The organism is Neobacillus sp. NPDC058068, from assembly GCF_042885335.1.
GTDB lineage: Bacteria > Bacillota > Bacilli > Bacillales > Cytobacillaceae > Neobacillus.
The window spans coordinates 57672-115342 of the sequence record NZ_JBHVSI010000016.1 but is presented as its reverse complement, the minus strand read 5'-3'; the positions used below and the strand labels follow the sequence as shown (position 1 = coordinate 115342).

Sequence of the window (57671 nt, the reverse complement as noted above, 5' to 3'; positions counted from 1 at the left end):
AATTATTATTAAGCTTTACGAACGTTAGTAGCTTGGGGTCCACGTTGACCTTGTTCTACTTCAAAAGTAACTGCTTGACCTTCGTCTAATGATTTGAAGCCTTCGCTTTGGATTGCTGAGAAGTGTACGAATACGTCGTCTCCAGCTTCGCGTTCGATGAATCCAAAACCTTTTTCTGCGTTAAACCATTTTACTTTACCTTGTTCCATGTGTGTTTCCTCCTGCTGTGTGCTTATGCACACAATATGTTACTATCCTTGCTATCAGTGATCATTAGACGAAAAGTTCTACTTATACTTTCCTTTAAACCGCCGAACAAAAATAATTCTTCCTTAGAATACCACTTTTCGAAAGTGTTTGCAAGTTTACCATCCCTGTCTCACATGAATTGTTCAATTTGTAATTGTATTTCCACCGATCTATCGTCCAAAAGAATTTTGATTTTCTAGTAGAACTTTCAATCCATGGAAACAGAAATATTAAGCCATGTTTTCCTTCTTAAATTTGATTACTGTATTCTGTTAATAGGCTAGTAAAGTTTTGAGCGGTTCTTGATAGATAATGATTTTTCAGCCATATTAATCCCGTAGATGCAGATAGCTCTGTATCTGTAATTTTGGAGGCATGGATATTGTAGTTTTTGTATTGTTTAATTACGGTTTCTGGAACAATAGCTGATCCAAAGTCAGATGCAACTAAATCTAATAAAAGGGAAATATCAGAGCAATCGGCAATAATGTTCGGTTGAAGTTGGGCCTTTGAAAATGCCTCCAAAATCAGATAATGAACTCCCATTCCTTCTGTACTTGGTAAAATCAGAGGGTGGTTTTGAATGTCAGCAAGCATAACCTGCCGATTAAAAGGCTGCTTTTTATTTGAAGTAATAAAGTAAAAAGGCTCTGTATGAAGATGAAGAACTGAAAAAATATCTAACTCGAGCGGTAAACGTATAATCGCCAGTTCTACGATCCGATCTTTCACTAATTGACAAAGATAGGCTGACTCATTTTGATGAATTTTATAGGTAACCTTAGGGAATTCTTTGTGGAATTGGTGAAGTAACTCAGGTAATCCTACCACCGAAAAAGTATTAATACCTATCGCTAGTCTTCCACTTACCCCTTTTCCGACTTCTTTTACTTCGATTCCAGCCTCTTCCATTAACTGAGTCATTTGCAGCGCATATTTATATAAGGCTTTTCCTGCTTCCGTTACTTCTAAATATTTCGCATTTCTTTCTATTAATTTCGTTCCCAGCTCATCTTCCATTGCTTTCAGGTGCTGGCTTAACGGAGGCTGGGAGATATGAAGTCTCTCAGCGGCAGCAGTAATTTTTCTTTCTTCTACAATTGCAATAAAATATCGAAGTTGTCTTATGTCCATAGGTAGAACACGCTCCTTTATTATATGAAAAACTTTAGTAAAATTGATTTTTTTTATATTTTTCATATAGTAAATCACATGATACCATAATTTTATAAAAGATAAAAAGAGGAATTAGATTCACTGTTCCCCTTCTCCCTTATTTCTTTTATGGCTGTGTTAAAAGTGAATGTTGATTTCCGTTCCAGGCGCTTCGCTTTCCGCGGGGCGGGCGGTGAGCCTCCTCGGCGCTAAAGCGCCTGCGGGGTCTCACCTGTCCCGCTGCTCCCGCAGGAGTCTCGCGCCGCCTTCCACTCCAATCAACATTGTGCTCAAAATCAACAATGTGCTTTAACACAGCCTCTTTTATAAAAATTTTCTTAAGTTAAAGGTGAAACAATTTGGAGAAACAACGTTTTTACAGCAGTTTAAGTACTGTTCAATGGTTCATTTTCCTACTAGCCACTTCTGTGGCATTCCCGATTGTAATCGGTAACGTTTTTCATTTGTCAATCGAGGAAATTTCTGAGTTAATGCAGCGAACATTTTTCGTAATGGGAATTAGTTCTTTTATACAAGGATGGCTGGGACATCGATACCCAATTGCTGACGGGCCTGCAGGTTCATGGGTTAGTGTTTTTGTGATTTTAGCAGGTGTGGCAATTCAGCAGGGACAAAGCACGACAGAAACCTTACAGTTCTTAGAAGGGGGATTAATCGTTGCAGGCTTTTTACTCTTTATTCTCGGAGTAACCGGCTTAGTTAATCGGTTGCTATTCTTGTTCACGCCTTTAGTAACTGGTTCTTTTCTTTTAATTTTAGCGCTACAACTTAGTGGTGTTTTTTTAAAAGGAATGATGGCATTACAAGGAGAACCACTCCGACCTGATTATGTAACAGTAGCAATTTCATTCGGTGTATTTTTACTTGTTATATTCCTATCGATTAAAGGGATAGGCTGGATGAAAAGTTACGCATTGTTGGTCGGGATTTTGTTGGGATGGTTCCTATATTTCTTATTTGGCAAAACCTCCAATTCTTCTTCCGGATCAGATTCTTTCGTGAAACTACCGGAGATTTTTGCTTGGGGTGCGCCCCAGCTAAATGCTGGAATGGTAGTAACGGCCATTCTGTTTACATTTATTTTAGTCTCAAATCAGGTTGCTGCCATCGCAGCTGTTAAACAAGTGGTACCAGCATCTCGGAAAGACGAAAAACAAACGATTAATCGTGCTAGTTGGGCAGGTGGTATCTCACATTTTTTATCTGCTCTTTTTTCCACGATTGGAATTGTTCCGTTGCCAGTATCCGCTGGTTTTATTCGACTAACGGAGCAAAAAAGACTAAGACCCTTCCTTATCGCAAGTCTTGCTTTATCAGGAATCGCTCTTATTCCAGCGATCGTCAATTTTTTAGCATCGCTTCCAGGCCCTATTGCCAGTGCTGCATCTCTAGCATCATTTGTCCAGATGATAGGGATTGCCTTCCAATCGATTCTGAAAGAGGAATTAGACGAGCGCAGGTTGACCATATTAGGAATTACTTTGTTAATCAGTGTTGGATTAATGTTTCTTCCTGCTGGTATATTTCTAGGTCTTCCTTCCATTCTGCAATATATCTTCAGTAATGGTCTACTTGTTGGTACGATGATCGTTATTCTGCTCGAACAACTATGGAAAACAAAAAAACATGAGTAAAAATAATTATTTCAAAAATTTCACTTTTTAAGGAGTGTTTTTAAATGGATCACAAAGAATTTATGCAACTGGCAATCGAGTTAGCTTATGACAATACAAAAAACAAAAAAGGAAAACCATTTGGCGCAGTGATCGTTAAAGATGGAGAGATTGTTGCAAAGGGAGTAAACAATGTTCTCGAAACACATGATCCCACTGCGCATGCTGAACTTTTAGCAATCCAGCAGGCATGTCGCACTCTTGGTACGACTGACCTTTCCGACTGCGAATTATATGCAAGCGGAGAGCCTTGCCCGATGTGTTTAAGCGCCATTTACTGGGCAAATCTTAAAAATGTTTATTATTTCTATACTGCACAAGAGGAAGAAGAAGTTGGGTTAGGAACAAAATACGTTTATCAGCAAATAGCTCTTCCAAACGAACAACGCGACATTCAATTAATCAAGATTGATAAAAATCACTCAGAAAAGAATCCTTTTGCTCTTTGGAAAGAATTGAATAAATAATTGTCATTCTAAACGGAACACGTTTTACAAGAGAAAAAACTGCAAATATATTCTAATGGAAAAAAGAGCAGCGGCAACAACAATGCTAATATAGAGGCGGATATATTATGTGGAAATATATGATGGCATTTATTGGATGTATCCTCTTGCTTCAAGGTTGTGTTTCTAGCATTAGTGGCGAACCGCAAAAACAAGAAAAGGAGCGGGAAATCATGAACGAAGGATTAAATAAACAGCTGCTTCAAGCTGCAAAGCGTGGAGAGGCGGACACTTTAAGCAAGCTCATTAAGAATGGGGCGGATATCAATGCACAGGATTCAAGAGGGCGGACCGCCATTATGAATGCGACCTATTCTAATGATGTAGAAACCGCAAAAATACTCATCAAGAAAGGGGCAAATGTGAACATCCAGGATGATATCAAAAACAGTCCCTTCCTGTATGCTGGTGCAGAAGGATATTTAGATATTCTAGAACTAACGATTAAAGCAGGTGCCGATCCGACGATTACAAACCGGTATGGAGGAACAGCTTTAATCCCTGCCTCAGAACATGGGTATGTCGACGTAATCAACGTACTTCTCACTCAAACAGATATTGATGTGAATCATATCAATAATCTTGGTTGGACCGCTTTATTAGAAGCGATTATTTTGAATAATGGCGATAAAAAACAGCAGCAAACGGTGCAATTGCTAATAGAGCATGGAGCGAATGTGAACATTCCAGACAATGATAATGTGACTCCTTTACAACACGCACGTGAGAAAGGCTTTAAAGAGATTGAAAAAATTTTGCTAAAAGCAGGAGCAATATAAATATGTTTAGACTGTTATTATGGCGATGGTCAAATAACAGTCTTTTTTATATGTATCCAATCTTTTTAGCGTCATTAGTAAGTTACCTTTTTGATATAAGTCGCCAAAATTGATGTTTTACACATATATTTTTCATGTTTTCTCCCTTTTTTCTGCTCTGGCTGCTGTTTTTATGAAATCGATGAAAAGCTCGGTGAATAGATAAATCACTGAGTTTTTTTGAAACCATATAATATCTTCTTTGGCATTCAATTAAATCAACTCTATTTTGCAATTACTTGTTCCACTTAACTCCACGTTAGCTGTACAAGTGCATTGTAGCATTAGTGAAAGAAGGAAAACTAATTATTTTCTAGAATATATATCAGTAACGACTTTATGAACTAGGAATTGAAAGGGGAATGTTATGTACAGGTTATTGGACTTTTAATAATTAGTTTATCATTGCCTACAGCCTCTATTGTATTGCAAGTTGCTATAGCAGCAGGGCAAGGGTTGCATACTATTTCTGTTTGTCTAATTATAATTGTTTAAATCTTGGGCATTTTATTGTTAATTCCTAAAAGTAAGAGCCAAAACAATGAAGAGGTATTTGTGTCAGACGAAGAAATAGAGGCAGAATTACTGAATTCTAATCATAAAAATAAATGAAATTGGACTATGAAAATTAAAGGTTTCGGTGGGATTTTTTGGAGAGCAAAAGATGTTGATTCATTAAAAAATTGGTATAAAGAAACTCTAGGTATATCGATGGGAGAGTGGAATGGCACTATCATCAAGCCCGATGCTGACAACGAAACAATCTTTTCTTTGTTCAAAGAAAGTAGTAATTATTTTCCAGATGAACAATCTGTGATCCTAAATTTTCAAGGAGAAAATATTGAAGCGTGGATGGAACATTTCAAAAAATTGGAATTCCACTTTTAAAACAACCTGAAAAAAGCGAGTTTGGAACATTTATTTGGATTTCTGATCCAGAAGGAAGTTGGATTGAATTATGGGAGAAATAATCTTAAATTTAAATCTTATTAAAGTAACGGGTGCGTTAGCTAAATTTGAAGATCGCTGAGTCGGTCTTTTTTTCTTGTTGAACTAACGTGGCAGGTTAGTGCAATAAGAAAATACATAGGTACTAATATTGAATATAGATTTTTTCTATTTTAGAATCATAAGTAAATATCAGGTAATAAAGGAGTAGTGAATAATATGGAGAATAATTCTACAAAAGAAGTACAAGCAGTATATAAACAACTATTAGATGCTTGGAATAATCGAAACGCTCGTGGAATGGCAGATTTATTTACAGAAGATGGTGAAAGTATTGGTTTTGATGGAAGTCAATCAATCGGCAGGGTGGAAATATTTTCGCACCTTAATCCAATCTTTGAGCACCATCAAACGGCTCGATTTGTTAGCAAAGTAAAAGATGTAAAATTTCTAAGTTCTGACATAGTAATTGTACGAGCAATTGCTGGAATGGTACCTCCTCAAACAAATGACATTAACCCAAACGTAAACACTCATCACACTCTTATTGTTGTAAAAAAAGATGGATATTGGCGTATTCAATTATACCAAAATACTCCTGCCCAGTTTCACGGAAGACCTGAATTAGTGGAACAAATGACAGAAGAGCTTAAAGCGTTATTAATGGAGTAGTAAATAAATTCAACAAGTATGGCTGTTTCGGCAGCCTTTTTTCTTTTTACTTACTCAACTAACGCGTGCTTGAGTTTAACAAAGGACTGCTACGGAAGCTCTTCTTCCACTAAAGGGGCAGGTTAGTGGAAGAACTTTAGAATTAAACAAAAAGAGTTGCTTTTATTAGCAACCCTTTTAAGTGAACTCTTGGGACAGTGTTTTATTTCTTATAATTGAGAGATCGCCTGTTGAGTTGACCATGTAGCACTGCTGAATGCCTGATAATTTGTAACAGCTGCTTGGAAATCCTTCTCACTTATGGCGGCAGTAGCATCATAAACAACAGCTGTTTGGAAACCATTCTCGATTAAGTCTCTCATATGAGATTCTACACAAATGTTTGATAGAACACCTGCCAAAATGACCTTTTCTTTCCTATGCTGACGTAATTGGTAAACTAGATCATTTGTTTGCGGACTGGCGATCTTATGGGCGGTCGCAATAACTGTTTGGTTAGCTAAAATGTATGGCTTAAGTGAAGGAACCCAGTCCGCTCCTGCAGAAGTGTAGTCATTTTGTTTTTGAAATACTCGAAGCTTTAATAACATTTCTTGTTCAGCTCCAGTAAATTGCCAACTATAATCATGGGGATATATATAATGGGGTGATATAAAAAGTTGATATCCTTTCCTCATGGCTGTACTTATTAAAATTTCAAGGTTACCTAGTGTGTTGTAATGCTCGATAATATTTTTTGTCAAATAGTACCCTTTACCTCCGGGGGACAAAAAGTCATTTTGTGGGTCAGTTATTACAATTGCGGTATTAGCGGGATTAGGTTTAAACATTTTTTTCCTCCAATTCACATAAATAAGTATCCTGTATTTTAATTCAACTTTTGTTCTTTGATGAATATATATTGATGGATGCTTGGACACATTCTGTTTTTAATGGAGCTTTGGTATTAAAACGGTTCCCTTCAAAGATCAATCCAGGCGTAACCTAAAGTTCGTAAATATATGCAATAGAAAGTGAAAAGCTTGTTCAACTTACTGGGTGCTATAGGTACACAAGGGAGGCAGCGGAAGCTTCTTTAATTATTGAGCTAACGGTGCAGTTTAAGTACAAGCCTTCACAAATCCACACTAACGTTAACATAAATATCCAATTCCACCAGAGATTATTATTCCATTAAATGGCCCGATTGCGGAATAAAAATAGTCCTGCAATCAATACAGGACTTTTGATCAAACTTTTTTATAAATTATCGGACTTTTTCACAAACTTCGCATCTTTCTTATAAACATCGTGACTTTATTTCAAATCTCTCCCCTAAAAATCCACAAAAAAAAAGGCAATGAATAAGGTGTATAAAGGCGGCGTGGCTAGATCTTCCAAGGTGAAGAACAAAGGTAGGAAGACAAAATACAAGCCGTTTGTTTCTAAGGCACTTTATGATGCTAACCGAAAATTGGATCGCGATAAAGACGGGATTGCTTGTGAAACGGTAAGCTGAAGAACTATTAGAAGACGAAAAACTGTCTTTCATTTCTGTTATGAAAGACAGGTTTTCGTTTTTTTGCTGTGGTTATGCCCTTCATTTCTATCTGGTTGAAACTAATCTTCTTTTTCAAAAAGACTGAACTTCATTTTTAATACATTTATGCAGTATTGTATTATATCGGTATTTCTACCTGGGACTTCCTTCACTTACAGAAGAGTGGGGTTTTTTTTATGATAGGAAAGGATAACCTCAAAAAAGATAGAATTTTGTCGAAAACCGCCCACCTAATAAATGGGTGAATTATTGACTGGGGTAGTATTTTATAGGTATTACCTAGTGTTTTTTGGGGAAATCCACTTTTTTATGCAGTAAAAATATTATTTTACCAGGATGGTGAATCAGATTTGGCAAAGAAACTATTGTCAGCATTATTGGCGCTCATTTTACTAACTGCTTCCGGCTTATTGCCGCAATCAGCCAGCGCAGCTCAGCAAGGTCTGTCCCAAAAGGCAGATAAAACACCTTTAGTTGAGCTCCGATTAATGGAAACAACGGACATCCATACCAATTTGCTAAACTATGACTATTTTAAGGATGCTGAATACCCAAATGTTGGCCTGGCCAGCACCGCAGCCCTTGTGAACGAAGCCCGTGCAGAAGCGGCAAACAGCTTATTAGTAGATAACGGGGACCTCATCCAGGGGACTCCTCTAGGTACATATGTCGCAAAAATCAATCCGTTAACAAAAGGTGAAGTTCACCCTGTATTCAAAGCTATGAATCTAATGGGCTATGATATGGCGTCATTAGGAAACCATGAATTCAACTATGGACTTGATTTTCTGGAACAAGCCTATAAAGGGGCCAACTTCCCATTCGTCAATGCAAACGTCTATATCGATGACCATGACGACGATCCTGATAATGACAAAAACATGTTTACCCCTTATCGAATCATCAACAAGAAGGTAGTCGATTCCCAAGGGAAAAACCATGTCATCAAAGTCGGCTTTATCGGCTTCGTCCCGCCACAAATTAACGAGTGGGACAAAGTCCATTTAGATGGAAAAGTCATCACGAAGGATATTATTGAAACCGCTAAAAAATTCATTCCGAAAATGAGAAAAGACGGAGCTGATGTAGTCATTGCGCTGGCTCACTCCGGTTTCAGCGGCGATAAAAACAATACCGAAGACGTCATTTACTCGTTAAGTGAAGTACCAGGAATTGATGCGATTACTTTTTCGCATACCCATAAAGTTTTCCCGGCAAAAACTGAAAGTGCGCTGGATGCATTATTTAAGGGGGCAGACGGCAAGCCGCTTCCAGGTGTAGATAATGCCAAAGGAACGATCAACGATGTTCCAGCAGTACAAGCCGGTTATGGCGGCGGTTCATTAGGACTCATCGACCTTGACCTTGTAAAAATAAAAGGAAAATGGTCTGTTGCCGAATCACAATCTTCCACACGCGAAATTTACTCGCCGAAACAGGTGAAGCCGGTTCAAGCTATTGTGGATGCTGTGAAAGCAGACCATGAGGCAACAGTTAAATACGTAAATACTCCGATCGGAAAAACAACCGACGACATTCACAGCTATTTTGCCCTTGTGAAGGACGACCCGTCTATCCAAGTCGTAACAAACGCACAAAAATGGTATGTGGAGAACTACATCGCTCAAAGCAAGCCGGAATATAAGGACCTGCCAATCCTTTCTGTTGGTGCTCCATTCAAGGCTGGACGTAACGGTGTCGCTGAATACACCGAAATCCGAAAAGGGGATTTAACGATCCGCAGTGCCGGCGATTTATATTTGTATGACAATACGTTGAAAGCAATTAAAGTTAAAGGCTCAGTTGTAAAAGAATGGATTGAAATGTCAGCAGGCAAGTTCAATACCATCGACCCGAACAAAAAAGAAGAACAGCCGTTATTAAATCCAGGATTCCCTGTTTATAATTTCGACGTCATTGACGGGGTTCAATATCAAGTCGATGTGACCGTACCAGCGAAATACGATAAAGATGGGAAACTTGTGAACCCGGATTCCAGCCGTGTCGTGAACTTAACGTATAACGGTCAGCCGGTTGATCCAGACCAAGACTTTATCGTTGTCACGAACAACTACCGCGCTGGAGGCGGCGGGAACTTCCCAGGTGTTAAAGGCAGTGAAATGGTTGTTGATTCTGCCGATGAAAACCGTCAAATTTTAATGGATTATATTGCTGAATTGAAAGAAATCACACCTACTGCGGACCAAAACTGGTCGATTGCTCCAATCGCCGGCGATGTGAACGTCACGTTTACTACGTCCCCAGAAGCTGAAAAATTTATTAAAGAAGGCAGCAACATTTCTTACACAGGAAAAACCGACAGCGCCGGCTTTGGTATTTTCAAACTAAACCTCAGCGCTCACCCTGTGAAGGTTAAGCTTCTTGGCTTAAATGATTTGCACGGCCAGCTAGATACGGTTACAAATGTAAACGGCCGGCCCGCTGGAAGTATGGAATATACGGCCGCAGCTATGAAGCAGCGGAAAGAAGAAAACGAAAACACCCTTCTTGTTCATGCTGGTGATATGATTGGTGGAAGTCCACTCATCTCCGCCCTTTTTCATGATGAGCCAACCGTGGAAGTCATGAATGAAATGGGCTTTGATGTCGGCACCCTTGGAAACCATGAGTTTGACAAAGGGATCGATGAGCTGCGCCGGATGATTCACGGCGGCGAGCACCCGGATGGAAAAGGAACAAAGGGCTATGACGGCATGGACTTCCCTGTTGTCGCAGCCAATGCTTTTGATCAATCAACAGGTAAATTAATCACCGAACCTTATGTGGTGAAAGAAGTAGGCGGCGTCAAAATTGGTTTTATCGGGGTGGTTACGCAGGAAACCCCACTGATGATTGTGAAAAAAGGAAATGAAAACCTTCAGATTACTGATGAAGTAGAAGCAATTAACAAATATACGGAAGAACTAAAAGCCCAAGGCATTCGAGCGATTATTGTTCTGGCGCATAATCCAGCCATTCAATCCGGCTACACAGATAGGTTTGATGCTTCCAGGATTGCGGAAAATGTGGATGACGAAGTAGATGTCATCTTTGCAGCTCATAACCATGTGTATACAAATAAAGTAGTAAAAAACAAGTTAATCGTCCAAGCGTACTCATACGGCTCTGCTTTTTCTGATGTGGATTTAGAAGTGGATCCAGTAACAGGTGATATCATTAAAAAGGAAGCAGAGATTGTGACTGTCTTTCAGGACGAATATATTCCTGATTCTGCCGTTTCGGACATTATGAACAAGTATGAAAATTTAGTGGCCCCATTGAAAGCGGAGATTATGGGTGAGTCTGCAACTTCGTTAAATAAGGAGTATCCTTCAGCTGCCAGCGAGTTTGGCGACACGGGTCTTGGAAATTTAATTGCCGATGGCATGAAGGCAGCCATGAATGCTGACTTTGCGTTAATGAACGGCGGCGGAGTCCGTGCAGATATTGCTGCAGGCAACGTCACATTCGGTGATTTGTTTTCTATCCAGCCATTCGCAAATATCTTAAATAAAGTGAACCTAAGCGGTGCGGATTTAAGAGACGTATTGAACAATCAAATTACAGAACGCGGTCTTGACTTCCATATTGCTGGTTTCAAATACACGTACACGTATGACTCTGAGGCGAAAACCGGAAAAGTAGTAGACCTATTCTTACCGGATGGAAGCAAAATCGACTCAGAAAAAGAATATTCCGTTGTGGTGAATAACTACATGTACGGAAACGAAAAATACGGCATCGGCCCTCGGGCAACAAACTTAGAAATTGGACCAGAAGACCTCCAAGCTACGGTAGAATTTGTTAAATCATTACCTCGACCATTCGAATACAAATTGGAAGGCCGGATTATGAAAGTAACACCTTAATGATGGTTATAGTGGATATAGTGATCATGGTGTCAGGCACCACTCTTGGACAAATGTACACCTCAGGTGGACACTCACTCTAAATATGATAAAAAACGCCCTTCCTTTGGTGTAAATGGAAGGGCGCTATTTTTTAAAGTATTTAATTTTTTTATAAAGGCTGCTTTAACAATAAAGTTGTTTAATATCTAAGTTTTATTCCACAATCGAGCCCGATTGTGGAAGATTAACAATAGTGTTAACAGAACTATTTAAGTATTTCTGATTCAGTTTTTTTTCTTAACTCAAACAATAACTGTGTAGCATATAATATGATTGCTTCTATAATAAATAAAAGCAATAGTTGATATTTTTTTAGCCGAACTAGGGACCAATATCCATTACGTTTGCACCAATCCATTAATACATATACGAATAATAAATGAATACTTAAATTAAATATTGAATATTTTAGAATATTACCAAATCCCAGTCTCAACATCCACAATGAACCAACAATGTAAGGTCCTACAATTAATGGTGCTTCGCCCATAATACTAGGATGAGGTCTTTTATAAATCCACCACCATACTTTTTTACGAGCCAATAGACTTTCTCCAATTAATAGAAGCCCCATAAAGATTGAAGCAGGTAAAAATCTTTTTATTGATTGTTTACCCAATAAGGGAATAGAAATCCAAGGAATTAGAGCTATACCTAATAAATACATTTTGGTTTTCATCTTATGACTCCTTTTTCTTTTTAAAGTCTCCATTTGAATATTATTTTACTCCTTTATTTATTTTTATAATTATCTATTATTGAATTTCTTTATTCACAAAATTGCCCCTAACATAAAAAAAGAGCACAATTCTTGCTTCGGAATTGCGCCCGATTTTAAGAATTGAACCCGTTGAATAAGATAATAGCCGCCATAAGTTTGCCCCCTGGGTTTAAATCAACTGGATCTTAAATATGGATCGGTAAATAAATCTCTACTTCTTCCTCTCCATTCTCAATTGGATGATAGGTCTCAACAATATGAGATTCTAAATCCCTTTTATAACCTTGATCATCTGCCCATTTTAATAATTGGTTATGTAGGTTATCGATATTATGTATTTTTCCCCTAGTCGTGACATAGGCTTGAGCAGCTTCGATATAATCCATCCCAACTGGAACTTCTTTTAGAGCCTCATTAACCATTAATCCTACATAAAAGTGACCTTCTAGATGGTTTTCATCCTTTTTAGGTTCGAAAAGAGCTATTTCAGTACCCGAATGATGTTCAACTTCGTCTAAACGAGATAGAAATTGCTGGGCAAGTTTTGGAACTTCGGCACCAAAATTAGCAAAAGCTCCTCCGCCTTTTATGCCTACAACTCTAAAGCTTTTTTTAACCTTTTTGCAATCCACGATTATCCCCCCAAAAGAATCTTATAACCACTCTATTCCAATTCTCTTCCAACAAATTGAATTCCTTCTTATGCAATCTTTTTTTTAAAACTGACCGTAAGTCGGATAAGAAAAGGCTGCATTTTTAGCAGACTGATCTCATTTGCTCAATAAAAAGAGCTGCCACAATGACAGCTCCAATTTTAAAACTCTCCTCTGTTAGTTAAAGGAAGGTAAATATTATTTATTTAACATTTGGTTTGGAGGGTTAATTTGTGTAGTCGTCTTTACTTATACAACAATCCGATTATACCCATAAGTTTAGTGCTACACATCTAAAAGTAATTTTATCTCTTTAATTTGTTCTATGTGTCGCTGTTCATGTAAATAAATCTGTTCAATCCATTGATCAAGCCGTAATTCACCCAGAGCAGGATGCTTCACTGATTTTTCCGCCAATATCGATTGATCTTCTATTGTACTAAGAAAAGTTATCAATTTTTTTCTCGAATCGTTTAACAAATTAATTATTTGCTGCACTTCAAATGGTTCTACACCTGGTTCAACCATCTTTGGAGCTTTAAACTTTTTCGTTCTATCCAATATGAAATGCTGAACGTTTTTACGTTCCTTTTGAGTACGATCACTCTCTTTTAATCCCCATGCAATCGCCTTTATAGATGCCTCTTCCACTAAAACTAAATGATGACAAACTTGTGCTATACTCCACTTACCCGTATCAGGTTTACTATTAAATTGTGCATCACTTAATAAAGTAATCTCCTTCACAAGGTTATTTCTCGTTTCATACAGATTGTCATTTACTACGTTATTCATGTAATTTCTCCCTTCACCTGAAAGTGCGTACTTAGATTCCTATTCTGTATATATTCTCTACGATGAAAAGTATTCTCCTGAGTTTTCATTTACATTATAAGTTTAATAGCTTATTGAGCTTCTTCAATTAGAATGATCCGGTCTCTAGTTGAAGGAGATAGAATGGTACTGCCAACGGTTCGTGCCATTCTTTAGCCAATCCTTGGACGCCTACCTATTTTTGTTTATTTTCTGCTCTTCCTTATATTTATTTAAACAATTTTTACATATACAATGTTTTCTTCGACTTTCTAGAGGAACTAATTCAAAGATTCCATTAGGAAATTCTTCTATGGAACACCAGCAGTTATTCAGTTCTCCCGCACCTGTCATACATTCGTTTTCTTTTCCACATATAGGACAATTTTTATTGGACAATTAAACCCCTCCTTCATTCACCACAATATGGATAGTAGTTCCCCTTATACGTATATATTTTGGCTACATTTCAAAGAATTTGTCTCGCTCCACTTTGCACACTCTAAGAGAAAAATTTTTGTACCATTCGGTTTTCCCTCTATCTTGGGCTACTCGATGGGCTGAATTTTCCTTCCAGTCTTTTATCGCTTCTAAAGAATCCCAATAGGAAACTGTAATTCCTAACCCTTCATCACGAGCACTTTCTACACCTAAGAATCCCTTCTGCTGGGAAGCTAACTCTACCATTTTGTCCGCCATTATTCCGTACCCCTTGTCCCCCTCCGTTCTCTGTGAAACAAAAATTACTGCGTAATAAGGTGGTTCAGGAGTTATGACAATTCCACCCATATTTAGTTCCCCCTATTAAAATTTTAACGTTGTAATAATATTAGTAATTTTAGCATAATTTATCTTCTCCTTGTGCAACAAGCCTACCTTGAACATGGAAAAAGCGATCCTTCCGTTTGTTGAATAAGAAAAAAGCCAGCATAAGTTTTGCAGCTTAGGCAAGTTACAAGGTTAGTGATAACAAGGAAACGAATGACAAGGACGGTAAAAGGAGACAATGAAGAAGTAGCGTAACTCTTCGAAATCATCTAAAATATAGTCAGGCATCTATTGAGGAAATCGCTTAAAAAAATTTGCTATTAAGAGAGGCGGAAAATCAAATGGAAACATCTAACAAAGTAACTGTAGAAGCAACAGTTCAAGCACCAGTAGAAAAGGTATGGGAATATTGGACAGAGCCAACTCATATAAAAAAATGGAACAGCGCTTCAGATGACTGGCACACACCAATTGCTGAGAATGATTTAAGAGCAGGCGGGAAATTCCACTCAAGAATGGAAGCCAAAGATGGCAGTTTTGGGTTCGATTTTGGCGGAACTTATGATGAAGTAAAATTACATGAGGTTATTGCTTATACATTGGGTGATGGAAGAAAAGTTAATATCACTTTTAAAGGTCAAGACAACCAAACCGAAGTAATTGAAACATTTGATGCTGAAACTACGAATCCAATCGAGTTCCAACAACAAGGATGGCAGGCGATCCTAGATAATTTCAAAAAATACGCAGAATCTATTTAAAAAAGCAAAGAAGAGATGCTCATGTTATCATTTTATTAGGCACCAAAAATAAAATAGTGGCATGAATCTGTGGCATTGATTATTCAATAACCACGGATTCTGCCATTTTTTATTTTTATGATTTTCGTAAGAAATCTTGGTGTCAGGCACGGGAACCGGCATCGAAACTAGCACGGGGGAACCAGGGACGCGGTGCCTGTCACCCAATCCCTACCCCTGTAGCGAACTGGGACAAGGTTCCTGTTCCCAAGCATTCATAAAGGTTGCCAGACGCCCGGGATCAAGTGGATTTGTCATGACACCTTCTTTTTTTAGGTAGCTGCCGATGATTACTCCATCACAAACTTCGAGGACTGTTGCGATATTTTCCGGTGTTGCTGAACCGCCGAGTAACACCTTTGCAGCCGGCAGGGCGCTTTTGACCCGCTTTATCCATTCAATGGATTCATCAAATGTTTTACCGGTAATAATGAGGCGGTCCAGTTTGCCTTTACTGACTCCTTGTTGGCTCGCTTCTTCTAACGTCATGGTTCCTAACGGGACACCAGAGCGGTCGTAGATGTCGGCCCACAGTTCAACAGAGGAACCAATTCGTTTTTTCATTTCTAATACTTCTTCAATACAGCCTTCTGTAATGCCTTCAGAACTAATCATCGCCCCGATGTACACCTTAAGTCGAACGTAATCGGCCCCGATTGCATCTGCTACGGCAACGCTGCCGGCACCTTCATTTTTCAAAATGCTAATTCCGATTTTGCATTGGTCACCGACCGCATCCTTTACGGCACGCCCAATGTTTGTCATGTAGGCAATAATTTCATGACCGACCTCCCGCTTGCTCGGAAGGTCATTGACGTTTTGAATCATAATGGAATTGATACCGGCCTCTTTTAATTGAATGGCTTCCTCCACAGCTTGCCGTTCAATTTCCTTTAAAGATTCCCCATTATATTCATATGTCCCTGGCAGCGGCCGTAAAGCAATCATGGCGACTAATTCTTTTTCGCTCATTCCCTTTCTTCCTTCCTATTGCTCCAGCTTTTCCATAGAGACAATGTTGGATTTAAAGATCTGTCTAAAGTTTTCAGCTTTCTTCCATGGCTTTTCATCAAAGTCCATTGGATTTTTATCCAAGGCTTTGGCCATCAAAAACGAAAGGATTTCTAATGGAACGGCATAAACAAACGGTGTGAATTCTTCACGAATCGATTCACCCTTAATCGTCCAGACAAAATTCGCATATTTCTTAACTTCCTCGTCGTCTTCCTCTGCGATCACGATGACCTTTCCATCGACAACCTTCACTGCCTGCATCACTTCAAGTGCACGGTCATAGGCCCTTCCTTTTGGTAAAATAAAAATCACATGCGAACCCTTATGTGTCACAAAGTATTGACTGTGCGCCCACTCCTCAATCCCTTGTGGAATACTTTCAAATCCTGCTGCTTCTAATAGTTTCATTGTTCCAAATTGAGCGGTGGCGTAGTTTGGTCCGCTTCCGAGCACATGGTAAATCGAGACTTCCTTCCCTGGTCCAACATATTCATTGACATATTTCGAAATCTGGTCAAAGTTATTTTCTACCGTGTCACGCATGATAGTTCCAACTTTACCTAGATAAGCCAAGGCTTCTTCCTTCCCAGCCTCTGAAATTCTTCCCAGTTCCTCCGCAAGCACAAATCCAAAAATAGCTAACGATACCATGGAACCGGCATAAGACCGAGTTCCAGGGACTAATCCAACGACCGGCGGAATTTTTATTTCAATAATATCCCGCGACATTTGCGCTAGCGGTGATTGCTTATTACTGGTTATCCCTAATGCCAGGGCACCCATTTCCTTGGCACGAAGCGCACATTCAACTGTCCGTGCCACCATTCCAGAGTTGGACACAGCCAGAACCACACTATTTTCGTCACAGGTTTCATAGGCATAGCGAGAAAATTCCAGTGCTTGATAGACTTCAACGGAAATTCCAAGATATTTATAGAGAAGTTGTTGGCAGGCAATGCCGGCATAGTAGGAATCTCCACAGCCGACAATAAAGATCTTATTTGTTTTTTTCAAAGAAGGGTATTTCGCTACCAAATCTTTTACTTGCTGCTCAATATCCTTCGCTCCCTGCGTTAACAGATCGGCTTGCTCTTTCACTTCTTCAAACATATGTGTAATTCTAGACATGTAAATCCCTCCATTTTTTATATAAAATTTTTTAATAATCTTAGCTTGGAAAGTCTATCTAAAATTTGCTTTTCCCCTATTTCAAACATATGTAAGGGACCAAAATCCTCAATGACAAAGGATGCGGAAACAGTCCCGTACAAAGTAGCAGTCATCGTATCAGATGTCTGAATATATCCACTTAGAAATCCTCCACAGAAGGCATCCCCTCCGCCTGTTACATCGACAACCTTTTCTGCCGTCGAAGGAACTTCGAAAAAACGATCATTAACAGAATGATAGACAAGGACTCCTTTTTCCCCTAGTTTTAAGACCACAATTCCAGGACCCATTTCTGCGGTTTTTCGAATCCATTCTTTATACCTTTCAGGATCATTCTCTTTGGCAATCCCCCAAAAAGTAATAAATTCATCCTCACTTGGTAAAAAGATATCGACTCTTTCTAACAACCGTTTCCATCGGTCACGGTATTCCGGCTCCAGCCATTCATGGTGCGGGTCAAGCGTAATCAGCGATTGGAGCATGGATAATTTTTCAACAATCTCTTCCTGGCATGGAAGCGGCAGCGGGGCAATATGGAATGCTTTTGCACTTTGAAGGTATGACATTGGAATTTCACTCGAAACAGGGGCCATGTCTAAATAATTGCCCCCTCCCTGTTGCGGGATAAAATAACGATGACCATCCCGATCATAGAGGGCCCAAATATGGATGTTGGGCTGATCATTTCGGGAAATCCCGGTCGTATCGATACCGAAACTCTCTAATTGCTTGAGATACGAGGGGCTGTAATCATGGCCGATTCGAGATACCAAGCCAACACGATTGGACCATAGATTTGCCCCTGCAGCACTATATAAAGCAGCACCTCCCAGTGAATCGTAATTCGTTTTCCCACTGGGCAATACCGTATCATCTAACGTCAAGTGGCCAATAAAAACTAGATCGACTGCCTTGTCATCCAAGGAGATCCCTCCTTTTTTACAAATATCCTTGAAGTAATATCCCAAATCCCAATATTCTTGAGATCACGGCAAGAACTACAGCGACAAGTGCGGCCACAATCAAGAGGATATCGAGCCTGGTAATTTCAATTCTGGTAATACTGCTCCGGCCATTTCGAGCACCAAACCCACGGCAGTCCATTGCCACTGCTAAGGTGCTGGTTAAATCGAGAACCCTCAGCATCAAAGGACCAATAACGCCAACATACTTAATGGACCTTTTAAATGAATTTCCTTGGTCCAAATTCAACCCACGTGTCCGTTGTGCTTCTGTAATCGTTAGCCGTTCCGCATTGATGAGCGGAACAAAGCGAATCGCAACTGAAAGCGCCATTCCTGCTTTATATGGGATCCCCATTTTTAATAGACCCATCATCATTTTTTGAGGAGATGTGCTCATCATCACGATGGAGGCGGTCGTTACCATGAGCGCCACACGGAGACCCATCGCAAAGCCAAACAATAAGCCCGTCGTGGTAATAGTAGACCCAAAAACGGTCACTACTGGTGTTCCTTGCGAAATATAAAAGGGCCAAATTAATACCCCTAATACTAAAAACCAAATCGACGCTAGTAAAAAAGGTTTTAAGGTTTTTAAATCTAATTTTGATGAAAGCCCGACAGCAATGACCGCAATCACGAGAATCCCAAGCGGGAGCGGGTGATTAAATAGCAAACTGACAGCAAAAATAGTGGCAAGCCATAGAAATTTCGTTCGCGGATCAATTTCGCGATGGAGCTTGGAGTCCTTCTCAACATAAATGCTATAGCCGACTGCCATACGTCACCCCACTCCTTTCGTTTTTTGTTCAACACTACTCGTTAGCTTGACGACATGGTCAAACATTTCATTTACCGTCAAACAATCCTTCTGTATCCCAAATGCGGATAACTCATGGGCAAGCCGCATAATTTGCGGCTGCTTTACAAATGTCCGCTCTAATACTTCCTTATTATTGAGAACGGTTCTTGTATCGCCATTGGCAATGATTTCACCCTGCGCCATCACGATCGTTTGCGGAACATATTTAGCCACCATTTCGATATCATGGGTCACAACCATAATCGTATGCCCCAATTCATTCCACCTTGTCAAAAAGTTCATGATATGCTCCATTCCTTTTGTGTCAAGTCCCGTGGTTGGTTCATCGACAATGAGAATAGGAGAACCCATCGAAATAACAGAGGCAATCGCCAGTCGTTGTCTTTCCCCGCGTCCCAATGTGAATGGGTATTGGTCTTTCTTCTCAGCAAGCTTGGTAACCTCCAAGGCTTCCATCACACTGTCTTTCAATTTTTGCTGGGAAAAACCGAGGTTTTTCGGACCATAGGCGACCTCATCATAGACAGTCCGGCAAAACAACTGATGATCGGGATTCTGATAGCAATAGCCCACCAATTGAATGATTTCATTCGTTTTCATTTGCTTCGTATTTTTCCCATTGATCAGCACCTTGCCGTCTATCGGTAAATGAAGCCCATTAAAATGTTTGGTCAGAGTCGTTTTCCCTGCTCCATTTTGGCCGATAATGGCAATAAAATCACCTTGATTGATGGTCAGATTCACCTTGTTCAAGATATTCTTGTTCGAGCTTGGATATTTATAAACTAAATCGGTTACCTGTAGTTGAGGACCTTGAGCATTCATGTATAACACCTGCCTTGCACTAACATTTGAATGGTCTGCGAGATCTCCTGTTCATAAGGTGAAATTTGCTCATCACGGATATAACCGCCATCTGACAACATATAGGACAATTGAACCGTCTGCGGAATCGGGACTTCACCGCGATTCTCTCCCCAAAAAATATCTTTATTTTTGAAAATATTCTTTGGATGATCATCGGCTAGAATTAATCCACCTTTCATTACGACAATCCGGTCGCAAATTCCGATTAATTCCTCTACGGTTTGTTCGACGACAATGACGGTAATGTCTTTTTCTTCCTTCAGGCGTTTAATGGTGGCAAATACCTCTTCCCGGCCAATCGGATCAAGCTCTGATGTTGGTTCATCAAGTATCAGCAGCTCTGGCTCCGTCATTAATGCCCCGGCAATCGACAAGCGCTGCTTCTGACCACCTGACAGGCTATAGGTCTCCGTTTCCGCCAATCCATCAAGGCGAACCCTTTTCAGATTCTCAGGAATGATATCTAAAATTTTTTCAACAGGCCATTGAAAGTTTTCCGGTCCAAAAGCCAAATCCTCTTGAACCGTCAACCCAATGATTTGCCCCTCTGGATCCTGCATGACCATGCCCACTTTTTCTGCAATTTGATCGGGAGAATGTTTTTTCATATCCATATTGAATACGTCAATCTTCCCGCCAATTTTTCCGTTTATAGTGTGTGGAATCAGCCCTTTAATACAAGAAACCAGCGTGGTTTTCCCAGCCCCTGAAGGACCAATAATGCCAATGAATTCTCCCCGTTTAACTTGAAGGTCGATCCCTTTCAAGACTAATTCCTTACTCGACATATATTTAAATCTAAGATTCTGGATATCTACAATTGTTTCGTTCAAGGTGCCCTCCCCTTTTATCCATATTTACAATCAGCACTGATGTCAAACAGTACAGCACTGCGGCTGCGTTACCTATAGGGAGCTTTTATCCCTATTTACAATTCAGCACTGATTTCATCCGCATCTAAATCCTGATTGGCCTGATATCGATCCTTCCAATAAAGTCCGCGATTCTTTACAATCGGATAGAGAATTGGAACGAGGATTGCGGATACCACAGCCGCTGTAAGCATATGATTGATTAAAATACTGGATGTAACCCCTGCCCAAGCAACGGCTGGCGGGACTACATGTGTTAAATCTAAAAATCCCGGAATAATGATTGCGTGGATAATCGGTCCAATAATAATTGCCCAGAGATAGTAGCTGGCAACATTCGTAAACTTTTTGAAATTTGCCCCTCTTACCATCTTATAAGCCAACCAAGTGACATACGTATGACTCAGCCATCCAGCTAAAGAACCGACCGTTAATGAGCCGGAAATGGCATCCCCGATTGGCATCGAGAATGTCACACCAATTGCACCCGGTAACCCTAAGAGGATCGACAGTATTGGTGCGAGCGCAAGTGTTGGATTAAAACCGCCAATTCCCGGTATGAACTGAAATTGAACAGGACGTCCGACAATATAAACGGCGGCGCTAATGGCAATAATAGCGATGGTTGTGGCATTCCATTTCACATTGTTCTTCACAATCCCTTTTCGTGAAATCGTATGACCAGAAAACTCAATAATCCAAATGATAGCTGCTAACACCATGCCAATGACTGCCAATGAGATAAACAACGTGTGCGTAAAGCCGTTTGCCGTAATGAGATCTCCTAACCACTTAAGCGACATTACAAAAACCCTCCCCTATGATTTTGTTTTTTTCAAACCTATCAATGAAAGCGCTGCCATCTTGGGTGTAAAATAAAACATTAACTAGTGAATTTTTCATAAATTCAGTTAATTAATGTTATATCCTCATCTTATGGCATTTTTTATTTGTCCACAATTGAAAGATTTCATAATCTTATCAAGGTCTATTTGTAGAAATATCACAAATGCGCGGCAACAAACTTTTTATAGATGTCGGAGTTACTAAGCTTCAGCGCGAGGTGCAGGTATAAGCGATTCTCCTCATCCTCTAAATTCATTTGGGTAATCTGTTGAATTCGTTCGATTCTATAGGAAATGGTATTGTAATGGGTATAAAGAAATTTAGCTATTCTGCTCATATTCCCATTACATTGAAAATACGCTTCTAGTGTTTTCATTAGCTCCGTATTATTTTTCGAATCATATTCGATGAGCGGAGAGATTAATTCGGAGATAAATTGTTGTGTTTCCACTTGGCTGGAATGAATAAATAGTCGGAATAAACCTAAATCATCAAAATGGATGACCTTTTGCTGATTGTTAAAGCTCCGCGACATGTTAATGGACTTTTTCGCTTCGTCATAGGTAGAAGGTAATTCGGTTAACTTTTCACGCGGGCGGCCAATGCCGATCGTGCATGTATATTTCGTTTGCTTGGCTAATTGGTCACAAATTAGTTGTGCAAGTTGTTTTAAGGATTCCAAATCATTTTCCAATGATGGATGTTGTTCGATTAAAATGATCATGGTTTCCCCTTTATCGCCAATAATCGACTTGAGGTGATGATTCTTCAGTGTCTTTTCTATCGTAAAACGAATGACGCTTTTTAGATGGGCGGCCGTATAGATTCCGTCTGTGTCCATTGTTTTTACTTTTTCAAATTGGTCGATCTCCAATACTAGCATATTCTTGTACGATTCCAGCTTTAATCCTAGGATTCTTGCCCGTTCCAATAATACAGTGCTAGAATGAATCCGCTCCTGCATCCATTGGAAGAGAAATTCATTTTTATGCCTTATTTCCATTTCTCTCACAAGCATCTGATTCATAATATTAATCGATGCCACAGCAGCAGAGCTTTCAATGATGGCAATATCTAAGGCATTAAGCTTATGTCCTACCTCTAACACACAAATCGTCCCATAATGGTAATCCTTAATAATAATCGGTACGTGCTTCACCTGAAAGGAACGCCCGCCAACAATCATGTGATCATCTTTATTTTTTAATAGAGTTGAAACATCACGGCTTGTCCAGGACGACTTTGGATAAGAGCCCAATATCGCATCATCAGAACCGACAATTGCCACTGGGTTTTGGATAATCTGATAGAGTGTACGGCAAATCTCATTAATACCGCCGCCATTCAATACAGCCTGCATCAACTTTTGATGGGCATCCTCTACTGTTTTATAATTTTTACCCTCCTCGAGCGAAAAGAAGGAATAAATGGCATCGATGACAGTTGTATGTGTGAAGTTTTCCGGCATTTCCAAAAGGGGAAAATCCAATCGATTGGCTTCATCAATCATCGTTTGAATTTCTTTAATGACATATCCCTTTGATAATTTAATCATTAATCCGGCCAAGTTCTTCTCAACTAGTTTCGGAATAAGTCTTCTTTGCGTCTGATAATCATCCTTAATCCCGTACGCGGTCGTCATAAGGAATTGTCCTTCTTGAACAAATGGAAAAATATTTGGTTCCTCCATAATATCAATACTCCTGATCATCCGGTCCAACCCCGACTCTCCACCCAACACATTAACCCCAGACAAAGCCGGTAAGGACAAGGCTTGCCTTACAGAGACTCCCTTTTCTTTCTTTGTATATTGCTGCATACCCTTCCTCCCTTTTTGTAAAAAATAAGAATCCCCTCCGTTGTAACAGATGCAATTTGCTTGTTAGCTTCTGTCTACAATAGGGGGATTTTCTTCATGTATGTATGAGTGAGTGCGCTAATGTAGTAAACTTATGAGAATTTTAGATCGCTAATATCTCTATCTTCGCCCCCATTGGACCATGCAGTTGTTTACATTCAAGTACCCTCATTATATTTGAACAATTTGAATATTTCAATAATTTATGGCGCTTTTGGAGACTCAAACGATTTATGAGTAGTAAATGCCCTAGAATATTGCGATCCAACTGGCATTAACAAAAAAAACCGGAATTAACACAGCTAATTTCACCTGGGTTGTTTCCGGTTTAATTCTTTTTTGCAACTCTATAAAGCTATAACCATGGAACAAAACTGTAAAACAAGATTAATCGGACCTGACAAGCCCCCAAGAGTGGTGGTCTGACCCCTGCTTTCAAGCATGCTATTTATCTATTGAAATTTTAATCGAAATTGGTTCAACATCAATCTGAACATTTAAGGCAGAGTAAGATCCGACCTTATCAATTCTTCCCCAAAACCCTTCTGTTTTATCTGTTTTTCTAAAAGTAAAACGGAATCCGGTTCCTTTTTTCTCATCCTCCATGTCAAACCAAAGGGCCTCCGCCTTTGTTGCCTCATTATCTATTAAATCTTCAGTTAATACCTTTTTTAATACTTGCGGGCCAAAAATATCTTTTGCAATTGGATTTTTGCTGTAATATTCAATCCCTTTTGTCGTTTTGTGCAGCTTATTAAGCATGAACGTCCCGTCATTTAAATTAAAACGGTCCCCTTTTTCTAAATAGTGCATCGTTACATTGTTCATCGCAAAGCGTTTCCCTTTTGGTGTTGACGCCCCCTGTAAATCTACTATTAATAAACCACTTGCCCCAACAATTTCAATACTATTGTCTTTTGCTGTATAAACCATAGCAGAATTTTCATCCACACCAAAACCATAACGTGTTTTGTTATATTGTGATGCGACAAGCAATCGGCCAAAACGACCACGTTCTAGAAAATGCTGGTCGACTATCCCATGTGTGAAAAACCCGAAACCGGTCGTAAGAAAAAGTTGATCGTCACCCGTATCCTGATCAAAGTTCTTTAGAATGTGAACCCCTTCATTTAATGCCCCTACGCTCGTTCCTGAAGCAATCATAGGATTACTCATAACCGCAGCACCCGCACTTGATCCACCAAGGACTGCCCCGTTATCATATATTTTTCTAATGGCTTGTAACACGACTGTATCCTTCCCGTCTGCAGTCACTAACGTTTTAATATGACGTAATTGATCACCGCCGACAAACCAAATCGCATCAAACTCTTCTATTTTTTTTGCTATTTCAGCATCGTTCCCATTATTCTTCCAAGTAGATTCGTCCACGTCTTTTGTCGAAGGGTCATCTATTAATGCTATTGGGGCAGTATAGATATTTTTTTCAGGTACGCCGTAGCGAACGAAATCGTCTTTATACGAATCAGCACTTTCAATTGGTGCCGCGCTGGCAGCCGGAATAATCGCAATCTTTACATCCTTTAATGATTTGCCTTTATATTGTTGAGCAAGTGTTAAGTATTTTTTATAAACCGCCTCATTATCTGAACTTAAGGCGCCACCTACAATAACTAGAGAACCGGAACCGGCTGTCTTGGCTAAATTATTCTTATTTTCAGTCGCCCCGGCCTGAAATGAATACATGGTAATGGATAACATCGTTAAAACTAGGACAAAAATAATCGGTAACTTTCTCAACTTAATCCCTCCAATTTTGGCAAAAATGTAATTATAATCTTCCTTTAGCTCTTATTCAAATGTACCTTTCACAATCGGCACTTTATTTTTAACCATTACTTTTCCTTTGGCGATGACTGTATCAATTTCTAATGTATCTTTATCTAGTAAAACAATGTCAGCGTCTGTCCCTTCCTGGATCCGGCCTTTGTGTGCCAGCTTTAGCACATTAGCAGGGTTTAACGTAATGACTTGTAATGCCACCTCTAATGAAATCCCTTCATTTAGAACTGCATCTCTTGCCTCATTAAACAATGAAGAAACTTTTCCGACCTGAAGTCCTGTTAACTCTCCCTTCCGGTTAAAAGACGGCAGGCTTCCTTGTCCATCAGAAGAAAATGTAATATTCTCAAGCGGAACCCCTTCATTCAGCATGATCTTCAAGCCTTTGCTGCACTTTACTTCCCCTTCTTCTAAAAACTGCGGTATCGTACTCGTCGTTAAATCCACATATCCGCCGTTTTTGGCATACTGAATCCCGGCCCTAAATAATTCTTCCGTTCGGTTAATATGGGTTGGATGAAACTGAGAAATAGGAATATTGGTCTTACTAACCACTTCCTCAAGCAAGGTAAGCTTTTCTTCGCCATCCCCGACATGAATTTCTAATACACCAGCTTTTCCTGATAAAATTCCGCCATTTCGTGCGGCCGTGGCAACTTTTGCAATTTCCTCGAACGTAGGCTCTGATGACCGATGGTCGGAAATGGCTATTTCCCCAACCCCGATTATTTTGTCAATAAAAATGAGATCTTTCTCTATTTTGTCCGTTAACGTATTTACTGGCAGCTGGTACGAACCTGAATGAATATAACTCGTTACGCCCTCTTCTTCTAACCCCCGCGCTTTAGCGAGCAAGCTTTCCATCCGTCGTGTCGTCCCATCTGTTCCAAGAACACCTACAACCGTAGTAATGCCCGAAGTAGTTAAACTAGTTAACGTCAATTCTGGTGTACGTGTCTTGAAGCCACCTTCCCCTCCACCGCCAATGATATGAACATGGGCATCGACAAATCCTGGTACAACCACTTGATTCGATGCATCAATCACCGTAATTGGGACAAAATGCTCCGGATTTTCAATAAATTCGTTTACATAGCCAATTTTGCTATCGACTAGTAAAATATCTTTCTTCCCTAAATAATGGGGGGCATACACTTCCCCATCTTTAATCAACGTAAGCAACAACATTCTCCTCCTTAGTTACGCAACAGATGTCTTTTATCGCTAAAATGGACCGTAATTAATCGCATGAGCGATAACAACCGCTATTAATCCGATTACAAATTGAATGATGACTAACGGCAGGACCCATTTCGCCCATTTCGTCCACGGGATTCCGGCAATCGCTAAACCGGCCATTAATGTACCGGCAGTTGGAAAAATAATATTTCCAATTCCGTCAGCAAATGAGAATGATAAAACAGCTGTCTGTCTAGTAATATCAAGCAAATCTGCGAGCGGCGCCATAATTGGCATCGTTAACATAGCGTGACCGCTTCCTGACGCTAAGATGAAATGGATAACCGATTGGAAGCCGTACATCCCCATAACACTTATCGTACCTGGAACATGTTTAATGGCTTCAGACACTCCATGCAACATCGGATCGACAATATGTCCTTGGTTTAATACAACCAACGTCGCCCGAGAAACACCGATAATTAAAGCACCGCTTATTAAAGCAGCAGAGCCGCTCGTAAAATTTTTCACGATATTGTCAATTGAAAGTTTTCCAATAATCCCGACGACGATCGTTAAAATAATAAATAAGGCAGCAATTTCTGAAAGATACCATTCAAATTTAATAACACCAAAAGCTAGAACAACATAGTTTAATAGAAAGGCTCCAAGAATGAGCTTGTGCTTTGTTGTAAGATTGACCTTCGATTGCAGCAGCTTATCTGCATGATCCCTGTTGTAATTTCCATAGAAACCTAACGCAGGATTTCGTTTTACCTTCATCGCATAACGATAGACGAATATGACAGACACAAGGTAAACAACTATAAACAAGATAAGGCGCAGCCCTATCCCTGAGAATAGAGGCAATTCAGCAATCCCCTGAGCAATCCCAACTGTAAATGGATTCATAACGGCCGTTGTAAACCCTGCTGCAGCGCCAAGCAACACAATTGCCATGCCAGTAATCGTATCAAAACCAAGGGCGAGTGCTAGCGGAATTAATAGCGGAATATAGGCTAGTCCCTCTTCCGCCATTCCCATTAACGATCCCCCCGCGGCAAAGAACAGCATCATTAGAGGTATTAATAGCTTTTCTCGTTTCGCTAATTTTCTTGCCATTGTGGAAATTAATACATCAATTGTACCTGTCGCACTAAATACTCCAAAAAAACCGCCAATAATTAAGACAAAGAAAATAATACCACCGGCTTCAACCATTCCTTTATGTAGGGCTTGAACCATATCGAATGGGTTGACAGGTGTGGATTCCGTCCATTTAAACGAATCCGCCTCCACGATCGTCCGTCCGTCCACTTCTACACGATTGTATTCCCCTGCCGGCAAAATATAGGTTAATATCATTGCCGCTACAACAACGAAGAATAATAACGCAAACACATTTATTTGCATCGGTTTTTTTGTTGGTGGAACCGATTCCACCTTTTTACCCAATTGACTCATCATACCCTCTCCTTATTTTAGTTTTTCAATCAATCCTATAATCAATATGCAATTTCTATGCCAAGCCACGCGAATGTGATAATTCCGAATTTTTAAAATTAACTTACCTTTATTGTCCTTTATTGGTTCCTTTGGGTGATATAATAGAACCAATATCTTTCAAATAGGGGGTTTTAATGATTAACCACTCCATTACCTTAATCACCGGAAGTTCTCAAACAAAACAAGTCTTGCATGAGCAGCTGCAGCAATTGTTAGGTGATTACGTCCATATTGAGAGTTTTGCAACAGAAGAATTTCTGCCAATTCAATTGAATGTTGATTTTATACTGTTTTCATCAGAGGTTACGAAGCAAGAGGCACATGAGCTGTGTAAGATAACTAGCAAAGAAATAATGGTTGGAAAACGTACAGTCCATCACCAATTTATTTATCAGCTTTTAAAAATCCCTTTAAATTCTGACGTTCTTGTCGTGAATGATGATGATTTTGCTACGGTTGAACTAATAGAATCTCTTTACCAGCTAGGTATTGATCACTTACAGTTCATCCCGTTTAAGAAGGAACAGATTTTTTATAAAAATATCGATATCGCTATATCTCCTGGCGAGCCCCATCTTTGTCCTCCGTCCATTAAAAAGGTTATCGATATTGGCGTTCGCTTGTTTGATATGGCAACTATTTTAAAAGTAGTCGAATACTTCTGTTTGGGCGAAAAAGTCTCGTCATTGATTTCAGAAAGGTATATCCGTAACATTATTGATTTGCAACGGAAACTATCACATGCAGAACAAAACGCAAAACAGTTAAATCAACATATTCAAAATGTTGTCGATACTGTCGATGACGGCATTTTAGCCATTAATCAACAGCAGAAGGTCACCGTTTTTAACCGCCGCTTAGAGGCTCTATTTCATTTCCCTGTAATTGATGCCATTAATAAACAGTTAGAGGAGGTCATCGTCCAACAGGAAATTATCGATTTTATCCTTACTAGTAATGAAGAAAGTAAATTTTTTACGATATACGGTGTGGATCTTGTTATTTTCCGTCATCAAATGGAAACGGAAAATACAATCGTAGCGACATTTAAAAGCATTAATCAGGCGTTTGAAGTCGAAAAAATGGCCCAGCGGGAACTAAGAAACAAGGGATTTTACGCAAAGTATGACTTTGATGATATTGTTGGTGAACACCCTTTACTCAATGAAAGCAAACAAATTGCCAAAAAACTTGCTCTTTCCGAGCATCCTATCTTAATTCAAGGCGAAACAGGTACGGGTAAAGAATTATTCGCCCACTCGATCCATCTTCATTCAATGAGAAAAAACGGACCATTTATCGCGATAAACTGCAGTGCTTTAACTGAAAATTTGCTTGAAAGTGAATTATTCGGCTACGAGGAGGGGACCTTTACAGGAGCACAAAAAGGTGGAAAAAAAGGTTTATTTGAATTAGCTGATAATGGAACAATTTTTTTAGATGAAATTGGCGATATTAGTCTAACCGTCCAATCCCATTTATTAAGGGTTCTTCAGGAAAAAGAATTGCGCAGAATTGGCGGGAGAAAAGTAATCCCGATAAATGTCCGGGTCATCGCGGCCACGAATAAAAATATTCAACTGAAATCACAAGATGGCACGTTCCGTTCTGATTTGTTTTACCGTTTGAATGTTCTTACCCTTTCCATTCCGCCACTTCGAGCACGGAAGGCGGATATCCCCTTATTAGTAAAACACTTTATTACCAAAAGCGGTAAATGGGTAAAAGTCGGACAAGACCTGACAGAACAGCTTCAAAAGCAGGAATGGTTAGGCAATGTTCGTGAATTAAAAAGTACCATTGACTATATGCTCACCATTTGCGACGGGAATAAAATCGAATGGAAAGACATTCCACAGGACCGTTTTCAAAGTTACTGCCTATCTAATGAACAAGACTATCCAATTCCTGAGAGTTTATTAGAGATACATGAATATCTATTTATGTTAGAGACCATCAAGAACTGTAATGATAACGGCAAGCCCGCCAGTCGTCAATTTATATCAATGGCTAGCAATGAAACCGGTCATTTTCTATCACCACAACAAGTTCGACGACGATTGGACACCCTGGAAATCCTTGGTTTCATCACGAAATGCAGGGGGAGAGCCGGTACAAAAATCACCCTAAACGGGGCAGAGTATTTACACTTACTTAAATTACATGCACATTAATTTTTGCTCAAATACGTGGCAATCTTAACAGGTTCATGTATGAGGTGCAAAACGGTAAAACGCAAAGTCAAAAACGAGAATGAAGTATCGCCGCTGCCGGACAATTTATCGTATATTTGGAGCCTCAAAGGCTTTGCGAGTAGTTAATAGGGGGGGATTTTTATAAGCACATATCTTTATAGAAATATAGAAATTTAAACAGGAATTTTAGCTATTAGATTATTTAACGGAACCCCTAGGTAGTGAAAAGGATGCAAAAACGGAAGTAGATCAGTTGAAACGAGGCGAATTGATATGTATATACCTAAATATTTTAAAATAGATGATGAAGAAATCGTTTATGACTTTATCGAAAAATACAGCTTTGCCACTTTATTTTCACAGCACAACGGTGAACCGTATGCTACCCATCTTCCACTGATATTAAATAAAAGTGAGCATGCTTTATATGGTCATTTTGCCCGTCCAAACGAGCAATGGAAGGATATAGAAAACCAACAGATTCTTGTGGTCTTCCAAGGTCCTCACTGTTATATCTCCCCTTCCTGGTACGAAACAACCAAAGCAGTACCTACCTGGAATTATGTGTCCATCCATTTATATGGAAAGATGGAGATTATCGAAGCTGAAAAAGCAATTTACAATTCTTTAAATGACTTGGTAAATAAATATGAAAGCCCAGATAGCTCATACAATTTAAATGATGTAGAACCCCGTTTTATCGAAGGAATGAGTAAAGGGATTGTGGCGTTCAAAATAAAAATAATAAAAATGGAAGCGAAAGCCAAATTAAGTCAAAATCATTCTGTTGAACGACAAGAGTTAGTGATTAAGCAGCTAGAAAACACTTCCGAACAAAATAATAAACAGATAGCAACCCTTATGAAAAAAAATCTTCAAAAATTGAAATAGATGAAATTCAATTGGGACAAGGTGTCCCCACGGCCCACAAAAAATCAGGACAAGGAGCCTGTCTCCTCGTCCCACCTTCATTATTTCAATTTCAATGTTGGTTCAAGCTCGGCTTCAAAGATTCGCGGCCAAGGTAGTTTTACATGGACTCTTTCTAATGAAGAGATTGTTTTATAAAAGTCTTTGTTCCCCCTTGAGCCAATGTAAATCTGCTTACCATCAAAGTATTGATACCAGTATTCAGTTTCTTTTGTAAGTTTCTCCTTAACAAAGCTGTTTACTTGGTCATATTTGTCACCAAGGGAAAACTCGCTTGCTCCTATTTGTTGGATATAAGCTCTTGCTGCCGGGTGGACAACATTTTTATAGCCCTGATCTTTTGCAAACCGGTGAAGTAAAAATTCGTAATGGGCATTCGCCGTTTGCTCATACAACGGAACCCCAAACCCAGATTTTTGAGCTAAAAAGGCATATCTTGAGGCAGCATGACCAACAGTAATCCCAAGTGCATTTCCTGCAGTGTTCCAGCCACTATAGGAAAGAATTTTTGTCAAATCTACCTCCGAGGCAAGCTTCATGACAAATTCTTCATCGGCCTTATTAACAATCAAAACATCTCCAATGGCGACCTGCTTATCATTTGCGATTAGCTCTTTTGTTCTATTAACCAGTCCGTCAATATCTTTTGTTCTCGTTGAACTGCTTGACGAAGGTGTATTTAACAAAAGGTGAATATCTGCTTGTTTTTCATTCCCAACAATCGTACCACCCGCTGATATAATATGCTTTTGCACATTGTAATCAAATGTAGTATCTTCAAAAGGCGCAATCCAATCCTTTCCGTCGATACCACCATATTCAACAAAGAACTTTGGTGAGGAATGGAAGAAATGGTTAACAAATCGGGATACCAATACTACATCCACTTCATCAGCACCAGGAAAAACGGAAACTTGATCATGAACCTGAAGTTCATTGACCTTATCGATTAAAAGCTCCCTCTCCGCACGATGAACTCCATAAGGAGCAGCATCATCTTGGGATAAAATTAAATAGTCAATGTAACCCTGATCAACCCAATCAATCATTAGTTTGTTCACTGTGTGATTTCTAGCTCTAGCTTTCTTGTAATCTTCTAAAACAGAAACAGGGATTAATGACTCAAGTTGTGCTAGTCTCTCTTTACCATCCATTCCTAAATTAACGACCTTATCGTACAAAATCGCCCATTCGCTAATAAGAGAATAATACTTTTCATATTCATCGTTAATAGCCGTTACTGCCAGCCTTTGAATCGTATCGTATACATATACAGGCTTATTTGGATATAATTCTTTCAGTTTCTTAATGACCTGAATATCCTTAAGCGAGTCTTCTAATGATTTAACACCTGTACGTGAAGCAACTAGGCCTCCATATGCAAGCATACTTGTGGAAATGACAAATCCATCTGCCTTATCAGCATTTTTGAGTATCCATTTACTTATTTCCTCACCATTACCCGGTTCAGTGAAATAACCAATCATATCCTTTGGCGGAATCATCACTTCAAAACCCGATGACAGTCCAACCTGCTGAGGAAAGTAAATATTTGCTGGGCGATCATCCAGCGGGACCATTAAAATGGTAGCCAGCGACTTCTCCTTCCCAGCTGCTTCAATCATCCACATAGAACTAAACAATAAAACAACAGCAAGGCCTATCGAAAAAATTCTTCTCCAATGCTTCACGATTTTCCTCCTTTTTTATGACCAAAGACCATGGGGACGGTTCTTCTGCTTCAAAAAACTTAGTTAATGAAGCATGAGAACCGTCCCCACGCTTCTTAAATTACTACCCCATTTCCAGCTAAATGTTCCCTTAGCTTGGTGATGTTTAGGTCTTTTGGTGCGACATGATCGGTGAATGAGAGTGCTGCTGCGGCTCCGGCAGCCTGCCCCGTTGCCATTGCACTTGGAGTTAGTCTTGTGGTGGCTAATGCTTCGTGAGTGGTTGAAATACACCTCCCTGCTACTAATAAATTATCAATTTTTTGGGGCACGAGGCAGCGGTATGGGATGCCATAGCTGCCATCTCCTTCGATGTCTTTTGCTTGAACACCTTTACCACTTGGATCATGTATGTCAATTGGGTAGCCGCTTAGAGCAATGGTATCCTCGAATTTCTTGCCATCTACAACATCCTCAATGGTAAGGACATATTGACCATCAATCCGACGTGTTTCGCGAATACCTATTTGAGTTCCCACAGCAGAAATAGAGGCTTTTTCAAAACCCGGAATTTTCGTTTGAAGGAACTCTGCCATCATCAGTACTTGTTTTCTTCCTTCTTTTTCCCCGGCGGATAAATCAAACACATCTGTTCCATCCAGCCCTTGCACACGAGTACAATTGACGAGTACTTCATCTTCCTCCGGTCCTGCGAAAAAGAGAACTTGGTCCCGATTAATGGGGACACCGGATTCACTCCATTCCTTATAAAAGCCCTGAACTCCCGTTAACGGAATATGATCTAATTCATCAATGGGGGTCTTCTTGTAAAAATTACTCGGATTTGCTTTCATCGCCTCTTTTACTTTTTCAAGGTTTACACCCCTCATACGGAACTTCATCGTCATTGGCTGGGTTTTATGGTCTTCATCTCTTCCTTTTAAACAAGGAGCGCCGGAAAGATACGCAATATCGGCATCCCCTGTCGTATCCACAAATCTCTTGGCAAAAACGCGGATAGGACCTGATTTTGTTGCGAGTCCAAGTGAGGAAATTTGATTTCTTTCCACTTCTACTTTATCTACGAAACTATGGACAAGAACTTCAACCCCAGCTTCCTCCAGCATATCTAATGCCAATAGTTTATATTTTTCCGGATGATAAGGGGTTAACGAATAGGTGAATCCTACAGTATCACGTAAATGGCCCGGCGAACCGTTGATCTCCATTAAACGCTCCACAATTTCTTGAGCAATTCCTTTAATAACTTGCTTACCGGAGTTCGTATGAAAGGTCATCCACGGATACACCAGTGCAACCGTCGACATCCCTCCCAAAAAACCATATCTTTCAATCAGAAGTGTTTTTGCTCCTGCTCTCCCTGAAGCAATCGCTGCATTGATGCCGGCAGGCCCCCCGCCTGCAACCACAACATCAAAAGTTAGTTCTGTTTTCAAACCAGACACATCCTTTTAAAATTTTTTCCGCCTGTCATAGTGACATGCACATCCGGTGAAACCGACGAACTGCTCACCAATACCCTTTTAAAATTATTTTCCGCCCGTCATCGTGACGCCCTCGATAAACTGTTTTTGGGCAAAGAAAAAGATAACTAACAATGGAACAGTTGCCATCACCGACGCACTCATCAATAACTCCCACCTAGTCCCTACCTCATCTGTAAATAGGGCCAGCGCTAATGGTAAGGTCATCAGTTCTTTTGAATTGATGTAAATAAGCGGCTCGTAAAATTCATTCCAGCTTGTTAAAAAGGTAAAGATCGTTAGCGTTGCAATCGCCGGCTTTGAGAGCGGCAGCATGATATTCCAGTAGATTCGAAAATAGGAGCAGCCATCTAACTTTGCCGCCTCTTCTAATTCCTTTGGGACCAATAAGAAAAATTGCCTCATTACGAAAATCCCAAACACTCCCGCCGGACCTAAAATAGGGATGGCGATTAACGGGACATGGGTGTTAATCAAACCTAAATCTCTCATGAAGAGGAACAGTGGAATCGTAATTACTTCGACAGGAATCATCATCGTGCTTAATAAACATAAAAACAGGAGATTGCTTCCTTTAAACTTCAATTTTGCAAAGGCATAACCGGCTAGTGAACCGAAGAAAATCGTCCCAATCGTGACTAAAACGGCAATGTAAAAACTATTAAAATAAAATAGATGAAATGGAGTCGTCTTTAGGACGTGCAGATAATTTTCCCACCTAAATGGATCAGGTATGAATTGAAACGAAAATATTTTAGTAGAGTCCTTAAATGATGTGTTAATCATCCATAAAAATGGAACAATCATAATCAAAGAGATGATCGATAATATTCCGTAAAAGCTTACTTTTATAAAAATATTATTTTTTTTCTTATTGTTCATGGAAAACCCACCTTTTTCTTACGCTCCATTGAACGAGTGTAAAGAATAAGATAATCACAAATAAAACAATGGCAATGGCAGAAGCGTAGCCAAAATCAAACAATTTGAAGGCATTTTCCCAAATATAATAAACTAATACCTTCGTGTGATTTCCTGGTCCGCCCCCTGTCATCACATAAATCTGCCCGAAAACCTTCATCGAGCCAATCACGGTTAAAATTAACGTTAAAAAGACTGTAGGTGTAATCATTGGAAGGGTAACATGCCAAAATTGTTTAAGTTTATTTGCACCGTCTAAATAGGAAGCTTCATAAAGATTTTTATCCACCTGCTGCAAAGCCGCAAGGAATAGTACCATATTTAGACCCACATTTTTCAAAGCACTTACGACAATAACAGCACCCATTGCAAATTTTGGGTCGTATAACCACGCAGGACCAGTAATGCCAAAAACATCGAGTAGTTGGTTAATAAATCCTTCATCCGTTCCAAACATGTACTTCCATATGATTGACCAAACGACAATAGAGGTCATGACTGGTATAAAAATAGCCGTTCGAAACAGGCCAATCCCGGGTAAATGGCGTTGCAGCAGCAGCGCCAGTAACAACGCAATCACAATGTTTAACGGAACCAAGCCCCCGGAAAAAAGAAGTGTATTTTTCATAACCTCCCAAAAATCAGGGTCATTCACTAGACGCTGGTAATTCTCACTGCCAATAAAATTGGGGTCACCTAGGAGCTTCCAATCTGTTAAGCTCATATATACGGAATAGATGAAAGGAACTAACATAACTAGTAAAAAACCAATCACCATCGGACTAACAAATAAATAGCCATAAAAGGCTTCACTACCCCAAATTTTCCTTCGTACCTTTTTAACAGGCAGGCCCTCTGCTGCTTTCACTTTTAACTCCAACTTCGCTGCCTCCTTTACAATGAATCAATCGTTTCTCTAAAAGATGAAATGGCTCCTTTAATACTCTCTTCTGTTTTTCCAATTACAACGGCCCCCAGCATTACGGCTTTTACCCCAGCCTGATAAAGCAAGGGAATATCAGACGGCTCAATCTTCCTTTGGGACGGGACCATTACAGGGACATCAACGCTTTGAACAAGCGCGTTATAGGCAAGAATATCTTTAAAGGTCAAAGGGGTGCCGTACTCTTCTCCAGGAATAATCGACGCTTCAAGCGCAGACACTCCAAGATGTTTCACCTTTCCCAACTGACTAAAACGATACTCATTAGTAATTGCAAATGTCTTTTCTATCCCGCCTAGCGACATAAGCCAGCCCGGCTTATGATGGGCATAAATAGAATAGAAATTAAAACCTAATTGGATTAACTGCTCCATCTCCATTCGCTTGATATCTTCGAATTCGCCGCCAGGAACTATCCCAAGAGAGCCGGAAAATTCCTCTCTAATTTTGCGGAAAACTTTTTCATACGTATTAACGGCAGCAAAGCTGTTTCCCGAGGCACGATGATGGACATTCACATGCAGTTTAATCACATCAACACCGGCGTCAATGGCCGCCCTTGCAAGATCCAAGCGATTTTCCGGCAGACTGACAATTAAGGTAAGTTTTTTCGTTTCTAATAAATGTGTTAAGGAAGCACTCAATGTTTTTCACCCCTAGTAAAAGGGATGCGGTTAATCCATTTAAGGATTAACCGCATCGCGCTTTATTTCTTCAACAATGGATCAATCTTATCTTCCATACCTTTTAATATATCTTCAGGCTTTTTCAACTGGCCAAATAATTCATCAAAGCCAAATTGAATCGCATTATCAATTTTTTGCCACTCGATATGTCCCGCTTGTAGTCTTGCATTGTCCATTTCATCGATGACAGCTCTTTTAATGCTTTCCGCTGGCGGATTATTCGGCTGATTCACAAATTCATCCGAGCTAAGTACCGATTCACGCGGCGGTACAAAGTAAGTAGAAGTCGCGGAAATTCCCTCTTGGCTTGTAAAGAACTTCAGCAATTCTTTTGCTTCCTCCGGATGCTTAGAACCTTTGAATAGTCCATATCCAGCCTGCCCTAGCATTGGGAATCTGCCTTCTGGTCCTTCAGGAAGCGGAGCGATATCCCAAGCAAAATCCTTTACTTCTCGGGCACGGGAAACATAACTATAGACATCAAAGAACATACCAATTTTTCCAGACTCAAAGCTTACTTGCTCGCCAGCTTTCGGATGGGAGCCGTCCTTAAACATCATCCGGTCAAGCATCTTTAGTGTCGCTACACCCTGGGAACTGTTCCATGTGAACTTTGTTTGATCCTTATCAAATAAGTCCCCGCCATAACTCCAAGTATGTGATAATAACGGAATCCAAGTATTCCAATCCCGGAAGAAGTTTGCACCATAAGTCCCTTTTGCTGAGATGGCTTTTGCTGACTTCTCAAACTGTTCCCAATTCCATGTTCCGGCCTGCACATGCTCGTTTGGCGTTTTTTCACCGGCCTTCAAGAATAAATCTTTGTTGTAAAACAAAACCTCTGGTGGTGTTGAAAATGGAATGCCATATAATTTATCGTCTTTTCTAAACAAATCCAAAGTGGACGGGAAGAAGTCGTCCATCTTGTATTCTTTATCGTCTTTGAAAGAGGAAACATCATCTAATATGCCATTTTGCATGAATTGCGGTACCATTCGCTCTGCTACCCATCCTACATCAGGTAATTCTCTTCCGGCAGCAAGTACGGTAATCTTTTGTTGATAGTCAGGGAAAGGAACGCTTTCCATTTTCACCTTAATGTTTGGATGTGTTTCATTAAACTTTCCAATTAACTTGTTATAGACCTCTTGGTGGGCTTCATTTCCCCACATCATAAAGGTCAATTCCACCTGCTTATCTTTCGCTTTTGAACCTTTATCATTTGAGGCAGTGGTAGAGGAATCTTTGTTACATGCGGTTGAAACCGCTACCAAAAGAATAGCTAAAAAAATGATTCCAAGCTTTTTTATCATGTTATAACCTCCCTTTGTTTCTCATTTTAATGAAGAAGGGATTGAAAAAATATCCTCTCAAAACTAGAAATAGTTCGGTATTCTCATATTTTCAAAATTTCAAGAAAATTTACGGAACCCTATCGGTGTGATTCCAGTTTCTTGCTTAAATACCGTCATAAAGTGCTTTGGACTTTTATAGCCTGAAAGCTGCGCAACCTCATATACCTTTAAATTGGTCTCTTTTAATAACTTCTTGGCCCTTTTTAACCGTATCTCCACCATATATTCCGTAAAGGTCGTTCCTAACTCAGACTTAAACAATTGACCAACATATTGTGGATTCAAAGACACATGTTCTGCAATTTGGCTGAGTGCAATTTCACGGCTTAAATGGTCATCGATAAATTGAAGGATATCCTGAAACTGCTTGGAAACAGGCATACTTTCTGCTTTGTTTTCCTTAAAGATATTTGAAATGGCTTCAGACAGTTCAATCCGGTTGATTGGCTTTAGAAAATAATCCGTTATGCCATAACGCATGGCCGTTCTGGCATACTCAAAGTCACTATGGCCACTTAAAATGATAATCGGAACATCCTTGGATATTTGTCTTACCTTTGAAATAAAAGTAAGGCCATCCATCCCTCCCATCCGGATGTCCGTTATGATTAAATGGGGAATTCGCTGGTGGACAATGGATACTCCTTCCTCACCGCTTTTTGCCTCTAATACTTGAAAACCACCCATAACTTGTTCCAGTAAAACCTTCAGACCTTGTCTGATAATTGCCTCGTCTTCAACCACTAATATTTCTTTCAATTTTCTCTGTCCCCCTTCGATGAATCGGCATTGTCAGGATAACGGAAAAACCGCGATGTTCTTGACCATCTAGCTTCATTCCGTACTTTTTCCCATAAAGCAGTTGGATTCGTTCGTGAACATTTGGCATAGCAATCCCGATATGGTTTTGTGTTGGATTCGTTTCTCCTGTTTCCAATGACTTCCTTAGCTCTTCCAACCTTTCAGCTGTAACTCCTTTGCCATTATCATCAATCATGATCTCTACACTTTCATTTTTACTTTCAGCTTTGATGACAATCCGCCCGCCTTGTCCAAAAAGGCCGTGGATTATAGCATTCTCTACAAACGGCTGCAAAACTAGCTTTGGAATGAGGATATGATGTAAAGATGGTTCAATTTCTTCAACATATTGAAGATCCTCCCCCATCCTTACCTTCTGAATGGCAATATATGAATGAATAAAAGACAATTCTTCCTTTAAGGTTACTATTTTAGAAGAGTTATCAATGGTATACCGTAATAATCTGCCAAGAGATGAGACCATATCGGATACTTCCAAATTCCCATTTGTTAAAGCAAGCATATTAATCGTCTCTAATGTGTTGTAAAGGAAATGAGGATTCATTTGGCTTTGCAATGCTTTGATTTCCGCTTCTTTCTCCCGCAGCCCTGTTTTGTAAACTTCTGAAACCAAACGGTCAATTTCATTAATCATATGATTGAAGCCATTTCCCAACTGGCCGATTTCATCATTTGATTGTATGGACACCCTTTGATTCAGATTGCCCTTTTGAACATTTTCCATCGCTTTTCTTAAAATATAAATAGACCCCACCAAAGGCTTGGAAAGCATAAAGGCTAATAGCAACGAGATGAAAATACCTATTAAAACAACTATGATCATCACTTTACGGATGTGGTTTACTTCACTTAATATCGTTGCACTTGGAGTTAACATAATCATTTTAACTCCTGAATAGGGTGACTCATTATATACCACCAAATAGTTCCGGCCCTTAATGGAAATATTCATATGATTGTTTTCTTTAAACAGATTTATTTTGGACAAAATCGTATTCCCCATAAGTTGATCTTTTTCTTTTGGATAAATGAATTGATTTTCCTTGTTTAGAATAAAAATGCTGCTAGCTTTATTCGTCCTACTTAAAATATCTTGAATTAATTCCTCCTTTAAATCGATTTTGATAATCCCCAGCGGTTGATAGGACTCCGGGTCTCTAATCAGCCTCGCAACAGAAAAAACAGTGACATCTTTGCGTAAATAATAATTAGGCTGGTGGAGAGGAAGCAGTACCCACTCCCCGTCAGCTTTCTCAATTTTCTTCAACCATTCACTATTCCGATCAAATACTTTTAGCATGACGGTATTAGAATCTAAATTACTGAAGATTGTTCCATCATTGCCCATGATATGAATTCCCTTAATCTCATTTCTCATATGTATCAAACTAGAAATATAACGCCATAATGTAATTCTTTCATTTGCAGGCGGAAACATCGTTTTATCACTTGGTGTTTGGTGGTTTTTAAGAATATCCATTACTTCTTGATTATAGAGCGGGGATAATGAAGTGATTTGCATTTCTTTCAGATATCGATCTAAATTTCGATTGATTTGGACTGCCAATTGGATTTGATACTCCTCCGTACGTTCCTGGCTTGACTTTGCAACTTGATAATAAGTAATACTTCCCAGAAGTATTCCCGTAGTCAAAATAAGCAGTGAGAAAACAAAAACTAATTTTACCCGATACGGTAGTGATAATAACGATCTTTTGATGTTTTGTTCAATAGTCCTTAATTCCATTCGAATCCCCTTCACCCTAAATAATACCTTTTTACTTCTTTCTACATTTTTTGCGTAAATTCCTTTGTTGGGTGTAAAGAATGGTGAATGGTTTCTAATTGGAGATAAATGTGATTTGTTTAATTTTAAAGCAGAAAAATAAAAAACCACTCAAAGTGGTTTTTAATCGCGCATTGCTCCTGCCTCTCGGGAAGTCATTGCACCTTGTCCTTGGCTTACATCATTTTGAATTTCTTGTTTTACTTTTTGTGCATCGGTTCCGGAAAATTCTGGTTTCATAGTAGAACCCAAATCCTTTTTAGCTTGTTGATCCTGTTGCATACATTTCACCTCAATTAAATTTTTTCAATCTTATTATTTACAAAAAGACTTCGTGCTATCCCGAGGTTTTGAGCAAATTTACTTAAAGTAAAAAGGGCTTTCGTTGAACTAACGTGTGGACACTGCGGTCTTTTTTCCGAAAACGTTATTCTACAATTCTCGACGTATTTTGGGTGGTGACTAGGCACAGGAATCCAGGGAAATATATTCCTGCCACTGCCCCCATAAGACCAAATTAATCAATTGGTTAGCGGATTAATCGCCGTCCTAATAGATTCCCTATAAGAAATATTGGTACCATTAAAATACTGATAGGAATACTTTCTACTATTAATTGTCTATCTATGTGACCCAATTCAAACAAGCAGTAATAGGTAAGAAGAGAATAAGGAATTACGATGAATAACGCCGTTATGATTCCAGGTGTATAGCCCTTGAAAATAACCGTTTGGCCAATATGAGAAAATGCCTGTAGAAAAAATACATTTAATGTAGCAGTAAATAGAAGAACGTTTCCCTCGTTCGGAAGATGGTAGGCGGTCATAAATGTGATAAATGAAATAATTAGCAAAATCCATACAGCATTAATAGAGAGCTGGGCGGATTTCGTACCCAATTTTTTTTTAACAATTAACGTAAGTCTGGCTAGGAAAGTTTTCGGGACCCTGTTTTTGTACTTTGTCATAAAATACTCGACTGTTATGATCTCTTCCAGATCATGGAACATGAAAATAACAGGGAACAACCAAATAACTGTTTCAATGTAGAAAAATTTATGTAATACCTCTAGCATCTTTACCTCCTTTTTGCGGGGATAACTGGATTTTCCGTAATAGATGGATTTTTACCGCCTTGTTATTAATCATATTCAACATTAGATGGTTTATTGTTACCATTCATTCGGAAAAATCGCTTGGACTGGGACGAGGTGCCTGTGTCCCGTAAACGCTGGAAGGAACATATAAATATATGACGGTCTATATATTGAAATGGAAAGAAGGAAAATGAATGCCAAGCGGAATGCATCAAGTTGAGGTAGGTTTACCAATCAATATGGTTTGGGATTTTGTTAAGGATATGGATAACTGGGCTCCACTTATTCCTGGATATATTCAACATCGGAAATTTTCCAACCGTCAGTCCACCTGGGAATTTAATAGTAACATTGGATTCATTAAGAAAAAGATTAGTCTGATGGTCACTATTAAAGAATGGGTTGAACCAACACGGATCACTTTCCATTTAAAAGGGTTAAATGAGGAACTTTCGGGCGAAGGATATTTCCTAGCAGAAGCGATAGATAAAAATAAAACGAGCATAACAGGCTTTCTAGAAATCACCGCCGCTGGCGCAATGGGGCCACTGGTTAATACGGTTTTAAAGTCTTACCTTCCTAAAGTAACAAAAGAAATGGCTATCGCTATCTCCACAAAATTGGAGGAGCTTAATAGAATTTAATTTTGTATCTAAAAAGGGGCAGTCCATAAAAGTCTTTGGAATTAAGCATCTATTAATACAAGAATTCATTGAGCTCTAATTTTATTGGAGTAATTGCGAGAGATGTGTATCTTACTAACGGCGTTCTTATTTTGCATAATTGGAGGAAAGTGTGACGTAAATGGATTCTACTTCGACTTTTTGACATATTTTCAGCGGAAAGACCTACGTAGACCTCTTCACAGTGCCCGTGAAGCGAAAAAAACGCATGGTTCGGGCACTCTGAAAGGTTCACAGTGCCCATGGAAGCAAAAAAGCTCATGGTTCGGGCACTCTAAAAGGTTCACAGTGCCCATGGAAGCAAAAAAACTCATGGTTCGGGCACTCTAAAAGGTTCTCAGTGCCCGTGAAGCGAAAAAAACGCATGGTTCGGGCACTCTAAAAGGTTCACAGTGCCCATGGAAGCAAAAAAACTCATGGTTCGGGCACTCTGAGGGAATCGCTGAGCCCGAACAAGCGTAAAAAATCGCCCCCACGGAAACCCAAATTAGAGTAATTCAAAAGATTCTTTTACGACGGACTTGGCACAATATCTGCATCAACAAATCCAAACAAAAATGTCCGAGGAGTCAGTAGATCAATAAAAAATCGGGACAAGGAGACCCCTCGTCCCCTCGTCCCATACCGCCCTAGTTTGCGAGATCTTGAAAAAACTCAAAAGCCTCTTCGTCTGTATACCCCTCATGAACTACCTTATTAACAGCCTGAATCATTTCCTCAGGGTATTCAGATTGGAAGATATTCCTTCCCATATCCACACCAGCTGCTCCGCCTTGAATCGAGCGGTAGGCCATGGTTAGGGCGTCTTTTTCTGGAAGTTTCTTACCACCCGCCACCACTAATGGGACTGGGCAGGCTGCTGCAACCTTTTCAAAATCCTCACAATAATAGGTTTTAACAAGCTGTGCACCAAATTCAGCCAGCATTCTTGTGGCCAACAAAAAGAAACTAGTAGTTCGCTCCATTTCTTTACCAACAGCCACGACACCCATTGTTGGAATGGAATACCTTGATCCCAAATTAATAGCCCGGTTTAACTCTTCAATCGTTTCCTTTTGTCCATCGGCGCCAATGAAGGTTTGCATCGCGATGGCGCTCGCATTCATTTTAATCGCATCTTCCATGTCAACCACCATGGATTCACGGCTCAGGTCATCTTGGAGGACACTAGAACCAGATGAAGCTCTCAATGCAATCGCCTTATTATAGGTCGGCGGGACACTGCTCCTGATTGCCCCCCTAGTACCCATTAAACAATCCGCATAATTTGCCAATCTAGGAATAAGCAAATCCAATCGTTCTAACCCTGAAGTTGGTCCCATGAAATAACCATGGTCAAACGCCAGCATGACCGCTTTGCCAGTCTTAGGGTTAAAGATTCGCGATAAACGATCCTTCATGCCCCAATCATAATTGTTTGCTCCTTTTACATGGAAATTCCCATTGTTTGCGAAAGGAACATTTTCTGAAAAAACCTTTGCATGTTTGTTCCCAATAATATCTGCCAATTCTCTCTCTCCTTTGTTCTCGATAAGCAACGGCAAAATTTAAAAATTGTAGTCTTTCGTATTGTCTTTCGTAAAGATAATCCGCTCTGGTAAAACAATAATTCCGGAGTCATCTGCTGTATAATCGTAGCCTTGAATTGAGTTCGGCTCTACTTTAACGGAACCCATATCAGGAACATCGATAGTGCCCCCAACTTTTAGCGCATTGCCTTGTGCTAACCAATAGGCGACATATACAGCAAGGGCACCTTGATCTTTTACATCCCATAAACCATGATTGGTAATCGTTCCATTTTCAATAAATTGCCGCATTGAATTGGGAGAAGCAAAACCTGTAATAATCACATCTTTGGCTTTCAACCCTTTATTTTCAGCTGCTTGTGCCATTGCTGGAAGAGAGGTTGAGTCCGGACAAATAATCGCATCGATGTCAGGATAAGAATTGAGGATACTTTCCCCAACCTGTAATGACTTTTGTTCATTTGCATCACCAAACTGGGTTGTAACCACTTCCCACTTTGGATATTTTTCTTTAATATATTTGTTTGCATAATTAACCCAGGAGTTTTGATCTGGAACCGTTGGGCTTGAATAGAACCAGGCAATTTTTTTCGCATCATCAGGCTTATCCATTTGCCCAGCTGCCATATCAACCAGCATTTTCCCTAAGATTTCTGGTGTACCTTGATTGATATAAACAGAACGATATTTAGGATCAACATCCGAATCCCATGTGACCACTTTAATGCCGGCATCCAAGGCCTTTTTCAATGCCTGATTCAACCCATCGGAAGATACAGATGAGATGGCAATCGCATCCGCACCGCTATTAACAGCACTGTTAATGATTTGTACTTGGTTGGCCACCGTTCCTTCAGGCGCCCCATCGTACTTGACTTTAAAACCAACTTTCTTAGCCATTGCCTGTGCCCCATCGTTACCAGATTCAAAGAAAGCATTCCCTGTCATTTTTGGAATAAAAACAACCTGAATATCTTTCTTATCCTTCTTTCCGCCGCCTTTAGAGGCTCCTTCCTCTTTCGATCCGCAGGCAGCTGCAAATAACATCACAATGGCCACAAGAATCAATAGTTTCATAGATTTTAATTTTCCCATCGCCGCTTACCCCCCATATTTTGTTTTTGTGTGATGATTCTTTTTACGTTAAATCGAAAATCTGGATTTATCCCCAAGAACGCAACTGACACAATTAGGAGGACCCCCGTAGCCAATCCGATATATTGAGTCGCAACACCGGCCATTTGCAATCCTACCTGCATAAATCCCAATAGGATGCTAGCCAATGCTGTCCCTACAACACCCCCTTTACCTCCGGTGATGAATGTTCCACCTAAAACAACAACAGTTAGAATCGGCATGAGATACTCAGCCCCATAATCAGATCTGGCACTGCCTAAATAGGAGGTTAAAATAACCCCTGCAATCCCAGCACTTAGCCCCGACAAGACATAGGCAGCCGTAATGATTCTTTTTGTATCGATTCCAGCGTACTTAGCGGTGTTTTGATTAATTCCTGTTAAATAGACATATCTGCCAAACCTGGTTCGGTGCAGCAGGATATAGGCAATGAAAAACATGATAATAAAGATGATAACGGCATTCGGAAGCCCCAGGAGTTCCCCATTGGCAATTTGGCTAAAACCTTCAGAAAACCCCGAAATACCTTCATAGGTACTTACATTCGACACTCCCACTAACACAATGGCAATCCCGCTGTATAAAAGCATCCCGCCAAGGGTGATAACCATCGCTTGGACCCTTCCATAGGCAATCAGAACTCCATTGAGAAGGCCGCATAATCCGCCGGTTAAAATGGCACAAAGGATGGAAACCCAGATATTGAGTCCAGCCACCTGAGATAAAAGCCCCGTGACAACAGAGGTTAACCCGATAATCGAAACACCGGAAATATCGATTCCTCCCGTAATAACGACGATAGTAACAAAGAAACCAATAATGGCAATCGCAAGAAAGTCGTTAAAACTATTTAACAGGATCGTGACATTCCAAAATCGAGGGTTGATCATCCCAAAAATAATTATTTCAAGCACAATTAAGACGAATAAAGTAAGGTTCCATTTCGGAATTTTATTTAGCATGTCAATCTTGGGCCTCCTTTTGCAGCACTCTTGCATTTAATCTCACTTTCTTTGCCTTTTTATTAGCAGTAAAGGCAAGAAGGGCATCGATTACAACAATGATGATTAAGAGAGAACCTGAAATCGTATCATTCCAAAATGCTGGTACTTTCATATAAATAAGCGCAGAGTTGATCGATGTTAAAATAATTGCTCCTAATGCTGCCCCAACAACCGTTCCAATTCCGCCTGCTAATGAGACGCCGCCAAGAACGCATGCCGCAATGACCGTTAACTCAATTCCCGCACCGGCATTTGTGGAGACAAAGCCAATTTGACTAACAAAGATCAATCCAGCTAATGCTGCACAGACACCAGAAATAACAAACGAGTAAGCAATATATCGATTGACAGGAATACCTAAGGAAACAGCACCGTCCACGTTGTCACCAATCGCGTTGTAGTACCTCCCCTTGCTGCTCCTCGTCAGGAACACCTGAACAAGAATCACGCCGGCAATCACGATGACCGTCAATAGATTCATGCCGAAGATATCAATTTTGGAAAGCCCCTTCACGATTGCAGGGATATTTTCCACCCATTTTCCGTTCGTATAGATAACCTGGATGACTCGTGTGATCGAAAGGATAGCCAACGTCATAATAAAGGAAGAAATTTTTAATTTTATCACGCCAAATCCATTAATGAGACCAATGCCTGCTCCTATTAAAATGGCAGCGAGTGCCGCTGTATAAATACTGCCCCCATCGCGAAGAATCGTTCCGCAAACAGCCGCAGATAACCCCAGCGTGCCGCCGATAGAAATATCCAAATTCCCAGTTAACAGGACAAAGGTCATCCCGACCGCAAGAACGATATAAAGCAAGCTGCTTTTCAACGATTTATCAATATTTTGCAAAGATAAGTAGTCGGAATTTATCAAACCTACAACCATAAATAGAACGATTAAAAATACGAAGGTTCTAAATTCCCGCAGTTTGATGATGCTTGTCATCCTAGACATGTGCCCGATCACTTCCTTCAAACGTTCCAAAGGCCGCTTTCATCACATTGGCCGCATTAATTTCATCCAAGGAGAGACATACATCGCAGGTTCCCTGATAGACGGCATAGATGCGATCACTAATTCGTTCGATTTCTTCCAAGTCGGAGGAAATTAACAGAATCGAAAATCCCTGGTCTTTTAATTCCGTTATGATCGAATAGATGTCCCCCCTTGCAGCAGCATCAATTCCCCTCGTAGGTTCATCCATGATGATCATTTTGGGGTTCATGGATAGAACCCTTGCAAGAACAACCTTCTGTTGATTCCCGCCTGATAGTGATTTCATCTCATCTTCTTGGGAACTCACCCGAATCTTCAATCGATCAATATACTGTTTGGCAACTTGCTCCTCTGCCTTTTTCTTTGTAAATAGACCGTGCCGTTTAATTATTTGTGCGGTGATATTATTTCTGACAGAACCTATCGAAAAAATTCCGTGCAAAAATCGATCTTCCGGTATATAGGCTAAACCACTGTTCACCGTTTCATTGATGGAAAAATTCGTAATGTCTTTTCCATCAAGATAAACCTTTCCGCTCTTAATCGGATTAATTCCGTAAATCGCTTCGGCAATTTCTGTTCGTCCAGCCCCGACAAGCCCGGCAATTCCAACCACTTCTCCCTTGTAAACTTCAAAACTAATATTCTTAAATCCGTCGCCAACGATGTTTTCAACTTTAAGAATCGGTTCCTCCTCATGAGGATGGACGGTTCGCTTTTCAAATTGATCCTCGTAATTTGCTTCATTTCCAACGGGAAGCAGCCCTTGGATGAACATATCTTTCGTGAACTCTTCTATTTTCCCTTTTAGCGTTATTTGGCCGTCTCGTAATATGACAGCATGGGTTGAAATCTGAAAGACTTCATCAAGACGGTGGGTAATATAGAAGATTCCCACTCCTGAATTCTTTAACTGCTCAATCACTTTGAATAATGACTCCGTTTCCGAAAACGTTAAGGTAGACGTCGGCTCATCGAGAATTAACACCTTTGACTTTCTTAAAAGTCCTTTGATAATCTCAAGCTGCTGTTGTTCTGCGATACTCAAGGTAGCGGCAAGCCGTTTCAAATCGAGATCCCAGCCTAATTCTTTAATAAGCTTGATCGATTCTTCGCTTACCTCACGTTTGCTTTTTCTAAAACCAACCGTCAGATTTTGCAGGGCGGTCATATTGGGAAATAACAGCGGTTCCTGCGGCACTAAATAAATGCCCCGTTCATGTGCGGCACGAGGGTTTAAATGATCGACCCTTTCTCCAATAATCTCAATCGAGCCAGAGTCTGGTTGATAAATCCCTGTAAGGATTTTCATCAAGGTACTCTTTCCAGCCCCATTACCGCCGATAATCGAAATCACTTCTGACTCATGAAGATCTAATGTAATCCCTTGTAAAACCGTATTCCGGTTAAATGACTTTCGGATATCCTCCAATCTCACCAATTTCTTCGGCACTTTCAAACATCCCCCTACCTTAGCACGATAAGATGTAACCGCTTTCTATATTTTGTAAATCCATTATGGTTCCATACATTTTATTCGCAGACAATCATTTTATTCATTATCAGTCCTTTCAAAAGAGGGAATTTGTTAATACATTGGTTTTATCGCCATACACTAGTAATACAATAGTTTGTGCATAAAATTTTTGTATAAAAAATAAACTGTAGAGAGTGAAGTACATGACCTATGAAAATAGCCTGATCATCAAAGTCGCATGGAAATATTACAATGAGGGAATGACGCAAAATGAAATAGCGGAGTCTTTAAACCTATCGAGAATGAAAGTGATCAAATACCTGGATATCGCCAAGGCAAACAACATTATCCAATTTAAAATTAACCTCGATAAATTTGTTGATATCGATTTACAAAATAAAATCAAGCAGCACTATCAATTACAGGATATCTATATTGTTCCAGCCTCTAACCAAAATTCGTTAGATAGTCTTTCCAAAGCTGCTGCCCACTATATTGAAGACAGAATTACTAGCGATACCATGATTAACGTTGGGTATGGGCAAGCCGTTTCAAGAACCTTAGGGCATTTACACATCTCCACTAAGTATAAAGTCACGTTCGTCTCCTTATCTGGCGGCGTAAAATTTTACATTCCGACAGCGATAGAATCTTCATCTGATTATTATACACCCCCCCATTTCAACCATTACATTATGCCAGCCCCGTTAGTGGTATCGACGGGACATCTCGCCAAGCAGTTAATCAATGAAAAGCCAATCAAGAAAATCTTTGAAATGATCCCATACTCTAACATCACGATTATTGGCATTGGGGCCGTAAATGAACAAGCCACCATTGTGAAGGAAGAGTACTTGAACACAAATGAAATTGAAATCATTAAATCACTAGGTGCTGTAGGAGATCTATTAAGCCAATTTTATGATATTAATGGCAAGGTTATCGATTATAAATTGCATAAACAACTAGTTAGTACAGATATTAATCTCTTAAAATCACTGAACCATGTGGTTGCTGTTGCTGGAGGATTGGAAAAAAGAGAGGCCATTATTGGTGCATTAACAGGAGGATATATCGATGTATTAATTACTGATGAAGAGGTTGCCAAGAGTCTAGTTGATTGAAAAATTGATGGAAAGGGAGAAAGCGGCATGGAAAAGTACTTAATGGCAATTGACGCTGGAACCGGCAGCGTCCGCGTCATTTTATTTGACACATTAGGCAATGAACTCTTTTGTATGCAATCAGAATGGACCCATCATGAGGATAAAAGGTATCCAGGGTCCATGGACTTTGACATCAATAAAAATATCGAAATCATTATTGGACTGATTAAAGAAATGTTGGCAAAAAGCAGCGTGAACCCAGAAAACATCGTCGCCATTTCAACCACCAGCATGCGCGAGGCCATTGTCTTATACGATCAAGATGGCAAGGAACTTTGGGCCTGCGCCAACGTGGATTCAAGGGCAAATGATGAAGTCGCGAACCTTTATCAAATAAGCGATACAATCGAAGCAGAAATTCATCAGATATCCGGACAGACGTTTTCTTTGGGAGCAATTCCGCGTCTCCTTTGGGTGAAAAAAAATATCCCGGAAACATATGACAAAGTCAAATATGTGACGATGCTTAACGACTGGATTACCTATCTTCTTACCGGTGTGATTTCAGTTGAACCTTCCAATGGCTGCACGACCGGCCTTTTCGATCTTCAGAAACGAGTCTGGGAGCCAACTATATCAGAGAAGGTCGGTCTAAGAAATGATATTTTTCCGATTGTCAATGAGAGCGGAACCATTATTGGCAATGTGACCGAGGCGTTCGCGGCACTTACCGGGCTGAGCATTCAGACACTCGTTGTGGCTGGCGGCGGCGATGCCCAGTTGGGCTGTATTGGTATGGGCGTCATTGGTGAAGGGGATGCAGCTGTTTTAGGCGGGAGCTTTTGGCAATATGAATATACAACAAACCAGGTCGAAATCAGTGATACCTGTAAAGTTAGAGTGAATTGCCATGCCATCCCCAATACCTGGCAATATGAGGCCATCGCCTTCTTCCCCGGATTAATCATGAGATGGTTCAGGGATACATTTTGTGAGCTTGAAGCCTTTCTTCAAAAACAAACCGGTGAAAGCATTTATGCCCAAATGGAGAAAAGAGCCCAAGATGTACCAGCCGGCAGCCATGGGATGATCTGCACTTTTTCCGATAAAATGAATTATTTTTCATGGAAACATGCATCACCAAGTTTCATAGATTTTAAATTTGATAGTTCTTTTAATAAAGCAACTTTTTATCGCGCCATTATGGAAAATGCTGCATTTGTAACCAAAGGAAATATTATCGAGGTTTCCAAAGTGACAAATACGTCGCCGGAAGCGATTGTTTTTGGAGGAGGGGCATCAAAAAGTGACCTATGGTGCCAAATTGTTGCTGACGTTCTAAATAAGAAGGTAAAAGTTCCTGTTGTAAAGGAATCTACTGCTCTCGGTGCGGCCATTTGTGCCGGTGTAGGAGCTGGCGTTTATGAAAGTTTTAATGAAGCCATTGCTAAGGTTGTAAAATTTGAAAAAACCTTCGAACCAAACGAGACGAATCAGTTCATTTATGAAAAATTATTTAAGAAGTGGGAAGCCATCTACAAAGTACAACTAGGTCTGGCTGACCAGGGATATACCGAACATATGTGGATCGCCCCAGGCTTGTAACCCATTCAAAGGAGAGGAAACAACATGACGGTTATGAACGAGAATGAGAGAGAATACCGCTTTGGTGACAGCGGACCTAAATACCTTCAAAAAGGTCCCAGAATGAACTTTGGTGTGGTTGTGTTGCAGCCGGGACAGGATTTTAACGCCCATTATCATAGCATCATGGAAGAAAATTTCTATATTCTAGAGGGTGAACTAGAAATCCATATCGACAATGACATTTTCCAGTGTAAACAAGGCGATTTTATTCATGTTGAACCAAAAAAGGTCCACTATTTAATCAATAAGGGAGATACAGTTTTTAAAGCAGCCTTTATGCTGGCACCCTATCAGGAAAAGGATAAGGTTGATGTAGATTACAAGCCATACAGTTAAAGTTAAGGGGGCACTGTCACGCCCCGAATTTTGCCGATAACAAAACATCCCCACACCAATTGATGTGGGGATGTTTTATTCCTTTACACTTCAACTTTATAGCTTGAAATTCATTGAACCGTTTAAGGAGAGCAGTTCTAGATCCGCCTTTTGAGTCGCAATCGGAGGAAAAGGCGACTATAAGAATTAAAAATTACCCAATAAAGCTTATTGGACCCCCATTTTTACTAGAATGTCTTGAAAAGGGTATCCAATAAACGCTATTGGAACCCGTTTCTATTCAATAATCTTGCAAAAGGGTATCTAATAAACGCTATTGGGACCCGTTTCTACTAAACAATCTTGCAAAAGGGTATCTAATAAACGCTATTGGAACCCGTTTCTACTCAATAATCTTGCAAAAGGGTATCTAATAAGCGCTATTGGAACCCGTTTCTACTCAATAATCTTGCAAAAGGGTATCCAATAAACACTATTGGAACCCGTTTCTACTCAATAATCTTGCAAAAGGGTATCTAATAAGTGCTATTGGAACCCGTTTCTACTCAATATCGCGCCCAGCCACCGCATCCTCGTACCTAGGACCTTTCTCCTTTGCTCATAGGAAAAATGATTCATTTTTCGCCTTTTTCCAAAAAAATCTAGTCAGAAATAATACAATAGGAGGAGGTGATGAAAAATTATGGAATTTAATCTAAGCAATGCCCTTAATCAAGGCAGACGGGTCAATGATATTGCTGCAGATATAAGAGGAAGTAAAAACAGTTTGAATGTTGTGAAGGGAAGCCTTGGCAACAGCTGGAAGGCTACTGAAATGACCTACATTAATCATCATTTTGACAACTTGACAACAGAGCTTTCCCGGTTGGCAACCGAATTAGACTCCATTGGACACGATATTCAAAGTACAGCAAATGAAATACATAGGGAAATAGAAGAGAAAAAAGCAGCAGAAGCGAAGGCGAAGGCCGAAGCGGAAGCGAAAGCAAAGGCTGAAGCTGAGGCAAAAGCAAAAGCCGATGCTAAAGCCAAGGCAAATCCATAAGGATCGAATGGACTCTGGAGGTGAAAACGGAAACATGTCTCAACTCAAAATCCATACTGGCAGCGTTGAGCAAAACAGCAGCCTTGTCCAGCATCAATCGCAAAAATTAATAACGGCCAAAACCAGCCTGCAATCCACCACCCATCAAATCGACAGCCGCATCTTAGCACGAAAAAATCTCAGCGGCAGACTCCAGGCTGTTAACACTTCCCTCGATAAACTTACGAAACAAGTAATGGAATTAGACAGCTTTTTAAAACAATCAGCCAATTACTATGATGCAGCCGAGAAAAAAATCACCGGCTCAAATGACTGGAAAGTGCTGGTCCGCAATTTCATGCTGGGCGCTTCTGCTATGGCCATTAACCCGAGAACCTTTCTTCGTGCCGGTAAGGGGCTTTCCTTCAGGATGTTTCGTAAAGATGGAAAAGTTCTCATTAAGGTCGTAAGAGGAAAAGTAGGCAGCCACCAGGATTTTTCAAAGTACTATAACTTAATGAAGCAAAACCTCAGCGGAACAGCTAAATGGAACCGGCCTTTCGTAACAAGATTAGTGAATGAGGGCGTGGCGCTTTATGACGAAAATCGCGGCCGTTTTTTTAACAACCGCAATAAATTTATCGGCACCCGGTTTGATGACTTAAATCAAGCGGTCCGAAACATTGGCCAAGATCAAGTGAAGCTCGTGGGAAGAGCGGCAAAAGATGGGTTTGTTGGCGGAGTGAAGGTCTGGGACGATTTTAAAGGCTGGAACAATGTCAAAGGCCTGGCGAACACCGGAAAAGCCCTGGGGATTCTCGGAACAGGTCTCACCGTGTGGAGTGATTTTCAGGACAGTTTCCAAGATAAGCATACCGGACAATGGAACTATAACTCAACGAAGGTAAAAGAGTTTGGCGTCAACCTTGGCGTTGATATCGGGATGGCAGGCGGGGCAACGGCGTTAGGCGCAGTTGCAGGTTCCTTCTTCCTCCCTCCTGTTGGCACCGTTGTTGGGGGACTTGTCGGATTTACAATCAATGCCGCTGCCAATTATAAATTTGGCGGACCGCCGGCGGAAAGTGTTACCGACCGGGTAAAGGACATTGCCCACCACCCGATTAAGACGGCAAAAGCAATTGGAAACAAGATATCCAATTCGATTAAAAAAATCTTCTGGTAGGAGCATCTTATGTTAAAAAATAGTAACGAAACAGATTTCTATGAACTGAAGACAGTGGCGAACGGGCGGTTAAGCCCCGATCGCATCTCTGCCTTTTTTTGGGTCACTTTTTTAATCAGCGCGGTTTCCACCATAGTAGTGACCGTGGGAGCCGACTCCATGATGTTTATTCGTGATGCCTGGATTCGATTTATCAGAATCGATATTTATTTAATACTGGCACAGCTCGTGATTGCGATCTTTTTCACATTTTCAAAAAATACATATAAATTTCAAAAGATCCAATCCATTTTACTTGCCATCATCGGTTTAAAATTTTCACTTGATTTTTATAAGGTCTATTTCCTCGCTCTTGAAGACCGCCTTGCTCCAGACTATATGTGGACCACAGGCTATGTTCTGATTGGCGGCGGACTGGTCTATTTATTCCTTTCGACCTGGCGGGCAATTATTCGAGTTAAAAAAGGTGCCTTCCAAAAAGGCGGGAAATTACTCTACGATTTTCAAACATCCAAAGGTCATATAAGTCTATCGTTTATCATCGGAGCTACGATTTTTGGGGGTTCGATTATCAAAACGCTGTCAAGCAATGGTAGTGGTTTCACTGAAATCTACATCCTGCTGGGTGCCTTTGCCCTGATGCAGTACTTTATTGCCATCGCCTGGCCGGAGTTTTTTCTATTAGCCTACTGTAAATGCCGGTTTGATTCCTTTTCGAAAAAGCCGCCTAAAAAACTAGCAGAACGAGGTTTGAAACGATGAATATTAAACGGAAACCGGTTGTTTTTCATAATGTGATAAGCGCGACAGCCACATGTAAATCGGAAGAATGGTTTGTAAGTGCAGTTGAATTAAGAAATGCTGTCATCAAAAGCGGTCTATATGGGACAGGCCCAGTCATCTATCAATTTGCCAATTATGACCCGAAAACCGATTTGGCCGATTATACCTTTTACTTGCCGGTGAATGCCCCGATTGAGCTTGGGGAAAATGGGAAATATCAGTTCTATCCGAAATGGGAGTTTACCGACTGCCTGATTTTGCGCCATGCTGATTTAGAGGAAGACCTGGAAGAATCCTATGAGATACTGCGGGCTTGTGCCGACGAGTTCCGCTTTGATTTGCAAGAGCCATTTTACCATATTTATTTAGATGTATACGGCGGCGGAATCATTGATATTTATGCACCGATCACAAAGGGGCGGTTGGATGATTAACCCAAACGATTCCATCCGCTTTTCCAATGTCCTTTCGCGAAAATATCGCTTCCATTATCTAGATATGAATGAGGCCCTTGAAGATTTTTTAAACGATGTCGGCTCTCTGAAGGCAGCAGTGCGCGGCCCGCTCTTCTACTCCATCCACAATGTCCCGCTCGATGAGATGGTGAATGCAGAGTTTTACATGCCAATGGAGGATGACTGGATTGAACCCAGGGACGACATGCGCTTCCACAGCTATTTCAGCATCGAAAACATGGTCTCGCTTTGCCCTGCGGAAAACATCGAGGCCAAGACAGAAGCTGGCTATAAACTGCTATTCGATTACATCGAGGAGCATAAACTGGAGCAGGCAACACCGATCTTTCATGTTATTTCGGGTGATGAAAATTTTCAGTATTCGTTTATTAAGATCGGGGTAGGCGAGTAAGGAATGCCTTTGCCTTTGCCCTTGCACGATACAATAGCGAAAATCCACTCCCGGATTTGGGAGTGGATTTATTGTTTTTCTTAAATGAAGGACTAATTCCTTATAGAAAAGCTGCGATTAGTCCTTCATCAAGCCTTTGAAGGACTAATCCCTACTACAAACACAACGAGTTGGCCTTCATCTAATCAGTGAATTAAGACAAGGAGCCTGTCTACTCGTCCCTTCCCTTTTCCCTTTTACAATAATACATTCCAGATGGTATAATTTACCTTAACACGATTGAAGGGGGCGATGTTTTTTGAAAAAGGTGATGGCATTTAACGGGGTGTATGTAATTTAAGGGTAAACGTATAATTACCCCTATAAACTGCGTGAGCCCATATTTTGGGGGATTGAAGCGATGAAGAGAGAGGATTTAATCGTAGTACCGTTGCCAGATTTTGAACCAGAGATTGGTCGATGGGTATGGTGCCTAGAGGATGTAAGGAGACCGCTTTTAAAAAGAGTATCGGGATTGAATCAAGATTTTCTTGATAAAAGACTAAATGGCGGGCACTCAATCGGATCATTGCTATACCATATTGCACTAATTGAAGCTGACTGGCTGTATGAAGAAGTTCTTGGCGGTAAATGGAATCCAAAGATTCGCTCGTTATTTCCTCTAGAAGACCGAAATAGCGATAACACTTTAACGCACATTGAGGGTCAAAATATCGAAGAACATTTACATCGTCTAAAATCGGTGCGTGATGAATTGCTTTTCCATTTTCGTTCTATGGACGTAAAGGATTGGCGAACCGCAAGAAGTCTTACCCACTATGATGTGACACCGGAATGGGTGATCTACCACCTTATAGAACATGAATCACACCATCGGGGGCAAATTTTTCAAATAATTAGCACTTTAAAGGAATTAAATAATAGTCCGCTTTAAAGTGTTTAGCAAGGTCTGCGTATGTAGTATGAGTCAAGAAAACTCGCCAACTTTTTGTGCTGCACTCCTATTGTTAGACATAACTAACAATTGGGGTGCAGCACATTTTATGTCGAGTTTTTACGTTAATGTGCATTTCAAATAGTGGCAAAAGGCATCTGAGATTTGGGCAGAGACTGAATAGACAAAAGGCATCCGAATAAGTTAATATTCGAATGCCTTTTCTCGACTACTTATATAGTAATTAAGCAACGGTTGTACCTTTTCTATGATTACCTTTAACTGTAAAATATTTGCGTACATAAGGCATTGCATATCGGTCTAAGCCGAATTTGCCAGCATTTGCTCCTGCAACGAGAACGAAGAAGGCTAAAAGAATCAGTTGGCCGTTAGTGCTCACCGTGCCGCTGAACAAGAAAGAGAAATTCATCACCAATCCCATTAGTGTTGCAAAGTTAGTAAGAAGGCCTAGGATTAACGCAATTCCGACTAATAATTCGCCCCATTGCACTAAGAAAGAAAACAGATCAGCATTTGGCAATGCAATATGCTCTAGAAATGCTGCCCACCAGCCTTGAACTGCTGGGTGCTCTCCTGTGCTAGAAGCGATCGCTCCCTTTAAGAACCCACTTGCATCAAATCCGCCGCTTGTTATTTTTGCAAAACCTGCATGTATAAATTGATAACCTATATAAATCCGAATGATCGCTAAAACCCCTGCAGCAATAGTATTTTTTCTTAAAAAATTTAACATAATACTCCATCCCCTTAGGATTAAAATTAGTTTGTTCACTATTTCACAAGACCTTGTTTGTTTGTTTCTTACTACACTTATACATTAACACTTTATCCAAGTTAAAAAAGGTGTATGTGATGTTATTCACAAATCTGCAACAAAGTT

General features: G+C 40.1%; 53 protein-coding genes and 2 pseudogenes. 20 read left to right on the top strand and 35 right to left on the bottom strand.

Annotation, left to right across the window (positions count from 1 at the left end):
• Positions 1-8 precede the first annotated feature (8 nt).
• Both ACFVSW_RS18890 and ACFVSW_RS18885 read right to left on the bottom strand, forming a co-directional pair.
• Positions 9-209, bottom strand: coding sequence for a cold-shock protein (locus ACFVSW_RS18890; RefSeq protein WP_007083691.1), 201 nt, complete (start codon positions 207-209; stop codon positions 9-11).
• A 289-nt stretch (positions 210-498) separates the two neighbouring features.
• Positions 499-1383, bottom strand: coding sequence for a LysR family transcriptional regulator (locus tag ACFVSW_RS18885; RefSeq protein ID WP_387318172.1), 885 nt, complete (start codon positions 1381-1383; stop codon positions 499-501).
• Between the two features lie 380 nt (positions 1384-1763).
• Between ACFVSW_RS18885 and ACFVSW_RS18880 the strand changes: the two genes are divergently transcribed.
• From ACFVSW_RS18880 to ACFVSW_RS18860, 5 genes and pseudogenes are all read left to right on the top strand, one after another.
• Positions 1764-3059 (top strand): purine/pyrimidine permease, encoded by a 1296-nt coding sequence (locus ACFVSW_RS18880; protein WP_387318171.1) that lies wholly within the window; start codon positions 1764-1766, stop codon positions 3057-3059.
• Positions 3060-3103: 44 nt separating this feature from the next.
• On the top strand, positions 3104-3565 hold the full coding sequence (locus tag ACFVSW_RS18875; RefSeq protein ID WP_387318170.1) for a nucleoside deaminase: 462 nt from the start codon (positions 3104-3106) through the stop codon (positions 3563-3565).
• Positions 3566-3672: 107 nt separating this feature from the next.
• Positions 3673-4383 (top strand): ankyrin repeat domain-containing protein, encoded by a 711-nt coding sequence (locus tag ACFVSW_RS18870; RefSeq protein WP_387318169.1) that lies wholly within the window; start codon positions 3673-3675, stop codon positions 4381-4383.
• A gap of 660 nt (positions 4384-5043) precedes the next feature.
• Positions 5044-5393, top strand: a pseudogene (locus ACFVSW_RS18865) (VOC family protein).
• A 196-nt stretch (positions 5394-5589) separates the two neighbouring features.
• Positions 5590-6042, top strand: a complete 453-nt coding sequence (locus tag ACFVSW_RS18860) for an SgcJ/EcaC family oxidoreductase (RefSeq protein ID WP_387318168.1) — start codon at positions 5590-5592, stop codon at positions 6040-6042.
• 209 nt (positions 6043-6251) lie between these two features.
• Here ACFVSW_RS18860 and ACFVSW_RS18855 read toward each other — a convergent pair whose 3' ends face one another.
• Positions 6252-6872: a cysteine hydrolase family protein gene (locus ACFVSW_RS18855; RefSeq protein WP_387318167.1), complete on the bottom strand. Its 621-nt coding sequence runs from the start codon at positions 6870-6872 to the stop codon at positions 6252-6254.
• A 503-nt stretch (positions 6873-7375) separates the two neighbouring features.
• Here ACFVSW_RS18855 and ACFVSW_RS18850 point away from each other — a divergent pair.
• Positions 7376-7540, top strand: a pseudogene (locus tag ACFVSW_RS18850) (excalibur calcium-binding domain-containing protein); the annotation flags it as partial.
• A 452-nt stretch (positions 7541-7992) separates the two neighbouring features.
• On the top strand, positions 7993-11451 hold the full coding sequence (locus ACFVSW_RS18845) for a bifunctional 2',3'-cyclic-nucleotide 2'-phosphodiesterase/3'-nucleotidase (protein ID WP_387318220.1): 3459 nt from the start codon (positions 7993-7995) through the stop codon (positions 11449-11451).
• Between the two features lie 247 nt (positions 11452-11698).
• Here ACFVSW_RS18845 and ACFVSW_RS18840 read toward each other — a convergent pair whose 3' ends face one another.
• From ACFVSW_RS18840 to ACFVSW_RS18820, 5 genes are all read right to left on the bottom strand, one after another.
• Entirely contained in the window at positions 11699-12172 is a 474-nt protein-coding gene (locus ACFVSW_RS18840) for a hypothetical protein (RefSeq protein WP_387318166.1), read from the bottom strand.
• Between the two features lie 227 nt (positions 12173-12399).
• Complete coding sequence (locus tag ACFVSW_RS18835; protein ID WP_387318165.1) at positions 12400-12846, bottom strand: GyrI-like domain-containing protein; 447 nt, start codon at positions 12844-12846, stop codon at positions 12400-12402.
• A 306-nt stretch (positions 12847-13152) separates the two neighbouring features.
• Positions 13153-13662 carry a DinB family protein gene (locus ACFVSW_RS18830; RefSeq protein ID WP_387318164.1) on the bottom strand — a complete coding sequence of 170 codons (510 nt, stop codon included), beginning with the start codon at positions 13660-13662 and terminating at the stop codon, positions 13153-13155.
• Between the two features lie 210 nt (positions 13663-13872).
• The gene (locus ACFVSW_RS18825) at positions 13873-14079 is read right to left on the bottom strand and encodes a cysteine-rich CWC family protein (RefSeq protein ID WP_387318163.1); all 207 of its coding nucleotides are present in this window, start codon (positions 14077-14079) and stop codon (positions 13873-13875) included.
• A gap of 63 nt (positions 14080-14142) precedes the next feature.
• Entirely contained in the window at positions 14143-14469 is a 327-nt protein-coding gene (locus ACFVSW_RS18820; RefSeq protein ID WP_387318162.1) for an antibiotic biosynthesis monooxygenase family protein, read from the bottom strand.
• A 320-nt stretch (positions 14470-14789) separates the two neighbouring features.
• Between ACFVSW_RS18820 and ACFVSW_RS18815 the strand changes: the two genes are divergently transcribed.
• The gene (locus tag ACFVSW_RS18815) at positions 14790-15209 is read left to right on the top strand and encodes an SRPBCC family protein (RefSeq protein ID WP_387318161.1); all 420 of its coding nucleotides are present in this window, start codon (positions 14790-14792) and stop codon (positions 15207-15209) included.
• Between the two features lie 210 nt (positions 15210-15419).
• Here ACFVSW_RS18815 and ACFVSW_RS18810 read toward each other — a convergent pair whose 3' ends face one another.
• The 11 genes from ACFVSW_RS18810 to ACFVSW_RS18760 form a co-directional block, all read right to left on the bottom strand.
• Complete coding sequence (locus ACFVSW_RS18810) at positions 15420-16220, bottom strand: BtpA/SgcQ family protein (protein ID WP_387318160.1); 801 nt, start codon at positions 16218-16220, stop codon at positions 15420-15422.
• A gap of 15 nt (positions 16221-16235) precedes the next feature.
• The gene (locus ACFVSW_RS18805) at positions 16236-17390 is read right to left on the bottom strand and encodes an SIS domain-containing protein (protein ID WP_387318159.1); all 1155 of its coding nucleotides are present in this window, start codon (positions 17388-17390) and stop codon (positions 16236-16238) included.
• 17 nt (positions 17391-17407) lie between these two features.
• Positions 17408-18355 carry a carbohydrate kinase family protein gene (locus tag ACFVSW_RS18800; RefSeq protein WP_387318158.1) on the bottom strand — a complete coding sequence of 316 codons (948 nt, stop codon included), beginning with the start codon at positions 18353-18355 and terminating at the stop codon, positions 17408-17410.
• A gap of 16 nt (positions 18356-18371) precedes the next feature.
• Entirely contained in the window at positions 18372-19175 is an 804-nt protein-coding gene (locus ACFVSW_RS18795) for an energy-coupling factor transporter transmembrane component T family protein (protein WP_387318157.1), read from the bottom strand.
• A gap of 3 nt (positions 19176-19178) precedes the next feature.
• On the bottom strand, positions 19179-20042 hold the full coding sequence (locus ACFVSW_RS18790) for an energy-coupling factor ABC transporter ATP-binding protein (RefSeq protein ID WP_387318156.1): 864 nt from the start codon (positions 20040-20042) through the stop codon (positions 19179-19181).
• Positions 20039-20917, bottom strand: a complete 879-nt coding sequence (locus ACFVSW_RS18785; RefSeq protein WP_387318155.1) for an energy-coupling factor ABC transporter ATP-binding protein — start codon at positions 20915-20917, stop codon at positions 20039-20041. The genes ACFVSW_RS18790 and ACFVSW_RS18785 overlap by 4 nt, the downstream gene beginning before the upstream one ends.
• 95 nt (positions 20918-21012) lie before the next feature.
• Positions 21013-21759 (bottom strand): hypothetical protein, encoded by a 747-nt coding sequence (locus ACFVSW_RS18780; RefSeq protein ID WP_387318154.1) that lies wholly within the window; start codon positions 21757-21759, stop codon positions 21013-21015.
• A gap of 200 nt (positions 21760-21959) precedes the next feature.
• Positions 21960-23621: a PucR family transcriptional regulator gene (locus ACFVSW_RS18775; RefSeq protein WP_387318153.1), complete on the bottom strand. Its 1662-nt coding sequence runs from the start codon at positions 23619-23621 to the stop codon at positions 21960-21962.
• A 483-nt stretch (positions 23622-24104) separates the two neighbouring features.
• On the bottom strand, positions 24105-25421 hold the full coding sequence (locus ACFVSW_RS18770) for a cyanophycinase (protein ID WP_387318152.1): 1317 nt from the start codon (positions 25419-25421) through the stop codon (positions 24105-24107).
• A gap of 51 nt (positions 25422-25472) precedes the next feature.
• Positions 25473-26645, bottom strand: a complete 1173-nt coding sequence (gene iadA / locus ACFVSW_RS18765) for a beta-aspartyl-peptidase (protein WP_387318151.1) — start codon at positions 26643-26645, stop codon at positions 25473-25475.
• 42 nt (positions 26646-26687) lie between these two features.
• Positions 26688-28106, bottom strand: coding sequence for a YfcC family protein (locus ACFVSW_RS18760; RefSeq protein WP_387318150.1), 1419 nt, complete (start codon positions 28104-28106; stop codon positions 26688-26690).
• Between the two features lie 176 nt (positions 28107-28282).
• Between ACFVSW_RS18760 and ACFVSW_RS18755 the strand changes: the two genes are divergently transcribed.
• Entirely contained in the window at positions 28283-30322 is a 2040-nt protein-coding gene (locus ACFVSW_RS18755) for a sigma-54 interaction domain-containing protein (RefSeq protein WP_387318149.1), read from the top strand.
• A gap of 294 nt (positions 30323-30616) precedes the next feature.
• Positions 30617-31234: an FMN-binding negative transcriptional regulator gene (locus ACFVSW_RS18750; protein WP_387318148.1), complete on the top strand. Its 618-nt coding sequence runs from the start codon at positions 30617-30619 to the stop codon at positions 31232-31234.
• A gap of 80 nt (positions 31235-31314) precedes the next feature.
• Here the strand turns inward: ACFVSW_RS18750 and ACFVSW_RS18745 are convergent, their stop codons facing one another.
• The 10 genes from ACFVSW_RS18745 to ACFVSW_RS18700 all read right to left on the bottom strand — a co-directional run bounded on the left by ACFVSW_RS18745 (position 31315) and on the right by ACFVSW_RS18700 (position 42036).
• A complete protein-coding gene (locus tag ACFVSW_RS18745; protein WP_387318147.1) occupies positions 31315-32964 on the bottom strand; it encodes a DUF4127 family protein in 1650 nt (549 codons plus the stop codon).
• Between the two features lie 95 nt (positions 32965-33059).
• Positions 33060-34400, bottom strand: coding sequence for an FAD-dependent oxidoreductase (locus ACFVSW_RS18740; RefSeq protein ID WP_387318146.1), 1341 nt, complete (start codon positions 34398-34400; stop codon positions 33060-33062).
• A 93-nt stretch (positions 34401-34493) separates the two neighbouring features.
• Positions 34494-35330, bottom strand: a complete 837-nt coding sequence (locus tag ACFVSW_RS18735) for a carbohydrate ABC transporter permease (RefSeq protein ID WP_387318145.1) — start codon at positions 35328-35330, stop codon at positions 34494-34496.
• The gene (locus ACFVSW_RS18730; RefSeq protein ID WP_387318219.1) at positions 35320-36147 is read right to left on the bottom strand and encodes a carbohydrate ABC transporter permease; all 828 of its coding nucleotides are present in this window, start codon (positions 36145-36147) and stop codon (positions 35320-35322) included. The genes ACFVSW_RS18735 and ACFVSW_RS18730 overlap by 11 nt, the downstream gene beginning before the upstream one ends.
• A 116-nt stretch (positions 36148-36263) precedes the next feature.
• Complete coding sequence (locus tag ACFVSW_RS18725; RefSeq protein WP_387318144.1) at positions 36264-36956, bottom strand: hypothetical protein; 693 nt, start codon at positions 36954-36956, stop codon at positions 36264-36266.
• A gap of 62 nt (positions 36957-37018) precedes the next feature.
• The gene (locus ACFVSW_RS18720; RefSeq protein ID WP_387318143.1) at positions 37019-38311 is read right to left on the bottom strand and encodes an ABC transporter substrate-binding protein; all 1293 of its coding nucleotides are present in this window, start codon (positions 38309-38311) and stop codon (positions 37019-37021) included.
• Positions 38312-38410: 99 nt separating this feature from the next.
• Complete coding sequence (locus tag ACFVSW_RS18715; RefSeq protein WP_387318142.1) at positions 38411-39112, bottom strand: response regulator transcription factor; 702 nt, start codon at positions 39110-39112, stop codon at positions 38411-38413.
• Positions 39090-40922: a sensor histidine kinase gene (locus ACFVSW_RS18710; protein ID WP_387318141.1), complete on the bottom strand. Its 1833-nt coding sequence runs from the start codon at positions 40920-40922 to the stop codon at positions 39090-39092. The genes ACFVSW_RS18715 and ACFVSW_RS18710 overlap by 23 nt, the downstream gene beginning before the upstream one ends.
• Before the next feature lie 162 nt (positions 40923-41084).
• Positions 41085-41243, bottom strand: coding sequence for a hypothetical protein (locus ACFVSW_RS18705; RefSeq protein WP_387318140.1), 159 nt, complete (start codon positions 41241-41243; stop codon positions 41085-41087).
• A 247-nt stretch (positions 41244-41490) separates the two neighbouring features.
• Positions 41491-42036, bottom strand: coding sequence for an HXXEE domain-containing protein (locus ACFVSW_RS18700; RefSeq protein WP_387318139.1), 546 nt, complete (start codon positions 42034-42036; stop codon positions 41491-41493).
• Positions 42037-42251: 215 nt separating this feature from the next.
• Between ACFVSW_RS18700 and ACFVSW_RS18695 the strand changes: the two genes are divergently transcribed.
• The gene (locus tag ACFVSW_RS18695; RefSeq protein ID WP_387318138.1) at positions 42252-42701 is read left to right on the top strand and encodes an SRPBCC family protein; all 450 of its coding nucleotides are present in this window, start codon (positions 42252-42254) and stop codon (positions 42699-42701) included.
• Positions 42702-43369: 668 nt separating this feature from the next.
• Here ACFVSW_RS18695 and lsrF read toward each other — a convergent pair.
• Genes lsrF through ACFVSW_RS18670 form a run of 5 tightly spaced genes read right to left on the bottom strand, consistent with a single transcriptional unit; the run spans position 43370 to position 48866 of the window.
• Positions 43370-44248: a 3-hydroxy-5-phosphonooxypentane-2,4-dione thiolase gene (gene lsrF / locus ACFVSW_RS18690; RefSeq protein ID WP_387318137.1), complete on the bottom strand. Its 879-nt coding sequence runs from the start codon at positions 44246-44248 to the stop codon at positions 43370-43372.
• Between the two features lie 39 nt (positions 44249-44287).
• Entirely contained in the window at positions 44288-45364 is a 1077-nt protein-coding gene (gene lsrB, locus ACFVSW_RS18685) for an autoinducer 2 ABC transporter substrate-binding protein LsrB (protein WP_387318136.1), read from the bottom strand.
• On the bottom strand, positions 45352-46368 hold the full coding sequence (locus ACFVSW_RS18680; RefSeq protein WP_387318135.1) for an ABC transporter permease: 1017 nt from the start codon (positions 46366-46368) through the stop codon (positions 45352-45354). The genes lsrB and ACFVSW_RS18680 overlap by 13 nt, the downstream gene beginning before the upstream one ends.
• A gap of 1 nt (position 46369) precedes the next feature.
• Complete coding sequence (locus tag ACFVSW_RS18675) at positions 46370-47371, bottom strand: ABC transporter permease (RefSeq protein WP_387318134.1); 1002 nt, start codon at positions 47369-47371, stop codon at positions 46370-46372.
• Complete coding sequence (locus ACFVSW_RS18670; protein WP_387318133.1) at positions 47364-48866, bottom strand: sugar ABC transporter ATP-binding protein; 1503 nt, start codon at positions 48864-48866, stop codon at positions 47364-47366. The genes ACFVSW_RS18675 and ACFVSW_RS18670 overlap by 8 nt, the downstream gene beginning before the upstream one ends.
• A gap of 227 nt (positions 48867-49093) precedes the next feature.
• On the opposite strand from ACFVSW_RS18670, the gene ACFVSW_RS18665 reads away from it, so the two are divergent.
• The 9 genes from ACFVSW_RS18665 (at position 49094) to ACFVSW_RS18625 (ending at position 56770) form a co-directional block, all read left to right on the top strand.
• The gene (locus ACFVSW_RS18665; protein WP_387318132.1) at positions 49094-50014 is read left to right on the top strand and encodes a sugar-binding transcriptional regulator; all 921 of its coding nucleotides are present in this window, start codon (positions 49094-49096) and stop codon (positions 50012-50014) included.
• 27 nt (positions 50015-50041) lie between these two features.
• Entirely contained in the window at positions 50042-51601 is a 1560-nt protein-coding gene (lsrK, locus tag ACFVSW_RS18660; protein ID WP_387318131.1) for an autoinducer-2 kinase, read from the top strand.
• 24 nt (positions 51602-51625) lie between these two features.
• A complete protein-coding gene (locus tag ACFVSW_RS18655; protein ID WP_387318130.1) occupies positions 51626-51979 on the top strand; it encodes a cupin domain-containing protein in 354 nt (117 codons plus the stop codon).
• Positions 51980-52661: 682 nt separating this feature from the next.
• A complete protein-coding gene (locus ACFVSW_RS18650; protein WP_387318129.1) occupies positions 52662-53024 on the top strand; it encodes a hypothetical protein in 363 nt (120 codons plus the stop codon).
• A 34-nt stretch (positions 53025-53058) separates the two neighbouring features.
• Positions 53059-54186 (top strand): hypothetical protein, encoded by a 1128-nt coding sequence (locus ACFVSW_RS18645; RefSeq protein WP_387318128.1) that lies wholly within the window; start codon positions 53059-53061, stop codon positions 54184-54186.
• A 9-nt stretch (positions 54187-54195) separates the two neighbouring features.
• Complete coding sequence (locus ACFVSW_RS18640) at positions 54196-54948, top strand: hypothetical protein (RefSeq protein ID WP_387318127.1); 753 nt, start codon at positions 54196-54198, stop codon at positions 54946-54948.
• A complete protein-coding gene (locus ACFVSW_RS18635; protein WP_387318126.1) occupies positions 54945-55403 on the top strand; it encodes a DUF5085 family protein in 459 nt (152 codons plus the stop codon). Before ACFVSW_RS18640 ends, ACFVSW_RS18635 begins: the two co-directional genes overlap by 4 nt.
• Complete coding sequence (locus tag ACFVSW_RS18630; RefSeq protein WP_387318125.1) at positions 55396-55836, top strand: DUF5085 family protein; 441 nt, start codon at positions 55396-55398, stop codon at positions 55834-55836. Before ACFVSW_RS18635 ends, ACFVSW_RS18630 begins: the two co-directional genes overlap by 8 nt.
• A 400-nt stretch (positions 55837-56236) precedes the next feature.
• Positions 56237-56770, top strand: coding sequence for a DinB family protein (locus ACFVSW_RS18625; RefSeq protein WP_387318124.1), 534 nt, complete (start codon positions 56237-56239; stop codon positions 56768-56770).
• 244 nt (positions 56771-57014) lie between these two features.
• On the opposite strand, the gene ACFVSW_RS18620 is transcribed toward ACFVSW_RS18625, so the two are convergent.
• Positions 57015-57524, bottom strand: coding sequence for a DoxX family protein (locus ACFVSW_RS18620; RefSeq protein ID WP_387318123.1), 510 nt, complete (start codon positions 57522-57524; stop codon positions 57015-57017).
• Positions 57525-57671: the final 147 nt, after the last annotated feature.

Bases quoted from the DNA above. Each gene is read 5' to 3' on its own strand.
- ACFVSW_RS18890 (WP_007083691.1), bottom strand. From the start codon at position 209: ATGGAACAAGGTAAAGTAAAATGGTTTAACGCAGAAAAAGGTTTTGGA.
- ACFVSW_RS18885 (WP_387318172.1), bottom strand. From the start codon at position 1,383: ATGGACATAAGACAACTTCGATATTTTATTGCAATTGTAGAAGAAAGA.
- ACFVSW_RS18875 (WP_387318170.1), top strand. From the start codon at position 3,104: ATGGATCACAAAGAATTTATGCAACTGGCAATCGAGTTAGCTTATGAC.
- ACFVSW_RS18870 (WP_387318169.1), top strand. From the start codon at position 3,673: ATGTGGAAATATATGATGGCATTTATTGGATGTATCCTCTTGCTTCAA.
- ACFVSW_RS18860 (WP_387318168.1), top strand. From the start codon at position 5,590: ATGGAGAATAATTCTACAAAAGAAGTACAAGCAGTATATAAACAACTA.
- ACFVSW_RS18855 (WP_387318167.1), bottom strand. From the start codon at position 6,872: ATGTTTAAACCTAATCCCGCTAATACCGCAATTGTAATAACTGACCCA.
- ACFVSW_RS18840 (WP_387318166.1), bottom strand. From the start codon at position 12,172: ATGAAAACCAAAATGTATTTATTAGGTATAGCTCTAATTCCTTGGATT.
- ACFVSW_RS18830 (WP_387318164.1), bottom strand. From the start codon at position 13,662: ATGAATAACGTAGTAAATGACAATCTGTATGAAACGAGAAATAACCTT.
- ACFVSW_RS18820 (WP_387318162.1), bottom strand. From the start codon at position 14,469: ATGGGTGGAATTGTCATAACTCCTGAACCACCTTATTACGCAGTAATT.
- ACFVSW_RS18815 (WP_387318161.1), top strand. From the start codon at position 14,790: ATGGAAACATCTAACAAAGTAACTGTAGAAGCAACAGTTCAAGCACCA.
- ACFVSW_RS18810 (WP_387318160.1), bottom strand. From the start codon at position 16,220: ATGAGCGAAAAAGAATTAGTCGCCATGATTGCTTTACGGCCGCTGCCA.
- ACFVSW_RS18805 (WP_387318159.1), bottom strand. From the start codon at position 17,390: ATGTCTAGAATTACACATATGTTTGAAGAAGTGAAAGAGCAAGCCGAT.
- ACFVSW_RS18795 (WP_387318157.1), bottom strand. From the start codon at position 19,175: ATGGCAGTCGGCTATAGCATTTATGTTGAGAAGGACTCCAAGCTCCAT.
- ACFVSW_RS18790 (WP_387318156.1), bottom strand. From the start codon at position 20,042: ATGAATGCTCAAGGTCCTCAACTACAGGTAACCGATTTAGTTTATAAA.
- ACFVSW_RS18780 (WP_387318154.1), bottom strand. From the start codon at position 21,759: ATGTCGCTTAAGTGGTTAGGAGATCTCATTACGGCAAACGGCTTTACG.
- ACFVSW_RS18775 (WP_387318153.1), bottom strand. From the start codon at position 23,621: ATGCAGCAATATACAAAGAAAGAAAAGGGAGTCTCTGTAAGGCAAGCC.
- ACFVSW_RS18760 (WP_387318150.1), bottom strand. From the start codon at position 28,106: ATGAGTCAATTGGGTAAAAAGGTGGAATCGGTTCCACCAACAAAAAAA.
- ACFVSW_RS18755 (WP_387318149.1), top strand. From the start codon at position 28,283: ATGATTAACCACTCCATTACCTTAATCACCGGAAGTTCTCAAACAAAA.
- ACFVSW_RS18750 (WP_387318148.1), top strand. From the start codon at position 30,617: ATGTATATACCTAAATATTTTAAAATAGATGATGAAGAAATCGTTTAT.
- ACFVSW_RS18735 (WP_387318145.1), bottom strand. From the start codon at position 35,330: ATGAACAATAAGAAAAAAAATAATATTTTTATAAAAGTAAGCTTTTAC.
- ACFVSW_RS18730 (WP_387318219.1), bottom strand. From the start codon at position 36,147: ATGGTGATTGGTTTTTTACTAGTTATGTTAGTTCCTTTCATCTATTCC.
- ACFVSW_RS18720 (WP_387318143.1), bottom strand. From the start codon at position 38,311: ATGATAAAAAAGCTTGGAATCATTTTTTTAGCTATTCTTTTGGTAGCG.
- ACFVSW_RS18710 (WP_387318141.1), bottom strand. From the start codon at position 40,922: ATGGAATTAAGGACTATTGAACAAAACATCAAAAGATCGTTATTATCA.
- ACFVSW_RS18705 (WP_387318140.1), bottom strand. From the start codon at position 41,243: ATGCAACAGGATCAACAAGCTAAAAAGGATTTGGGTTCTACTATGAAA.
- ACFVSW_RS18700 (WP_387318139.1), bottom strand. From the start codon at position 42,036: ATGCTAGAGGTATTACATAAATTTTTCTACATTGAAACAGTTATTTGG.
- ACFVSW_RS18695 (WP_387318138.1), top strand. From the start codon at position 42,252: ATGCCAAGCGGAATGCATCAAGTTGAGGTAGGTTTACCAATCAATATG.
- lsrB (WP_387318136.1), bottom strand. From the start codon at position 45,364: ATGGGAAAATTAAAATCTATGAAACTATTGATTCTTGTGGCCATTGTG.
- ACFVSW_RS18680 (WP_387318135.1), bottom strand. From the start codon at position 46,368: ATGCTAAATAAAATTCCGAAATGGAACCTTACTTTATTCGTCTTAATT.
- ACFVSW_RS18675 (WP_387318134.1), bottom strand. From the start codon at position 47,371: ATGTCTAGGATGACAAGCATCATCAAACTGCGGGAATTTAGAACCTTC.
- ACFVSW_RS18665 (WP_387318132.1), top strand. From the start codon at position 49,094: ATGACCTATGAAAATAGCCTGATCATCAAAGTCGCATGGAAATATTAC.
- lsrK (WP_387318131.1), top strand. From the start codon at position 50,042: ATGGAAAAGTACTTAATGGCAATTGACGCTGGAACCGGCAGCGTCCGC.
- ACFVSW_RS18655 (WP_387318130.1), top strand. From the start codon at position 51,626: ATGACGGTTATGAACGAGAATGAGAGAGAATACCGCTTTGGTGACAGC.
- ACFVSW_RS18650 (WP_387318129.1), top strand. From the start codon at position 52,662: ATGGAATTTAATCTAAGCAATGCCCTTAATCAAGGCAGACGGGTCAAT.
- ACFVSW_RS18645 (WP_387318128.1), top strand. From the start codon at position 53,059: ATGTCTCAACTCAAAATCCATACTGGCAGCGTTGAGCAAAACAGCAGC.
- ACFVSW_RS18640 (WP_387318127.1), top strand. From the start codon at position 54,196: ATGTTAAAAAATAGTAACGAAACAGATTTCTATGAACTGAAGACAGTG.
- ACFVSW_RS18635 (WP_387318126.1), top strand. From the start codon at position 54,945: ATGAATATTAAACGGAAACCGGTTGTTTTTCATAATGTGATAAGCGCG.
- ACFVSW_RS18630 (WP_387318125.1), top strand. From the start codon at position 55,396: ATGATTAACCCAAACGATTCCATCCGCTTTTCCAATGTCCTTTCGCGA.
- ACFVSW_RS18625 (WP_387318124.1), top strand. From the start codon at position 56,237: ATGAAGAGAGAGGATTTAATCGTAGTACCGTTGCCAGATTTTGAACCA.
- ACFVSW_RS18620 (WP_387318123.1), bottom strand. From the start codon at position 57,524: ATGTTAAATTTTTTAAGAAAAAATACTATTGCTGCAGGGGTTTTAGCG.